Source organism: Spirillospora sp. NPDC048911, assembly GCF_043198015.1.
Lineage (GTDB): Bacteria > Actinomycetota > Actinomycetes > Streptosporangiales > Streptosporangiaceae > Spirillospora.
Genome location: NZ_JBICUD010000001.1, coordinates 1 through 56,340, shown reverse-complemented (window position 1 = coordinate 56,340; position 56,340 = coordinate 1). Strand labels below are relative to the sequence as shown.

Annotated in this window: 53 protein-coding genes; 25 read left to right on the top strand and 28 right to left on the bottom strand. The window is 69.1% G+C overall.

Features of this window, described 5'->3' with window-relative positions; genetic code table 11:
- Positions 1-97 precede the first annotated feature (97 nt).
- The 3 genes from ACGFNU_RS00265 to ACGFNU_RS00255 form a co-directional block, all read right to left on the bottom strand.
- Positions 98-1,516 carry a hypothetical protein gene (locus tag ACGFNU_RS00265; RefSeq protein ID WP_392589033.1) on the bottom strand — a complete coding sequence of 473 codons (1,419 nt, stop codon included), beginning with the start codon at positions 1,514-1,516 and terminating at the stop codon, positions 98-100.
- A complete protein-coding gene (locus tag ACGFNU_RS00260) occupies positions 1,513-2,073 on the bottom strand; it encodes a hypothetical protein (protein ID WP_392589032.1) in 561 nt (186 codons plus the stop codon). Before ACGFNU_RS00260 ends, ACGFNU_RS00265 begins: the two co-directional genes overlap by 4 nt.
- A gap of 362 nt (positions 2,074-2,435) precedes the next feature.
- Positions 2,436-4,370, bottom strand: a complete 1,935-nt coding sequence (locus ACGFNU_RS00255) for a hypothetical protein (RefSeq protein ID WP_392589031.1) — start codon at positions 4,368-4,370, stop codon at positions 2,436-2,438.
- A 222-nt stretch (positions 4,371-4,592) separates the two neighbouring features.
- Here ACGFNU_RS00255 and ACGFNU_RS00250 point away from each other — a divergent pair, with 222 nt between their 5' ends.
- Together ACGFNU_RS00250 and ACGFNU_RS00245 are read left to right on the top strand one after the other, a co-directional pair.
- Entirely contained in the window at positions 4,593-6,293 is a 1,701-nt protein-coding gene (locus tag ACGFNU_RS00250) for a hypothetical protein (RefSeq protein WP_392589030.1), read from the top strand.
- Entirely contained in the window at positions 6,290-7,843 is a 1,554-nt protein-coding gene (locus tag ACGFNU_RS00245; protein ID WP_392589029.1) for a hypothetical protein, read from the top strand. The genes ACGFNU_RS00250 and ACGFNU_RS00245 overlap by 4 nt, the downstream gene beginning before the upstream one ends.
- An 85-nt stretch (positions 7,844-7,928) precedes the next feature.
- On the opposite strand, the gene ACGFNU_RS00240 is transcribed toward ACGFNU_RS00245, so the two are convergent.
- Genes ACGFNU_RS00240 through ACGFNU_RS00175 form a run of 14 tightly spaced genes read right to left on the bottom strand, consistent with a single transcriptional unit; the run spans position 7,929 to position 20,203 of the window.
- A complete protein-coding gene (locus ACGFNU_RS00240; RefSeq protein WP_392589028.1) occupies positions 7,929-8,561 on the bottom strand; it encodes a hypothetical protein in 633 nt (210 codons plus the stop codon).
- Positions 8,554-11,697 (bottom strand): LamG-like jellyroll fold domain-containing protein, encoded by a 3,144-nt coding sequence (locus ACGFNU_RS00235; RefSeq protein ID WP_392589027.1) that lies wholly within the window; start codon positions 11,695-11,697, stop codon positions 8,554-8,556. The genes ACGFNU_RS00240 and ACGFNU_RS00235 overlap by 8 nt, the downstream gene beginning before the upstream one ends.
- Positions 11,694-13,001, bottom strand: coding sequence for a baseplate J/gp47 family protein (locus ACGFNU_RS00230; protein ID WP_392589026.1), 1,308 nt, complete (start codon positions 12,999-13,001; stop codon positions 11,694-11,696). The genes ACGFNU_RS00235 and ACGFNU_RS00230 overlap by 4 nt, the downstream gene beginning before the upstream one ends.
- A 6-nt stretch (positions 13,002-13,007) precedes the next feature.
- Entirely contained in the window at positions 13,008-13,394 is a 387-nt protein-coding gene (locus tag ACGFNU_RS00225) for a hypothetical protein (RefSeq protein WP_392589025.1), read from the bottom strand.
- Positions 13,391-13,714, bottom strand: a complete 324-nt coding sequence (locus ACGFNU_RS00220; protein ID WP_392589024.1) for a hypothetical protein — start codon at positions 13,712-13,714, stop codon at positions 13,391-13,393. The genes ACGFNU_RS00225 and ACGFNU_RS00220 overlap by 4 nt, the downstream gene beginning before the upstream one ends.
- Positions 13,714-15,417: a hypothetical protein gene (locus tag ACGFNU_RS00215; RefSeq protein WP_392589023.1), complete on the bottom strand. Its 1,704-nt coding sequence runs from the start codon at positions 15,415-15,417 to the stop codon at positions 13,714-13,716. The genes ACGFNU_RS00220 and ACGFNU_RS00215 overlap by 1 nt, the downstream gene beginning before the upstream one ends.
- Positions 15,414-15,803: a hypothetical protein gene (locus ACGFNU_RS00210; RefSeq protein WP_392589022.1), complete on the bottom strand. Its 390-nt coding sequence runs from the start codon at positions 15,801-15,803 to the stop codon at positions 15,414-15,416. Before ACGFNU_RS00210 ends, ACGFNU_RS00215 begins: the two co-directional genes overlap by 4 nt.
- Positions 15,804-15,828: 25 nt before the next feature.
- Positions 15,829-16,326, bottom strand: coding sequence for a hypothetical protein (locus ACGFNU_RS00205; RefSeq protein WP_392589021.1), 498 nt, complete (start codon positions 16,324-16,326; stop codon positions 15,829-15,831).
- A gap of 15 nt (positions 16,327-16,341) precedes the next feature.
- Complete coding sequence (locus tag ACGFNU_RS00200) at positions 16,342-16,545, bottom strand: hypothetical protein (RefSeq protein WP_392589020.1); 204 nt, start codon at positions 16,543-16,545, stop codon at positions 16,342-16,344.
- Positions 16,546-16,549: 4 nt separating this feature from the next.
- On the bottom strand, positions 16,550-16,942 hold the full coding sequence (locus ACGFNU_RS00195) for a hypothetical protein (RefSeq protein WP_392589019.1): 393 nt from the start codon (positions 16,940-16,942) through the stop codon (positions 16,550-16,552).
- A 13-nt stretch (positions 16,943-16,955) separates the two neighbouring features.
- The gene (locus tag ACGFNU_RS00190; RefSeq protein ID WP_392589018.1) at positions 16,956-18,092 is read right to left on the bottom strand and encodes a hypothetical protein; all 1,137 of its coding nucleotides are present in this window, start codon (positions 18,090-18,092) and stop codon (positions 16,956-16,958) included.
- A gap of 22 nt (positions 18,093-18,114) precedes the next feature.
- Positions 18,115-18,372 carry a hypothetical protein gene (locus ACGFNU_RS00185; protein ID WP_392589017.1) on the bottom strand — a complete coding sequence of 86 codons (258 nt, stop codon included), beginning with the start codon at positions 18,370-18,372 and terminating at the stop codon, positions 18,115-18,117.
- A 10-nt stretch (positions 18,373-18,382) separates the two neighbouring features.
- Positions 18,383-19,210 carry a hypothetical protein gene (locus tag ACGFNU_RS00180; protein WP_392589016.1) on the bottom strand — a complete coding sequence of 276 codons (828 nt, stop codon included), beginning with the start codon at positions 19,208-19,210 and terminating at the stop codon, positions 18,383-18,385.
- A 12-nt stretch (positions 19,211-19,222) separates the two neighbouring features.
- On the bottom strand, positions 19,223-20,203 hold the full coding sequence (locus tag ACGFNU_RS00175; protein WP_392589015.1) for a hypothetical protein: 981 nt from the start codon (positions 20,201-20,203) through the stop codon (positions 19,223-19,225).
- Positions 20,204-20,323: 120 nt separating this feature from the next.
- Here ACGFNU_RS00175 and ACGFNU_RS00170 point away from each other — a divergent pair, with 120 nt between their 5' ends.
- Positions 20,324-21,097: a CHAP domain-containing protein gene (locus ACGFNU_RS00170; RefSeq protein ID WP_392589014.1), complete on the top strand. Its 774-nt coding sequence runs from the start codon at positions 20,324-20,326 to the stop codon at positions 21,095-21,097.
- A 62-nt stretch (positions 21,098-21,159) separates the two neighbouring features.
- Here the strand turns inward: ACGFNU_RS00170 and ACGFNU_RS00165 are convergent, their stop codons facing one another.
- Positions 21,160-22,110 carry a nucleoside hydrolase gene (locus tag ACGFNU_RS00165; protein WP_392589013.1) on the bottom strand — a complete coding sequence of 317 codons (951 nt, stop codon included), beginning with the start codon at positions 22,108-22,110 and terminating at the stop codon, positions 21,160-21,162.
- Positions 22,111-22,251: 141 nt separating this feature from the next.
- Between ACGFNU_RS00165 and add the strand changes: the two genes are divergently transcribed.
- The gene (add, locus tag ACGFNU_RS00160) at positions 22,252-23,256 is read left to right on the top strand and encodes an adenosine deaminase (RefSeq protein WP_392589012.1); all 1,005 of its coding nucleotides are present in this window, start codon (positions 22,252-22,254) and stop codon (positions 23,254-23,256) included.
- A complete protein-coding gene (locus ACGFNU_RS00155) occupies positions 23,253-24,236 on the top strand; it encodes a LacI family DNA-binding transcriptional regulator (RefSeq protein ID WP_392589011.1) in 984 nt (327 codons plus the stop codon). The genes add and ACGFNU_RS00155 overlap by 4 nt, the downstream gene beginning before the upstream one ends.
- A gap of 28 nt (positions 24,237-24,264) precedes the next feature.
- Here the strand turns inward: ACGFNU_RS00155 and ACGFNU_RS00150 are convergent, their stop codons facing one another.
- A complete protein-coding gene (locus tag ACGFNU_RS00150; RefSeq protein ID WP_392589010.1) occupies positions 24,265-26,523 on the bottom strand; it encodes a hypothetical protein in 2,259 nt (752 codons plus the stop codon).
- Positions 26,524-26,974: 451 nt separating this feature from the next.
- On the opposite strand from ACGFNU_RS00150, the gene ACGFNU_RS00145 reads away from it, so the two are divergent.
- From ACGFNU_RS00145 to ACGFNU_RS00120, 6 genes are all read left to right on the top strand, one after another.
- Entirely contained in the window at positions 26,975-28,546 is a 1,572-nt protein-coding gene (locus ACGFNU_RS00145; RefSeq protein WP_392589009.1) for an amino acid adenylation domain-containing protein, read from the top strand.
- Positions 28,543-29,871 carry a hypothetical protein gene (locus ACGFNU_RS00140; protein WP_392589008.1) on the top strand — a complete coding sequence of 443 codons (1,329 nt, stop codon included), beginning with the start codon at positions 28,543-28,545 and terminating at the stop codon, positions 29,869-29,871. Before ACGFNU_RS00145 ends, ACGFNU_RS00140 begins: the two co-directional genes overlap by 4 nt.
- A gap of 10 nt (positions 29,872-29,881) precedes the next feature.
- On the top strand, positions 29,882-30,646 hold the full coding sequence (locus tag ACGFNU_RS00135; protein WP_392589007.1) for an enoyl-CoA hydratase-related protein: 765 nt from the start codon (positions 29,882-29,884) through the stop codon (positions 30,644-30,646).
- Between the two features lie 118 nt (positions 30,647-30,764).
- Positions 30,765-32,690, top strand: a complete 1,926-nt coding sequence (locus ACGFNU_RS00130) for a rhamnogalacturonan lyase (RefSeq protein WP_392589006.1) — start codon at positions 30,765-30,767, stop codon at positions 32,688-32,690.
- Positions 32,691-32,703: 13 nt separating this feature from the next.
- Positions 32,704-33,666, top strand: a complete 963-nt coding sequence (locus ACGFNU_RS00125; protein ID WP_392589005.1) for a polysaccharide lyase family 1 protein — start codon at positions 32,704-32,706, stop codon at positions 33,664-33,666.
- Between the two features lie 123 nt (positions 33,667-33,789).
- Positions 33,790-34,788: an NBR1-Ig-like domain-containing protein gene (locus ACGFNU_RS00120; RefSeq protein ID WP_392590958.1), complete on the top strand. Its 999-nt coding sequence runs from the start codon at positions 33,790-33,792 to the stop codon at positions 34,786-34,788.
- 42 nt (positions 34,789-34,830) lie between these two features.
- Here the strand turns inward: ACGFNU_RS00120 and ACGFNU_RS00115 are convergent, their stop codons facing one another.
- Genes ACGFNU_RS00115 through ACGFNU_RS00105 form a run of 3 tightly spaced genes read right to left on the bottom strand, consistent with a single transcriptional unit; the run spans position 34,831 to position 37,514 of the window.
- The gene (locus ACGFNU_RS00115) at positions 34,831-35,754 is read right to left on the bottom strand and encodes a SpoIID/LytB domain-containing protein (RefSeq protein WP_392589004.1); all 924 of its coding nucleotides are present in this window, start codon (positions 35,752-35,754) and stop codon (positions 34,831-34,833) included.
- A 34-nt stretch (positions 35,755-35,788) separates the two neighbouring features.
- Positions 35,789-36,664 (bottom strand): peptidase inhibitor family I36 protein, encoded by an 876-nt coding sequence (locus ACGFNU_RS00110; RefSeq protein WP_392589003.1) that lies wholly within the window; start codon positions 36,662-36,664, stop codon positions 35,789-35,791.
- A 28-nt stretch (positions 36,665-36,692) separates the two neighbouring features.
- Complete coding sequence (locus tag ACGFNU_RS00105) at positions 36,693-37,514, bottom strand: peptidoglycan-binding protein (protein WP_392589002.1); 822 nt, start codon at positions 37,512-37,514, stop codon at positions 36,693-36,695.
- Between the two features lie 514 nt (positions 37,515-38,028).
- On the opposite strand from ACGFNU_RS00105, the gene ACGFNU_RS00100 reads away from it, so the two are divergent.
- On the top strand, positions 38,029-38,826 hold the full coding sequence (locus tag ACGFNU_RS00100; protein WP_392589001.1) for an SAM-dependent methyltransferase: 798 nt from the start codon (positions 38,029-38,031) through the stop codon (positions 38,824-38,826).
- 29 nt (positions 38,827-38,855) lie between these two features.
- Here the strand turns inward: ACGFNU_RS00100 and ACGFNU_RS00095 are convergent, their stop codons facing one another.
- The 4 genes from ACGFNU_RS00095 to ACGFNU_RS00080 all read right to left on the bottom strand — a co-directional run bounded on the left by ACGFNU_RS00095 (position 38,856) and on the right by ACGFNU_RS00080 (position 41,458).
- A complete protein-coding gene (locus tag ACGFNU_RS00095) occupies positions 38,856-39,689 on the bottom strand; it encodes a hypothetical protein (RefSeq protein WP_392589000.1) in 834 nt (277 codons plus the stop codon).
- 274 nt (positions 39,690-39,963) lie between these two features.
- Positions 39,964-40,389 (bottom strand): hypothetical protein, encoded by a 426-nt coding sequence (locus ACGFNU_RS00090; RefSeq protein ID WP_392588999.1) that lies wholly within the window; start codon positions 40,387-40,389, stop codon positions 39,964-39,966.
- Entirely contained in the window at positions 40,386-40,799 is a 414-nt protein-coding gene (locus ACGFNU_RS00085; RefSeq protein ID WP_392588998.1) for a DUF6114 domain-containing protein, read from the bottom strand. Before ACGFNU_RS00085 ends, ACGFNU_RS00090 begins: the two co-directional genes overlap by 4 nt.
- Positions 40,800-40,828: 29 nt before the next feature.
- Positions 40,829-41,458 (bottom strand): DUF6230 family protein, encoded by a 630-nt coding sequence (locus ACGFNU_RS00080; RefSeq protein ID WP_392588997.1) that lies wholly within the window; start codon positions 41,456-41,458, stop codon positions 40,829-40,831.
- A gap of 102 nt (positions 41,459-41,560) precedes the next feature.
- Here ACGFNU_RS00080 and ACGFNU_RS00075 point away from each other — a divergent pair, with 102 nt between their 5' ends.
- Positions 41,561-43,816, top strand: a complete 2,256-nt coding sequence (locus tag ACGFNU_RS00075; RefSeq protein WP_392588996.1) for a polyprenyl synthetase family protein — start codon at positions 41,561-41,563, stop codon at positions 43,814-43,816.
- 52 nt (positions 43,817-43,868) lie between these two features.
- Positions 43,869-44,063 carry a hypothetical protein gene (locus ACGFNU_RS00070; protein ID WP_392588995.1) on the top strand — a complete coding sequence of 65 codons (195 nt, stop codon included), beginning with the start codon at positions 43,869-43,871 and terminating at the stop codon, positions 44,061-44,063.
- Between the two features lie 262 nt (positions 44,064-44,325).
- Here ACGFNU_RS00070 and ACGFNU_RS00065 read toward each other — a convergent pair whose 3' ends face one another.
- Positions 44,326-45,738, bottom strand: a complete 1,413-nt coding sequence (locus ACGFNU_RS00065; protein WP_392588994.1) for a non-reducing end alpha-L-arabinofuranosidase family hydrolase — start codon at positions 45,736-45,738, stop codon at positions 44,326-44,328.
- Positions 45,739-46,077: 339 nt separating this feature from the next.
- On the opposite strand from ACGFNU_RS00065, the gene ACGFNU_RS00060 reads away from it, so the two are divergent.
- Positions 46,078-47,460 (top strand): endo-1,4-beta-xylanase, encoded by a 1,383-nt coding sequence (locus ACGFNU_RS00060; protein WP_392588993.1) that lies wholly within the window; start codon positions 46,078-46,080, stop codon positions 47,458-47,460.
- Positions 47,461-47,478: 18 nt separating this feature from the next.
- Positions 47,479-48,825 (top strand): RICIN domain-containing protein, encoded by a 1,347-nt coding sequence (locus ACGFNU_RS00055; protein ID WP_392588992.1) that lies wholly within the window; start codon positions 47,479-47,481, stop codon positions 48,823-48,825.
- A gap of 68 nt (positions 48,826-48,893) precedes the next feature.
- Here ACGFNU_RS00055 and ACGFNU_RS00050 read toward each other — a convergent pair whose 3' ends face one another.
- Positions 48,894-50,063 (bottom strand): MFS transporter, encoded by a 1,170-nt coding sequence (locus ACGFNU_RS00050; RefSeq protein WP_392588991.1) that lies wholly within the window; start codon positions 50,061-50,063, stop codon positions 48,894-48,896.
- 47 nt (positions 50,064-50,110) lie between these two features.
- On the opposite strand from ACGFNU_RS00050, the gene ACGFNU_RS00045 reads away from it, so the two are divergent.
- The 9 genes from ACGFNU_RS00045 to ACGFNU_RS00005 all read left to right on the top strand — a co-directional run bounded on the left by ACGFNU_RS00045 (position 50,111) and on the right by ACGFNU_RS00005 (position 56,316).
- Positions 50,111-50,470, top strand: coding sequence for a GntR family transcriptional regulator (locus ACGFNU_RS00045; protein WP_392588990.1), 360 nt, complete (start codon positions 50,111-50,113; stop codon positions 50,468-50,470).
- On the top strand, positions 50,471-51,331 hold the full coding sequence (locus tag ACGFNU_RS00040; protein ID WP_392590956.1) for a PLP-dependent aminotransferase family protein: 861 nt from the start codon (positions 50,471-50,473) through the stop codon (positions 51,329-51,331). It abuts the gene before it with no gap.
- 755 nt (positions 51,332-52,086) lie between these two features.
- Entirely contained in the window at positions 52,087-52,500 is a 414-nt protein-coding gene (locus ACGFNU_RS00035) for a DUF6879 family protein (RefSeq protein ID WP_392588989.1), read from the top strand.
- 11 nt (positions 52,501-52,511) lie between these two features.
- Complete coding sequence (locus ACGFNU_RS00030) at positions 52,512-53,372, top strand: helix-turn-helix domain-containing protein (RefSeq protein WP_392590954.1); 861 nt, start codon at positions 52,512-52,514, stop codon at positions 53,370-53,372.
- Between the two features lie 62 nt (positions 53,373-53,434).
- Positions 53,435-53,713, top strand: coding sequence for a hypothetical protein (locus ACGFNU_RS00025; RefSeq protein ID WP_392588988.1), 279 nt, complete (start codon positions 53,435-53,437; stop codon positions 53,711-53,713).
- 108 nt (positions 53,714-53,821) lie between these two features.
- Positions 53,822-54,046, top strand: a complete 225-nt coding sequence (locus ACGFNU_RS00020; protein WP_392588987.1) for a hypothetical protein — start codon at positions 53,822-53,824, stop codon at positions 54,044-54,046.
- 163 nt (positions 54,047-54,209) lie between these two features.
- Entirely contained in the window at positions 54,210-54,647 is a 438-nt protein-coding gene (locus ACGFNU_RS00015; protein ID WP_392588986.1) for a glycine-rich domain-containing protein, read from the top strand.
- A gap of 153 nt (positions 54,648-54,800) precedes the next feature.
- Positions 54,801-55,439, top strand: a complete 639-nt coding sequence (locus ACGFNU_RS00010; protein ID WP_392588985.1) for a hypothetical protein — start codon at positions 54,801-54,803, stop codon at positions 55,437-55,439.
- A 376-nt stretch (positions 55,440-55,815) separates the two neighbouring features.
- Positions 55,816-56,316, top strand: a complete 501-nt coding sequence (locus ACGFNU_RS00005; RefSeq protein ID WP_392588984.1) for a hypothetical protein — start codon at positions 55,816-55,818, stop codon at positions 56,314-56,316.
- The last annotated feature ends 24 nt before the right edge of the window (positions 56,317-56,340 follow it).

Sequence of the window (56,340 nt, the reverse complement as noted above, 5' to 3'; positions counted from 1 at the left end):
ACGGCCTGTAGGACCGCGATCGATCCATCTCCGAGCCCCCTCTGCCGACCGTGCTGCCGATGTACGGAAAGAGCGCGCGGAGCCGCCGTCTGATACCTCACGGCAGCGCCGCGCGAACGATGGTGAGTACCGAGGCCGCCAGCAGCACGGCCGTCCCCGCCGCCAGCAGACCGGCCTTGGGCCCGGCCGTGCGGGCCCGGAGCATGGCCAGCGCGCTGATGCTGAACGCCAGACCGGCGAAGAGAATGGCCACGGTCATGTGGTTGTTGCGCCCCGACGCCTTGTCGGCGGCGGCGAGCTGCTCGCCCTGGCGGCGCAGGCCGGCCTTCCACTCGGCGGGCGAGGCCCCGATGAGCGCCCGCGTCACCGGATCGACGCCGTCCTCGGGGCCGGGTGCCCTGCTCATCGCGGCGACGATCTGCCCGAGCTTCGCGCCGCTGTCCCGGTCCGCGTGCGCGAGGGCCTCCTGCTGAGCCGCGAGCACCGCGTCCTGGGTGTCGAGATTGACGTACTCGCGGGTGGCGGCCTTGAGGTCGTGCGTCAGGACGAGTCGCCGGCTTTCCCGTTGGAACGCGTCCAGCGCGCCGCTGGCCTGGATCTCCGCGGTGACGCGGGTGCCCTCGCGCGCCGCCAGCGCCTGGGCGCGTTGTTCCTGGTTGCCGAAGTAGAGCTGGGGAGCGACGAGCACCGTGAACAGGATCCAGGCGATGTTCGTGAGCCACATCAGCCGCCGATGGGCGTCACGGGAAGCCGGCATGGGCGGGATCTCGTCCAGCTCCTCTTCCCCGCCGCCGCTTGCACCGTCGCCGTCGCCGTCGCCGTCGCCCTCGTCGCCGTGCTCTTCGCGCCGGTCGCCTTCGGCGTTCTCGCCGTTCCGGCTCCGTCGCCGCGGCAGGAGCTGCATCAGGTAGTAGTAGGCGAGCAGCGGAACGGCGACCGTCGCGCAGAGCGCCGCCCATCGAGCCTTGCGATCACCGGTGCGGAGGGCCTCGTCCGGGTCCAGCCGGACCAGCTCGGGGTTCGCCGCCCGCGTGGCCGCGAGCCGGCGCTGGATGTCGTAGGAGCCGTCCGCGCGACGGTAGGCGTCCCCGTCGAGCAACGTGCCCTTGCCCTTCTCCGCGAATCGCAGTTGCCAGACGTACTGCCGTTCGGAGGCCGCCTCGATCCGTTCGAGCGCCCCGTCGTCGCCGCGCATGCCGGCGTCCAGTTCGAGCCATCCGGCGCGCGCCTCCGCGACGGCGACCCGCACCGCCTGCGGCGCCTCGGCGCCGTAGACGAAGGTGATGTCCTCGACGGCCGCCGCCGAGCGCTTCGTCTCCTGCCGGGTCATGCTCTGCCACTCGCCGGTCGCCTGCCCGGTGAGGATCGCGCTCGCCGCGACCCCGAGCGCGATGAGTCCCGTCACCACGAGCTGGCGCCAGTTCGCCCGCGCGACGCGTGACCCCGACCGCACGATCCGGCCCGCCCGGCGGCCCACCGCGCGGGCCGCCCGGCGGGCCGTCGCGAGTGCGGTCATTGCCGGTCGTAGGTGATCGTGTTGCCGTCGGAGCCCGTCATGGTGAGGACGGATCCGGAGAGCGACCACGTGTAGTTCTCGATCTCCTTGCGCGCGGCCCGGGTGTAGCTGCGGCTCGGATCGTCGGGATCCTTGAGCGTGTGCGTTCCCGCGACCGGCCGGAGGGTGAGCTGGTCGCCGTCGACCTCGGCGGTGCCTCTGACCTGGATGCGGAACTCGAAGAGACCGCCCTTGCGGGGCTGCGTGAGGATGGAGACGTTGGCGTAGCCGCCGTCAGAGGAGAAGCGGTAGACGATCGTCGCGTTCCCCTCGCTGCTCTCCCAGGTGCCGACCATCCCCGCAGGCAGCGAGCCCGAGGTGCCGGGCGTCGAAGGAGACTCCGTCGCGGGTGACGTGCTCGGCGGAGACGGGTCCGGTGGTACGGGCGAAGTCGGAGGTGTCGTCACCGGCACGGATGACGAGGACGGCGGCGCCGGAGTGTCGCCCCCGTCGCCGCACCCGGCGTACGCCAGGCCGACCAGCAACAAGGTCGTCGCCAGAATCACAGGCCTGTTCACAAGGCCTCCCCGAATGCTCTGAGCGGCAGATCTGCCCAAAGCATGCGCGGCGGCCGCGCCAGGCCGCGACAGGGAGAGCCCTAGGGAGAACCAGCGCGGGCCCGGGGTTCTCCCTGGGTCCTGGACGCATGATGGCTCGTCACCTCATGACGTCACCATGCCATTGGACACTCTGGCGGCTCGTCCATGCCGCCGTCCTGGCTCGCGAGGGTTCACCCCAGGGAAGTCCCTGGGGTGAACTCTGGGGCGATCCGGTGACTCTTCCTGCTGTGATCCGAGGCGGGGACGTATTTTTCGCCGGTTCGATCCCGTCTTTGACAGTGGTGGGCCGCAGCACACGGGGGCGTTGCGGCCCACCAGCGTCAGGCCGGCCGGTAGCAGCAGTGCCGGCCGGTCTGGACGGCGGCGCGCAGTTCGGCGCCGAGGTCCGGGTCGGCGGCGGCGACCCGGTCCAGGGCACGCCGGATGGCCTTGCCCACGGCGATGCGGGCGCGTTCGGCCCCGTCGGCGAACCGCCGCGTTCGCCCGGCCAGCCCGGCGGTGGCGGCCAGCTCGGCGACCAGCCAGTCGCGTTCGGTGGTGGCGGCCGTGGCGCGTACGGTGTCCCCGGCCAGCTCGTACTCGTCGATGTCGGCCTGGAGCTGGTCCAGCCGCTGCCGGTACTGGCGTTTGGCCTGGTCGTCGAGGATCGGCTGGGCCGAGTCGCCGGGCAGCGGTGTCTCCGCTCCGGCGGCGAGGTCGATGGCGGCGATGTCGGTCCCCGGATTCGCCAGGAGCACCGCCAGATGGCGCATGCCCACGCAGTCCTCGACCTGGACCGTCCGGCCGCCCAGCGTGATCCGCCAGTGGCGCCCATGCCGTACGCAGTGCGCGGCGGTGTCCCGCTCGGCCGTGACCGGGGCGGGTTCGTCCGGTGCGACGGGCAACCGCATGCCCATCGCCGCCGCCTCCTGGGCGGCGAGCGCGAGTTCCCGCCGGGCCGTCTCGTCGTGCGCGCCGTCGCGGCAGGCGAGCGCCTGGCCGAGCCGCATCCGCGACAGGGTGACGGCGGGCCAGTGGCCGAGCGCCAGGTTGGCGCTGACGGCCTCGTCCAGGTGCGTGATCGCGCGGTCCACGTCGCCGGCGGTCAGCGCGGCCAGCCCCAGGCTGTGCTGGACGGAGCCCATGCAGGTGATCGCGAGGCTGGCGACCACGGGCAGCTGGGCGTACGGGGTGAGCAGGGCGTAGGCGCGCTCGGCCGTCTCGGCGTCCTGCAGGAGGTACGCGGTCTCCACCACGCAGTACATCGTGAGCAGCCAGCTGCTCGACCGGGGCAGGTCGGCCAGGTCCCGGCCGCGGAGGCGGGCCAGGGCGCCCGCCGCCACCCGCGTGTCCCCGGCGGTGGCCGCGGCGAGCGCCAGCCCGGCGACGCTGGAGAAGTCGATCACGCTCATCTCCGCGGAGTCGACCAGCTCCGCGAACCGCGGGGCGAACTCGCCGACGCGACCCTGGTACCAGCGGAGGGTGCCGAGCTGCCCGGCGTACCAGCCGGTGCTGTTCACGTCCCCGGCCGCGGCGCCCCGCTCCGCGCAGTCGGCCGCCAGGGCCTCGGCCTCCTCGAACCGGCCGGCCCGGATGGCGACCATCACCTCCATCGCGCGGAAGGCGTAGCCCACCATGCGGTGATCGCTCGCAGCCAGCAGGCCGCGCAGCTCCTCCATGCGGCGCAGCGCGTGCGGCTCGCCCGCCAGGAACAGGTCGACGGTCTGCCAGAGCAAGCCCATCAGCAGATCGAAGTGGCGACCGGTACCGGCCGCCTCGTCGATGAGCTCCTGGGCGAGCCGGAGCCGGAGCGCGCCGTGCTCGGGCCCCATGACGCACAGGTGGGCCAGGGTCAGCGCCTCGGCCAGCGGCACCGGATCCCCGGCGTCGCGCGCCTCCTCGACCAGGGCGAGCGCCGCCGCGTGACCGCCCGTCCGGTAGTCCTCCTCGCCGGCCAGCCTGATGCGCAGCCGCAGCGCCAGCACCGACTGCGGATCGATGCGGCGGAGCGCCTCCCGCTGGCGCACCCGGATCGCCGCCGCCTCCAGCGTCGTCCTGTGCTCGTGCAGCCGCAGCCCGCCGAGCCCCAGGGCCGCCCGTCCCATCGCGGGGCCGTTCGCGCGGTGCGCGGCCTCGCGGTGCGCGGCGTGAAACCATTCCCGGCTGGCCCGCAGGTCGCCGTCCACCAGCAGGGCCCGCTCCCCGGCGAGCAGCAGCCCCTCGACGTCGTCTTCCTCCGCCGTGAGGCGCTGCTCCTGTTCCCATGACACTGTCACCGGCCAAACCCCCGTCTGCCAGCTCTCTGTGAACGTGTTTATTGGGACACGGACGCTACTACTTGAGGGTTCAACCGGATTGGGCCGCCGTCAAGCGCCGCCGAGCGTGGAACGGCGTGGAACGGGATGGAACGCCTCTCAAGTGGGTCCGCACTGAGGAACACCGGGAGGGGGGCGGCTTTGATCGAGCGGAGTCGCCCCCCGAAGCAGCCGGAGCCGGCCGTGCGGATCGACTGCGGCGTCCCGCTGACCGTACGGATCACCGGGACGCTGACCGACGACCAGCTCGCCGCGCTCGGCGGCACGCTGGCGCGCGCGGTGCGGGCCCGGCTTCATCAGGCCGAACGGCTGCTCGCCGAGCGCTACCGGCTGAACGTCGCCGAGCTGCCGGACGATGAGCTCGCGGGGACCGGTGTCATGGGGGGACTACCGGTCCCCGCGTTCCCGTCCGGCACGGAGCGAGCCGAGGCCGCCGTCGCCGCGGCGCTCGGCGACGCCTTCGCGGCCGCGGTCGAACGGCCTGAGGTCAGACCACATGTGGCCGTTGGACCGGGCGGTGCGGCGCAGGACGAAGCGGTGTTCGAGGCGGCGGCTCCGGGAGCTCAGCCGGACGATGCCGTGGGCATGCCCCCGACCCCCGGACGCGGCCTCCGTGTAACCGCTGCCAAGGTCTTCTCTGACGCCACGTTCGCAGGGCAAGATGCCGCCTTCGCAGAGCCACGCGTCGATGCTCCAGAGCGCGACAGCAGAGGTGTCGCCTTCATCAAGGCGCTGGGGCCGAGCGGGCCACTGACTCCTCAACGGGATCCGGTGATCGAGGAGGCGTTGCGAGAAGCACGGAGGAATCCGCCTCCGAAGCCGCCCACTCCGATCGTTCCGGGGGATCGCCGGCAGCAGCGCGACACCGTCCCCGAGATCGACCCGATCGACCTCTGGCGGCAGCCACGCATCCGGGACGCCTTGCAGCGCCTCGCCGAGCAGGCGGAGGAGTGGCACCGGACGCATCGCCGCGGCAGGCGTGACGCCGACGCCCAATACTGGGCGGACTACTGGCGCAAGAGGTTCGCGAACTCGGTGAACTACATCCTTCAAGTGCGCAAGACGCGGTCGTACCGGCGCCAGGCCTACACCGTCCGCGATTTCCATCTCGCCAAGCTGAGGGACGCGGAGAAGGATCTGATCAAGGCCGCACCTGCGGATATCGACGCACGCGTGGAAGAGCTACGACGCACCATCCAACAAGAATGGATGAGGGACGTCGATCAAGCTGCCGACCGGTACCTCGTGCTGGCCGAGAACGAGCTCGCCTTCTTCACCGAAGAACGGCCGATCCGCATCTTCGGGCTGCCCGAGTGGGTGGAGGGAACGCTTCCCGCGACGGCCTTCCCCGCGCTGTTCCAACAGGATCCGAACTCACCCGGGTTCTCGCCGTCCGTTGCCAGACTCATGGCGGCCGTGCAACGAGAGTGGGGAAGACCGGTGGTCGCTCAGAACTATCGTGGCCATGAAAGGGCCAACCCCTTCGTGGGGAACGTGGACCACATCGGAAAGTACTCGTTCGACGCGAGCCTGCCGATAGCCATTCAGAACGACGGCTTCTACGGACGCGACGAGACGGTCGGGTTCTTCCAGGCCGTCGAGCGGGCGGCCCAGGCGACGGACATCGAGTGGATGGCGTTCTACAACGACGCGAGCGTGGCCAACGAGGTGAACCGCCGCGTCGGCGTGCGGCGGATCTACTTCTCCGGCGGTGGCCAGCCACGGAACGCGACCCCGGAGCAGGAAGGCAGCTTCCACCACGGCCCGGCGCCGTACATCCTGCACGTCCACTTCAACATCATGCCGAAGAGCGTCCTCCGGGCCTTTCTCCGAACGCACGCCGTCGCCATTCTTCCCTTCCTCGATCTGGGTGATTCGCCATGACCGGCGGCCCGGTGCGGCGTTATTACCAATTGCCAGGCGACATCGGTATGTCCGAGGACCTGTCGGCCATGGAACGGCGGAAGCTCAACGCGACCCTGGCGGCCGCGATCAAGCGGGCCACGGGAAACGCCGCCCCGGGCGCGACGATCCACCCGGCGCACGGGACCCCGCCATTGCAACGTTTCGGCCCGCAGGACCAGCAGCTCGGGCCGGTCACCCGCGCCGCACCGAGCGGTGATGCCGAGGCGGAAATCCTCACTGCCCTCAATACCCCGGTCGGTCCGCAGGACTCTGTGGCGCAACGTCGGCGGATCGACCGGCTTATCGTGCTCTTCGACGGGCTGGCGCCCGGAAAGGCCAAGGAACTGCTCGCTCGGCTGGAGAATCCCAAGCCATCGGACCGGCTCGCCGAGGCATTCCGCCAACGCCTTTCGACCGCGACCCGCTCGATGCTGACGGATCGTCTGCGCACGCGAGCGAATACGGTCGAGGTCACCTACTCGAAGTCCAGGGACCCGCAGGACGACCCGCGGTACATCGACAAGGCCATCGATGAGGTCCAGTGCAGGCTCATCTACGCGGACCGCTACATACTCGTATGGAAGGGCGGCCGGAAGGTCGTCCATAACGACGACATCGACTGGACCAAGACATCGAAGTCCCTGCCGGTCATCGATGTGCAGCCCACCGAGGCGGCGGCGAGAGCGCTCGCGGCAGAGCACCACGACCTGGCCGTCCTGGCCAACTACGACAGAGCCGTGGCGTTCTACCGGGACAAGACCGGGGTCATCCTGCCGACGTGGTTCTCGCCGGCGACCGCCCCGGGGACCTACGCGCTGATCATGGGAGTGAACGCGCAGGTCCGGGAGACGGCACGCGAGTACGAAGAGGGCTTCCGCGATCTGCGCAACGGCATGATCGTCGGCGCGATCCTCGGTGGTGCTCTCCGCGTCTTCGTTCGCCTGCTCCCCGGCGGCGGAGGGTTCCGGGGCAGTAGTTCCGGCGGCAAGACACCGTCCACCCCCGAGCCCGCGCCGCCCAAGGCGCCGCCGGAATCCGCACCGCCCCAGGCGCCGCCGGAGCCCGCGCCGCCCAAGGCGCCGCCGGAATCCGCGCCGGTGGCCGTGGACCCGGCCGTCCGGGCGCGGGCGCTGGCGAAGGCCGCTCGTGACGCCGGGGACGAGGTCGTCGCCAACATCGGCGGAGCGGGCGCCTCGCACGAGCCGCAACACGCGATCAACATCAACGACCAGACGGTCCCTCGCAAGGGCATCCCCAACCATGTGGAGGCCGACGGCTCGAAGATCGGCGAGCTGTTCGAGCCGGGCAGCCTCGACCGCGTGACGGGCCACCGGATGCCGCCCGGGGTCGTCAACTGGAACGAGGCCGCGCCGGGCGCGTTCCGTGCCCTGCGCAGCGGCGGCCGGTTCGAGTACAGCTGGCAGGGCGGGAATGCGGACGCCGCCGCCTGTGCCAAGGCCCTGGAGGCGGCGGGATTCAAGGACGTGAAGGTCGTGAAGGACGTCCTGGTCACCGCCGTCAAGCCCTGAGGAGGGTCGGCCCGACCACGAAGCCCTCCCTCCAGTTCTGGCCTGGAGGGAGGGCTTCGGCTTATGGGCTGGCTTTGTGGGCGGGTCAGGGGTTGTTGTAGGTGATCTGGGCGGAGAACAGGGTCACCGGGTCGGTCGAGTTGGCGGGCGTCGCTCCGCTGTTCGCCGTGAAGGAGTACCGGAAGTTCGCGAGATCGACCACGCTGATCGCCGTGTTCGGCAGCGCCTGTGCGGTGCCGAACGGGACGGTGCCGGTGTCGAACTGCACCACGGTCTGGGTGGTGCCGTCGGCGACCGAGGTCCGGATGAGGAAGAACGCGGCGTTCTGGCCGGGCGGCGGCGTGCCCTTGCCGCGGATCCGGATCGAGGTCATCCGGACGCGGTCGGGCAGGTTCAGGATCAGCACGCCGCTGGGGCCGCCGGTGGTGGGCGCCACGGCGTTGCCCGACGACTGCAAGATCCACGGGGTGCCGGTCCCGAGGGGTTGCAGGGTCGGGGTGAACGACTGGGTGGCGGTCGGCGGCAGGGGCGGCACCCGGGCGTTGAGGGCGTCGATCGCAGTGCCCATGTCGTTGATCAGCGGCGTCAGGGCCTTCAGATCGCTCTCGATCGTGTCGAACCGGATGTTGAAGCCGCCGGAGCCGTCCGCCGTGACCAGGTCGATGTGGTCGTGGAAGGCGGGGTGGTGGAACCGGGGGATGTAGCTGAAGCTAGCCACGAGGAGTGCTCCTTCGCTGAGGTGGCAGCACGCTGCGCACGCGGAACTTGGGGAACGTGAAGACGGGGTTGACCTCGGCGAGGTTGCCGCGCACCTCGACCGTGTGGTCCCGGATGACCTGGGTGTCGACCTCGATGCCGGCCGGATGCAGGGCGTGCAGGATGTTGAGGATCAGGTCGTACTGGTCCTTGGAGATGACCGTGCCGGGGTTGTTCAGCTCCTGCCGGAGCCCGACCCGGAAGGTGTGCGGCGCGGGCAGGTCGCCGAGCAGGTAGCTGGCCTGCACCCAGACCAGCCCCGCCGACTCACCGCGCAGCGTGGTGTTCTGCTGCTGGGGGTTGCCGAGCGTGGCCCGCCCGCCGCTGGCGGAGTCGAAGGCGCTGCTGGCCCAGCCGAGCCGCACCTTGCCGACGCTCGGCGGTACGGGCGGCTCTTGATCGGAGAGCACGGGCAGAACAGAGATCGGCAATGTCGCTCCCTCGTCCAGCTCCATGACGAGCCCGCCTTCGGTGCCGGACGGCCCGAACACCTGGACGAGCTCGCCCGGCTTCTGGCGTACGGTCACGTCGGTGGCCGAGCGCGAGACGTGGCCGAACCCGACCGCGTACGCCAGACCGGCCAGTGCGCCGAGCGAGAGCGTGGTGTGGCGCAGCAACAACATCCGGCCGTGCTGGCCGAACTCTGGGTCTCCTTGGAGCGCCGTGGTCACCTTGAGCTGGCCATTGATCCCGCGCCGGGCCAGCTCGGCCAGCAGCGCGTCCAGCAGTTGCGCCAGCGCTGGCTGCATCAGGTGGTTGTTCGCGTCGGTGCCGTAGTCCACCCGCTGGTCGTTGTGCGGGAAGAGGAACCGCGGGTCGAAGAACTCGAACGGGTCGCTCACCACGGCGGTGGACGCGCCGAGCGTCCCGTCGGCGGCGATCGTCTGGCCGGCGGGCAGGTCGGCCAGCCCGATCCGCAGCGGCCGGCTCGCCGACACGGTGTGCCTGCCGATCGTCACCTCCGCCTGCACGATCACGTTGCCGGGCGCGGTGGCCTGGAGCCTGGTCACCGAGGTGGGACTGCCCTGCGCGCCGGTCGTGGTCAGCGTGCCGCGTCCGGGCCCGCTCGGTACCGTCACCCAGCGCAGCACCGAGTCGGCGGGCGGCGCCGGACGCAGCGACAGGGTGACCGTCGAGCCGGCGTCCAGATCGGCGGGCCCGGCCGGAGCCGGGGCCAGGTCGACGGCGAAGTAGTCCGCGAGCGCGTTGGCCACGTACACCCGGGCACCGTCGGGCTCGGCGCTCTCCCGCACGCACACGAAGCCGAACCCGGCCCGGTGGGCCAGCGCGGCCAGCCGCCCGGGCGTGAGGCGGCTGTGCCCGAGCAGCGCGGCGCGGCCGGTGGCGCGCAGGTCGGCGGCGCGCGGATCGAACGCGGCGCTGATCCGCAGCCGGCCCGCCGGACCCGGTTCGGCCGCCGCCAGGGTGACCAGCCGGTTCAGCGACGCGACCAGGCTGATCTGCACCAGGTGCGGATCGGGCGGCGGCTCGCCGGGCGCGAGGTCGCGGGGCGGCGGGACGGTGAAGTCGACCTCCGGCCGGTCGTAGCGGAAGAGGAACGCCGTGTCGAACGTCTCCTCGTCCGCCGCGGCGCCGACCGTCTCGATCTCGTCCACGCCGCGCCGCCCGGCGGCGTCCATGGACTCGCCCTCAGTCAGCTCGACCGGCCGGACGCGCACCAGCCGCGTGCCGCGGACGAGCGGCGCGTTCGCGTCCTGCACCACCAGCGGATCGGCCAGATTGCCGATCTTGCCGACCAGCTCGTTGAGCAGCGCGGTCAGATTGGCCGGGGTGGGCAGGGTCCAGCGCCGGAAGACCTTCAAGCGCCGCCGGTAGTGCTCGTCGGCCTCGCCGAGCACGGGCGCGAAGTCCGTGCGTGCCACGGCCGAGATCCGTACCTCGTCGATCACCCCGCGCAGGGCGCTGCCGCCCGGGCCGACGCGCAGCGGCGCGGTGTTGCGCACGATGCCGAGCGGGCCGGTGGGCGCGCTGGCGCGCAGCACGCCGTCGACGTACAGCCGGAGCACCTTCGCGGTGCCGTCCAGGACGCCGGCCAGGTGGGTGAAGGCGTCCGCGGGCAGGCTCAGGTCGGCGAACAGCGTGATCGGGGCCAGCGTCCCGTCGCTGACCAGCAGCTTGACGTTGCGGGGCACGCCGCGCCCGAAGTCGCCGACCGACAATGCCCAGCCGGCCCCATTGCCACCGGGAGCGGGGTGCTTGAACAGCACCTGGCCCTCGCCCGTGGCCGCGTCCGGACGTACGAAGCACTCCACCGTGGCACTGCTGCCCGCCGCGATGTCGAACGCGGCGTCGTTGGCGACCTCCACCGCCGCGTCCGCCGAGTCGAACCCGAACGCGGTCCCGTACCGCCCGGGGACGCCGGACAGCACCGTCCCCTTCGTGGTGCCGTTGTGCCCGGTGCGCCCGGGATACTGCCCGGTCACGTCCTGCGCCGCCAGCGTTCCGTTGGCCGGGCTGTCGTCCAGGTGGTAGAGCGCGACCGTCCCGTCGTCGAACCCGTGCGGCAGCGGCGGGAACCTCGGCACTCCCAGGTCGGTGCCGATCAGGTCGAGGCTGCGGCCGGTCGCCGTGGGAAGGTGCCGCTGGGCGACGACCCGGGCGAGCCTGCCGCGCAGCTGGTCGCGCTCGCCGCCGATCACCCACAGCACCTTGGCCGTGGTGCCGAGCAGCGCGGTCACCTGCCAGAGCTCGGCCGCGGTACCGGCCGGCGGGGCCGGTGCGACGCGGAGCCTCGTCACCCGTACCTGCGCCGAGACCGGGATGGCCAGCACGGCGGAGGTCCCGGCGGGCGTTCCGGCCGCGAAGGGCACGACGACGGTCGCCGTCGTTCCGTTCGGCTGGGTGAAGGTCACCGTCACCGTGGCGGCGGCCGTCAGGTCCTGCGCGGTGGCCAGCACGTAGGCGGGCTCCGGTGTCCGGCCGAACCGCGCCTGGTGGTCGCTGAAGTCGTACGGCGCGACGTCGGCCGTCCCGGTGTCGCCGCCCGGGACGAGCTGCAACGCCAGCGTGTCGGCGCCCCGCTCGAACGGTGTCGTCAGTCGCTCGCCCATCCGGGTGGCCGCCAGAACGTCGCTCATGCCGTCACCAATCTGATGTCGAGGGCGTCCCCGCCCGGCGCGAAGACGGCCAGCTCGGTCGGCGACATCGCCAGGTTCTCGCCCACCGGCGCCTCCACCACCGCGCTCTGCCGCGGCACGTCGGCGAAGGTGATCCGGCCGAACGCGGGCGGGGTACGGCGCAGATGCAGCTGCTGCACGTCGATCACCCCGGGCTGTTCCATGAACGCCCGGACCACCCGCGCGTACCGGACGTCGCCGCCGAGCCGCTGCGCGCTGATGTCACCCGCCAGCCGCTGCCGGATGGACGCCAGCAGCGCGGCGCCGTCGGAGCCGGACTCGACCACCACGGTCGCCCGGACGCCGATCGCGACATGCTCGGCCTCCACGATGTTGGGATGGATGCCGACCGGCCGGACCGCGTCCACCGCCGCGGTGACCCGCTCGAAGATGCCCTGCACCGGCCCGATCGTGCGCCAGGGCGCACGGAACTCGTGCGCCACCAGCACGGTGAAGAAGTACGGCTCGCCGATCCGCCGGGCCTCGGAGCTGAACGCGCGCTGGTCGAACAGGAACGTGCCGAAGTAGCTCTGCGAGACGTCCACGCCGCCGCGCGGGTCGGACAGCACCACGTCGAGGACCCCGCTGACGCCGAACGCGGCCTGCGCCACCGACTCCACCGTCCACATGTTGCGGGCCAGCCCGGCCAGCCGGGCACGGTAGGTGTCGTCGCCCTCGGTCTTGGTGCCGCCGGAGGCCGGCTGCGGGTTGGTCACCGCCAGCTTGGCGGTGCCGAGGTCGGCCAGGAAGATCGCGCGGTAGGTGGGGTCGATCGCGGTGATCGTGGACTTCGGGACGTCCCCGCCGGGTCCGGGTTCGAAGGCGACCACGTCCACGGTGGCCGTCGGGTGGGCCGCGTCCAGCGTCACCGCCGCGGTCGTGCCGAACGCCTTCACCGGCGGCGCGGTGACGAGGATGGCGCCGGCCGGGACGACGTACTGCCGGCCCGGCGCCGCGTCGCTCAAGGTGAGCTGGACGGCACCTGTGCTGGCGAGCTGACGTCGTGCCAGCCCGACGTCCGTGCCGAGCAGGTCGAGGTTGTCGCCGAACGCGGTGGAGACGAAGTTGCCGTAGTAGAGGTCCTCCATCCGCTTCCACAACTCGCCGTCCTCGGCCGCGGTCGTCTCCAGGATCTTGCGCAGCGGGCTCGTCTCGGTCAGGTCGATGTCGCCGAAGAGGGCGCGGGCGCGGTCGAACGACTCGGAGAGGATCTGGTCGACCGGTTTGAGCACGAACCCGTCATCGGTCACGCCGAAGTCAGTCATGGCCGTTCACACCCCCACGTCCAGCAGCAGCGTCAGCGGATCGCCCGCCACCGTCTCCAGTTCGACCCGGACGGTCCACGCCCGGACGCGGCGGGGGTCGTCGTCGAAGACCACCTGCCGGATGTCGCGGACCCGCGGGTCGGTGCCCAGGGTCTGGACCAGGTTGAGCTGCACCAGCTGCTTCACCACCGAGACGGAGTTGGCCTGGGTGAAGGCGGCGCCGATGTCCAGCCCGTACGTCGTGTTGAACGGGTCGGATCCGAACGGCGTGAGCACCCGCAGCGTCAGCGCCTGGCCGAGGTTGGCCGGGCCCTCGACCTCCCGGAGCCGGCGCTGCTCCATGACCAGGTCGCCGTCGTCGAGCAGCAGGCCGCGGCCGAACGCGCTGGTCATTGCGCCTCCAGTTTCGTCTGGCCGGGCCCGACGGCCTGCCAGGTGCCGGAGTTGGTGGTGCCCTTCGCGTTCACCAGCAGCACCGGATCGTCGCCGCCGCGGAAGAGCTTGCCGCTGACGCCGTCGTCGATCGTGAGCACGCTCGCGCACGGCGGTACGGACGGCGGGGGCTTGCAGCCGTCGATCCGGGCCTCCTGCAGGTCGGCCTTCGTCAGGACCGCCGCGCCGGCCACGACGAGCGCGCGTGAGTGGATCTTGGCGACCACGGTGCCCTGGTGCGAGCAGGTGATGGTCTCCGCCTCGGTGAGCACGGGGGCCATCACGACACCGCCACCGTGGAGCCGTCGAGCGTGAGCTCGACGGAGCCGTTGGTCAGCGTGATGGGCTTGCCGGAGGTGCTGATCGTGACGGCGCCTTGGGAGTTCACTGTGATCGTCGTTCCGCTCTGGTGGTCGATGGTGATCGAGTCGTCGGTGGGCGGATCGGGCCTGGTGCCCACCTCGGGAAGGCTGTCGGTGCCGACCAGCACGTGCAGGGCGGCCGCCTGGACGACCCGGTGCCCGGCGGCGTCGATCAGGTCGTTGACGCCCTTGCCGCGCGGCAGCCCGTCCTCACCCAGCTCGGTGGGCAGCGCCAGCCAGTAGTCGCCGGGCTGGTTGGCCGGGCGCAGCCGGGCCGGGTTGTCCGGCCACAGGAAGCCGGTGACGACGGCGTCGTCGACCTGGCCGCGGTTGTGCGCCAGTACGGCGCGCATCTTCGGATACACCGGGGTCATCAGCCCGGTGCGGTGGAACGCGAAGGCCGACGCGATCGGCTTGCCGTGCAGGTCGACGTCGGTGCCTATCGGGGCGTCCACGCTGGCGGTGGTCACCTCGGGGCCGGACGTCTGCCCGTAGTGCAGGGACGCGAGGTGTTTGCCGTCGGCGCCGGGCGCGTACGCGGTCACCTCGCCCATGTCGATCGCCGGACGGTCGTCGTGCCCGCGGTCCACCAGGTCGTGCCAGCGGTCCACGACGCTCTGGGCGCCCGTCGAGACCCGGGCCCGTTCGCCGGGACCGGCCGCGATGAGGCAGAGCCGCGCGGTGTAGCCGGCGTCGACCCGGAAGGCGTGCTCGACCCGGGCGATGCGCAGCGGCCCCGCCGGCACGCCGGACAGCCCCGTCGTGGTGACCACCTGGCCGGCCCGCAGCCGGGGATGGCCGAGCACCGTCGCCTCCACCGTCGTGCGGACCGTGGGCCGCGGCGCGACCTCGAACAGGGGAACGCCTTCCGCTGTGGGCGGTGGGAAGGCAGGCCGCGCCGCGGTGTCCTCCACGGTGGAACTGGTGAGGGAGACGAGATTGGTGTCCGGGTTGAGAACGATCGGCGCCGGGTCGGTGGGCGGGCCGACCGCCCGGCCGAGGTAGACCTTGCGGTCGCGGACCACGAGCGTCGTGTCCGCGCGGGCCGCCAGCGCTCCGAGCGCGTCCAGCGTGGATCCGGCCCGCACCGTGAAGTCCGGCAGCTCCCCGTCCAGGGCGGAACCGTCGGCCAGCGGTACGCCCGCCGCGGCGGCCAGCGCCTCGGCCAGGTCGAGGGCCTTGCCACCGGCCGCGCTGTCCAGCACGGCCGGAGTGCCGCGCAGCAGATACCCGCCCTCCTCCTGGCCGCTGAGCACGGTACGGGACAGGCCGTCGGCACCGACGCCGCCGGTCACCGCCATGATCCGGCCGACCAGCACCCGGCCGGCGTCCGTCCTGACCGCCGGGTCGCCGAAGTAGCCGAGGTGGACGGTCGCGTTGAGCGGACGGGCCGCGTGCGCGGTCTGCAGCAGCTCGGTCAGCCGTCCCGGCAGGTTGATCAGGCCGACCTCGAAGAGATCGGCCCGCGCCCCCTCGGCCATCGTCACGGTGATGTCCGCGTCGGCGACCGTGCCGCCGGTGAGCACGTCGTTGGACACCGTGACCGGCAGCCCGAACGCGCCGCCCGGCGAGGCCGCGCCGGCCACATCGATCTCGACCTTGTACCAGAGGACGAAGCTCATCGCGGCGCCACCCCACCGGCCACCTCGGAGCCGAACGCCCCGGCCGCGTTGAGGTTGCGCAGATCGAGCCTGAGCGTGCGGAAGGTCAGCGCGAGCTCCGCGGCCAGGTACTCGACACCGGGGACCAGCTTGCGGCGCAGGATCGGCACCGGCCCGCCGGGCTCCTCCCGGTCCACCGCCAGGACGAGGAACGCCTTGTCCGCCGGCAGGTCGAGCGGCTTCCGCTGCTCCTGCGGCTTGTCGCGGGCGGCCCGCACGATCTCCTCGGCGACGTTCGCGTACAGCCGGAACTGGTACTCGCGGCCGGCGAACGCGAGCCGGAACGCCTGCGGGAATCCCTCGTCGGCGTCGATCGGCAACCGGCGGAAGCTGCGCGCCGTCGTCATGGCTCTCCTCTCGTTTCGGTACGGGCTAGAACGCGTCGAGCACGGTGCGGGAGATGGGGTTGGGCGGCACCGCGCCGGGCACCAGCGCGGTGCCGGCCGCCACGGCCAGCTCCGCCGCCTGGCCGACGAGCGCGGCGAGGCCCGCCCGGGGCACCTCGATCAGCGAGATCGACACGTCCAGCGCGTCCCGCCGGGCCACGCTCTGCGTGAAGTTCAGCTCCGTGATCTGCATGTCCAGGCTGATCGTCAGCCCGGACACCACCGGGACGCTGGCCGGCAGCTCCTCCCGCAGCAGTTCCCGGGAGACGAGCGCCAGCGCCTCCAGCGACTTCTTCACCGCCAGCCGCCTTGGGCCGATCAGCATGGCCTCGATGCCGATCTGCTTCCGGGTGGGCCGGGTGGCGTGCAGGAACCGGCTGCCGTTGATGCGCTCGATCTCGAAGCCCTCCATGACCGTCATGCTCTGCACGTAGAGCAGCGGCACCGGCCCCACCAGCACCGGAACGTTCGTCGTGACCGTCATGTCCGCCTCCGCGTGTCAGAGCCGGCCGGCGAGTTCCCGGGCGAGCCGGTCGTAGACGGCTTCGGCCAGCTCGGCCCGCTCGCTCTCGGAGAGGGCTCCCACGGCATGCACCTCGACCGGAAAGTGGTAGTTGAGCACGGTGCCGTGGCCTTCCGGGGTCGTGTGTTCTTCGCTGGGGCTGAGTTCTGTGGGGCCGGGTTCGCTGGGATTGCGTTCCATGGGCCTACGCCTCCAACCCGACGTCCAGGGCCAGGCAGTTGAAGCTGGCCTGGGGGACGCCGTCCACCACCACGTTGCTCGGATTGGCCGAGACGACCACGCAGCGGGCGAACTTGATGGAGTTGAACGCCCAGTCGGTGCCCTGCTTCTCGGCCACCACCACCGCGAACTCGGTGCCGCTGGTGGCCAGTTCGGCGAGATCGGCCACCGCCGTGGCCACCGCCGGCACCGCCATCGTGAACGTGAAGGTGAACGGCTGGCGGACGAAGCCGACGTTGTCGGCCTCGATGCTGTGCAGCACGGTGTGGGGCACGTTGAAGGTCGGCGTGAAGCTGGAGATCGGAGTGATCGTGGCGTCCCCGAGCTTCACTTCGAGCCGTGTGTTCCAGTCCGGCATCGCGCGTCTCCCCCTAGTCGAACTTGAACGTGACGGACAGCCGGTGGATGGCACCGGCGTAGTGGACCGCGACCAGGACCTGGATCACGCGCTGGACCTCGGCGTTGTGGATCTGCTGGGCCTGCGTGGCGGTGAGCGTCGCCGGATCCTTGTCCAGCAGCGCCAGGAGCGGGACGACCACCTCGAAGCCGTTCAGGATGTCGCGCTGCACCAGCGGGGCGAGGATCGCCTCGGTCTGGGCGATCAGCGCGCGCAGCCCCGACCGGCTGATCCGCACGTTGCCGATCGTCTTGATCAGCTGCGCGTTCAGATCGAAGTTGATCTTGTCGATGACGCGCTGGGCGTCGATGTACTTCTTGCCGCCCGGGTTGCCGGTGTAGCCCTCGCCCAGGAACACCCCGTTGCCCGGAATGATGGACGGGCTGGTCAGCCAGTTGACGCCCCGGCCGGCCGGTCCGGACTCGAAGTTCTCCGACCCGTTCAGCGCCTCGATCTGCGCCTGGCTGAACGAGGGACTGGTGATGTTGACCGGCTTGAGCAGCAGCGAGATGTGCGGCTCGTACCCGCCGATGGTGCCCGCCACCGCCGCGGCGGCGTCCTGCGTGCTGCGGTGCGCCACGTAGACCATCCGGTCGTTGGCGAGCACGCCGGTCACCGGGGCCGGGTCGGCGGAGTCCTTGGGCAGCATGGCCACGCCCATCCGCTGCCTGCCCTCGCCACCGGTCTCGGACACCGCGGCGACATGCTTGGCCAGGGTGACCAGCGCGCCCTCCGGGGCGTCCACCTTGCCGGTGGTGGCGTTCAGCGGCGTGTTGGCGAGGACGACGAGCTGGACGTCCAGGCCCGCGACCACGTCGAGCGCGGTGCCGAAGACGGGCGCCGTCTCGTTCACCCGGACGCCGGTCACCAGCGACGGGCTGGGCGACTGCGCGAAGGCGAGCGCGATGGCCTGGCCGAGGTCGCCCGGCGCACGGCGCAGCGCCTCGGCGGGATCGGTGAAGTCGATCGGGACGTTCACCTGGGCCAGATCGGCCGGTGGATTCTGGGGCGGCGGCGTGATCTTGCCGACCACGGCGATGTTGCCGAACGCCCGGACGGCCGGCGCGAACAGGTCGACCACCGAGTTCACTCGGATATAGCGGAAGGTCATCGTCCCTCTCAATCTCAGCGGGTCAGTGGTACTTGCGGGCGAGCCGGGCACGCAGGCGTTCCAGCTCCCGGTGGGACAGGACGGCCCCCTGCTCACCTGGGCCGTCGTGATCCTCAGCGACGGCGCCCGCCGCGGTGCCGGTGGTCGCGCCGGTGCCGGTGGCGGTCGTGTCGGCGTCCGCCGCGGTTTCGGTGCCGTCGGCGTCGCGGTCGCGCGAGTCGGTGTCGCGGTCGCCCGACGAGGGGGCGGCCGGGGCGGTGTCCTTGTTCTGCCGGGTCATCTGGGTCTCCTCAGCCGGTGGTCAGGAAGAGCGCCGCCACGCCCGCCTTGGCGAACAGCCGCACGACCGCGGCGGCGGTGGTCCCGTTGTCGGCGGGTCCGGTGGCGGCGAACACGGCGGCCGGCGCGAACGAGGCGGTGGACTCCGCCGGCAGCCCGCCGGCGGCCGGGCCGCCCGACGTCCGCCCGGTTTCCCGGATCAGCCGCGCGGCCCGCAGCCCGGCGGCGAGGTCGAACGGGTCGACCGCCACCGCGGCCAGCGCGACCTTCAGCACGTGCACGTTCGCCGGATCGTCCGGATCGAACGGCTCGGCGGCGCGCAGGCGCACCGTCGTGGACAGGTAGTGGAAGGCGTTCCGCAGGTCCGCCACGGTCGTGAGGCCGTGCTCGGCCATGAACGCGTCCAGGTCGAGGAACGGAACGAGCTGCCGGAACTGCTCCAGCGTCGTGAAGCCCTCGACCGGCACGGCGGCGACGGACTCGGCGCCGGCCGGGTCGATCTCGGCGACCACGGTGATCCGGAGCCGGGCCAGGACGTCGATCCAGGCGGGATCCCGCGATCCCGCCCGGTCCAGGTCGAGCTCGGTGCGGGTGTAGCTGGGCACGCTCCGCGTCCAGCTGCCCACCAGCCGGTCCGTGCGGAACAGCGGGCGCTGCAGCTCCAGCTCGTCCACCGCCACGTCCGTGACCTGGTCGATCCGCACCGCCGACAGGTCGTAGGCCGCCGCCAGCACGGTGTTGACCAGCTGGTGGCCGGTGTCCCCGGCGGGCCGCAGCAGGGCGCCGAGCGCGGCCGGGTCGCTCAGCTGCAACAGCACCCGATCCCGGAATGAGGTCACTGGAGCCCCCGCCTACAGCTGCAAGGTGATCGACGACATCACCGAGGAGGTGCTGCCGCGCGTGTCGGTGGCGGTGACGTTGAACGAGTAGGTGCCGGTCGTGGGCAGGCTCACCGTCGCCTTCCACGTCGACCAGTCGCCGCTCGGCGCGGTGTTCTGCGCCACGCCGCTCGGGCCGTTGACGACGCTGTACTCGACCTTGGTGACCCCGGACTGCGCGCCGGGCGTCCGCCCGGTCACGACGAAGTCGAACGGCAGCCCGCCGACGGTCTGCGGGTTGGGGAACGGATCCAGCGTCACCGTGGGCGGCGCCCCGTCGTGCACCGTGATCGACCGGGTCTGGGTGGTCGACTGCCCCCGGGGATCGGTGCACTTCACCGTGATGGGCCGGGGCCCGAGCGGCGTCGGGGCGATGTGCACCGACTTGGCGTAGTGGGTACCGCTGTACTGCTCGCTGGTCGTCATGCCGTCACACGTGATGGCGACCGTCCACGGATAGACCTGGTCGCCCCCGCTGGTCAGGTCCACGGTGACCTGACCACCGCCGGGCCCCACGTCGACGACCTGCGAATTGCCCGGTTGCGCCAGCGAGAACGCGGGCGGGCCGGGCGCGTTGACCGTGATGTTCCGCGGGCCGGGGGCGTTGACCTGGGAGTCCCCGGTGGTGATGCCCCAGCCCGAGACCTGGCAGGTGCCGGGGCCGGGGAACGTGACCGAGTAGTCGCTCCGGCCGTTGTTGACCGACGACCGGTGGTCCCGGATCTCGGTGAGCCCCGGAATGGAGAGCACCAGCTCCTTGAAACTCACCGCGGGCACCGCCTCCCACGTGTTCGGCGGCTTGAGCCGCCAGCTGGTGCCGCGGTCGACGAACAGCGAGATGGTCGTCGGGATGCCGGCCACCGGGTTGCTGGGCAGGCCGATCGACACCGCGGGCGGCACCGGCGGCGGCGGTTGCGTGATTCCTTGCTCCGTGGGCTGGTCGTCAATGCTCAAGGAAGCTCCATTCGCCGTCCCGGGCCTGTCGCCGGGCTCTCAACCGAATGGCGTTCCAGCCCGTTCCACACCGCTGGAACTGCCTGGAACGCCCCTCCGGATGAGCGCATTGGAGGACGCATGCCTGAACAGCCCGAGCCGTTCGAGAAGGCCAGAACCCACCCCGAAGACGGTCCGCAGGACGTTCCGCAGACCCCGGGCAGCACCGTCGAGAGCCTGACCGCCATCACGCAGGGCTCAGCCGACCACGTGCTGGCCATGGCCCGCGGCGAGCTGGGCGAGGGCGAACACCCGGCCGGCTCGAACCACAACAAGTACACGCAGTGGTACGGCATCGGCGACGGGCCTTGGTGCGACATGTTCGTCTCGTGGTGCGCGGCCCGCGCCGGCGCGGCCAAGGCGATCGGGAAGTTCGCGTACACGCCCTTCCACGCCCAGTGGTTCAAGGACCACGGACGCTGGGGGAAGGAGCCGCGCAAGGGCGCGATCGTGTTCTACGACTGGGGCGGCTCGCACAACATCCCCGCCATCGACCACGTGGGAATCGTCGAAGCCGTCCGCGCCGACTCGATCGTCACCATCGAAGGCAACACAGAAGACCAGGTCCGCCGCAGGATCCGCCGCTCCGGGATAGCAGGCTATGGCTACCCCGACTACGCGACCGGCTCCTCCACGCCGGCCTGGCCAGGCCGCTACCTGACCCAGCCCCCGATCATGACCGGCGAAGACGTCAGAACGTGGCAGCAACGCATGCAAGACCGAGGCAAGCGCCTGACAGTGGACGGCGCCTACGGCCCGGAGTCAGAAAAGGTATGCCGCCAATTCCAGACCGAGAAATCCCTGGAAGTGGACGGCGTGGTAGGCCCCAAAACCTGGCAGGCCACCTGGACCTGACCGCAGAGCCGCCCGCAGAGCCGACCGCGTTCTGGTGCGGGATGCCGCGGTAGTGACAGCGGTCACAGGGTGACGGCGTTGGAGACGGTGTCGAAGAGCAGGTTCTTGAATCCGGTCTCGTCCACGCGGCGGACGAGAGTGAGGTTGGGCGGCGGAGCGGTCAGCCGCCGGTCGATGATCATCTGTCCGCGAGTCTGGGCGTCCAGGGCGATGTCGACGTGCACCTGTTCCCGCTCGACGACCAGGCCGGGCCGGAGGGCGACGGCCATGGCGATCGGATCGGGCAGGTCGTAGCCGGCCAGGCCGGTGACGTCCCGGGCCCAGTCGGCGACGACGCGGTTGATGCGATGGGCGAAGGTCGCCATGGGGGTGCCTATCCGCTCCAAGCGCTGCTGGTCGGCCGGGGTCATCACCGCGTCCCGGCGGGAGACGTCCCAGCCGATCCACGTCACCTTGTCCGGGGTGGCGGCCTGGGCGACGACGCGGGCGGCCTCGGGATCGGCCCAGACGTTGAACTCGGCGGTGGGGGAGACGTTGCCCGCGAAGTCGGCGGCGCCGGCCATGCAGTAGACGTGCCGGAACCGCGACAGCAGCGAGGGATCGCGCAGCAGGGCGGCGGCGATGTTCGTCAGCGGGGCGAGGGTGACCAGGGTGAGTTCGTCCGGGTAGAGCCGCGGCAGCGACAGCAGGACCTCGACCGCGTGAGTGTCGTGCGGGGCCGCGACGGGGTCGGGCAGGCCGATGTCTCCCATGCCGTCCTGGCCGTGAACGTGCTGGGCGCTGGACAGAGTGCGCACCATCGGGCGGTGGCAGCCGGGATGCACGGGGATGTCCCGGCGTCCGGCGGTCTGCAGGGAGATCAGCGCGTTGCGGGTGCCGGTCTCCAGCGGCACGTTGCCCGCCACCGTGGTCACCGCCCGGACGTCCCCCAGGCCGCTGGCGGTGGCCAGCAGCAGGGCGACCGCGTCGTCGGAGCCGGTGTCGGTGTCGATGAGCAGAGGCAGCGCGGGCATGGCCGTGCTCCTTCCGTGGCGGTGGCCGGTCTTTGACATCGGGACGGTAGTCAAACGTATGATGTGGCGTCAACAGCGGAAATACATCCGTGGGTTCTACGTTCGATGACCAGGCGACCGCCTGAAAAGGAGCTGCGGCCGGTGGAGATCTTGCCCAGCGCGCAGCCGAGGGCCGAGTTGCATCTGCATCTGGATTGCTGCGTCAGCTACGCCTGCGTCGCCGCGTTGCGTCCGGGCACGACCCTGGCCGAGTACCTGCGTGACTACGTCGCTCCGGCCAAGTGCACGAATCTGGTCGACTTCCTGACCCGGCCCGCCAGGATCGTCCAGCTCATGCAGTCACCGTCGGCACTGCGCCTGGTCACCGACGACCTGTTCGCGCAACTGGCCGCCGACAACGTGGCCTACGCCGAGATCCGGTTCGCGCCGCTGCTGCACACGGCCGAGGGGATGCGACCTGAACAAGTCGTGGACGTGGTCGAGAACGCGGTCGCCGAGGCTGCCGCCGCCACAGGAGTGCGCGCGTGCGTCATCCTGTGCACGCTGCGGCACTTCGACGCCGACGCGAGCATGGCCACGGCCCGGCTGGCCGCCGCCCGGCTGGCGGGCGGCGTGGTCACCGGGTTCGACCTGGCGGGCGACGAGGCGGGATTCGGGCTGGACGCCCACGTCGCGGCCTTCCATCACGCGCGCGAGCACGGGGTACGGATCACCGCGCACGCCGGCGAGGCGCGCGGCGCGGACGGAGTCAACGAGGTCCTGGACCGTCTGCGCCCCGAGCGGATCGGGCACGGGGTGCGCGGCGTCGAGGACGAGCGCACCGTCCAGCGCCTCATCGCCGAGGGCGTCCATCTGGAGGTGTGCCCCACGTCCAACGTCCAGACGATGGGCGATCGGGTGTCCCGCTACGCCGACCATCCGGTCGACCGGCTCAGCCGCGCCGGGGTCGCGCTGTCGATCAGCACCGACGCGCGCACCGTCGCCGGCGTGACCCTCGACCGCGAGTACGAGCGCCTGCGAAGTGTCTTCGGCTGGACGGACGCCGACCTGGCCCGCTGCAACCTCGCCGCAGTCCAGGCGTCCTTCGCCGAACCCGCGGTGCGAGCCGAGCTGACGCGCAGTTTCTCTAGAATCGCCACGCCATGACAGGACACCACCGCCCCACCGGACATGACGTCGCCAAGCTGGCCGGCGTCTCACAGTCCACGGTGTCCCTGGTGTTCTCGGGCAAGACCACGGGCCGGGTCTCGGCCGAAGTAGAGGAACGCGTGCGGCACGCCGCCACGCGACTCGGCTACCGGCCGCACACCTCCGCCAGCACCCTGCGCGCCGGACGCACCCGCACGGTCGGCCTGCTGGTGCCCGACGTCACCAACCCCTTCCTGGGCCACGTGTTGCGCGGCGCGCAGCGGGCCGGGCGCGCCCACGGAATCACCGTCGCGCTCATCGAACCCGGCCCCGACAGGGACTGGCAGCTCACCGCCATGAGCGCCCTCAACGCCGCCGCCATCGACGCGATGATGTTGTTCGGGATCGAACCGCCGTCCGCCGCCCCCGGCCCCACCGTCCTCATCGAGGCCGTCGCCGACGGGTACACCAGCGTCCTGCTCGACGTCCGGCAGGGCACGACGGCGGCGGTCGGGCACCTGCTCGACCTCGGCCATCGCCGGATCGCCCACCTCGGCACCGATCTGCCGCCCACGACCTTCAAGGCCCGGGCCTCCCGCTGGCGCCGCGAGCTCGACCAGGCCGGCCTCGACGCCCCCGAGGTGCTCGCCGGTTTCAGCCTCCAGGCCGCCCGCGGCGCCGCCCACCAGCTCCTGTCCATGACACCGAGGCCGACCGCCCTGTTCTGCGACGACGACCTGCTCGCCGCCGGCGCGCTCATGGCCGCCCACGACCTCCGCATCCCGGTCCCCGCCGAACTGTCGATCATCGGCTTCGCCGGCACCCTGCTCTCCGAGGCCGCGACTCCCCAGCTCTCCACCGTCATAGCGCCGGCCGAAGAGCTGGGCGCCCTGAGCCTCCAAACACTGCTCCAGGCGATGGACGGCCACCCCACCACCCCGCGCCCCCTCCCCATGACCCTGGTCCCCCGAGCCTCCACCGCCCCGCCACCCCGATGAGATCGTTCATGCTCCGCCAAGCCTTGGATCATGGCTGTGCGGAGATGGCACCCAGGAATCTGGGCTGCACGCTCGATCCCGGGCGGGCGGCCTCGCGGGCCTTGCTCACCCGTTCCCAGGCGAGGTACGGGCTGGTGGTGACGACCTCGCGGGCCTCGGCGAGGCCACGGAACGGCTCGCAGTCGCCGTAGTCCTGGACGCGGCGGCTGAGCTCCAGCTGCTTCCAGGCGTCCTCGGCCAGGTCGCCGACGAACATCTCGTGGACGGTCAGCAGGAAGTACAGGCTGGTGGCGAAGCTGTCGCAGACATGGGCGGCCGAGCTCAGGCGGCCCTCGGCGTCGGCGAAGCGCTTCCATTTGGCCGGATCGTCGCCGTGCAGGTCGAAGACCGTCTGGAGTCTCGCCGCCACGTCGCATCTGCCCTTCGGCACGAGCGCGTCGTGGTCGTTCAGGAGATCGAGGAGGGTACTGCTGTCGGCCACGTCCAGCTGGCCCGCCTGGATGAAGGCGCGGCGGGCGAGGAGCTTGATCTCCTCGGCCACCACGCGATTCGCGATCACGTCGAGACCGGCACCCGGGAGATGCGAACCGTCTCCGTCCGGGACCGTCACGCCGTAGACCTGCCGGGCGATCCGCACCAGGTCTTCCGGGAAGCCGCCCGAGAGGCAGTGGCACAGCAGCACGAACGGGACGGGCAGCCCGACGACCCGGTCGGCGAGCACGTCGACGGCGCCCTCGACCGGAAGGGGATCGATCCACACCGTCTCGTCGAAGACGCCGCCGAGCGCCGGCGGGCGGACCGAGCCGTCCCGCGGGTACGCCAGCAGCGCCTCCGGGCGGACCGCGACCAGATAGACCGTGTACGGAGTGCCGAACACGGCCTTGATGTCGTCCAGGAAGCCATGCGCGTCGGCCGCGTCGTCGATGCGGTCGATCTCGTCGATCCCGATGACCAGCCGTACCGCCGCCTCCGACTCGGGCGGCCCGCCGGTCAGCTGGAGCTGCCTCAGCGCCGCGACCGTGCGCTCGGCGAAGTCACGGTAGTCGTCGATCAGTTCGGGGAGCGTCATGACCTGCTCGGCCATCTCCTTCGAACCGGACGTGCCGACGGTGGCGCCGGAGGTCGCGAATCCCAGCTGGCGGGCCGTGGTGACCTTCCGCTGGTAGTGGAGCCGCTCGAGCCGCTCGCGGGCGTCGACGGCCAGCATGATGGTCCCGCGCCGTTCGATCAGGGCCTGCCGGCTCCGCCATCCGGCGAGCAGCAGCGCCGCGATTCCGCAGGCGGACGCGGCGATCCAGGCTTGCACGCGCGGTGAGAACCAGCTCCAGTCCGGCCGGCCGCCTCGTACCGCCAAGAAGACCATGGCCGCACAGGCGAACAGCATCACCGCGGCGGCGGCCTGCCGCACCGGAAAGCGGCGCCGGCTCCATGGCTTGAGCCGGGGGTCGGCGAGGACGGTCTCGCAGAGCCGGCTGTAGAGGTGGATGAGGAACTCGCGCGCGTCGTACCGCACCGGTGCCTTGATCACGAACCGCAGTCCGGGCATGCCCTCCGCGCACCGGCCGCCCCGGTGCTCCGGGCCGGTGCTGCCGTACCGGGACTCGCAGAACCGCGCGATCGCGGTGGACTTTCCGGCCCCGCGCCGCCCGCTGATCCCGATCGCCCCCGCCGCCGTCCGTTCGGTCAGCCGCTCGATCTCCGTCAGGCTGGGAATCGCGGGTTTGGCCGCGGGATCGGTGGCGGCGGTCAGCCCGCGCAGGATGGACGGGTCGAGCGTCGCGTTCGGGCGGCCGTGGTACGTCGGAAGCTCATGGGAGAAAAGAATCTCCGAATGGATCTCGTTGATCTGCCGCCGCACCTGCTGGATCACGAACTCGTGCAACGTGGTCCGCCACGGAGCATGGCGCGCGACCCTGCCGAACAGATAGTCATCGATCCAGGACCGGAACGGTGAGGGTGCCCACAACGCTGCCACCGCGAGCCAGCCGTAGACGTTCACGCCTCGCGAGACCCGCCCACGGGCCAGCCACACCAGAAACCGGGGATGCCTTCCGGCGACATGGCGCACGATTCGCTTCACGTTCTCCGGGCGGGTGACCTTGCTCTTGGCCTCCGCGAACCGCTCGTCCGACAGCACGCACACGCCGCGTGCCGCACGCACCTCGGGATCTTCGGCCACATGGCCCATGACCTCTTCGACCAGCGCGCAAGCTCGTTTCAGAGCGATCCCATCCCGCTCGACGAGCACCCTGTCAGGGTCGAGCACCACGGTCGCCGACGGCCTCATAAACCGAGTGTAAGCAGCAATTCCCGCCCCCACCCCGTCATTTTTCCGCCAATCGAACAATGGATCAGAGACGGCCCTTCGCGAGCGGAGGTCGCCCGTGAAAGTGACCACCGAAACGTTCCCCCGAGGTGCTCGGCTCCCTGCGAGCCGACCGGTGCGAGATGCCTGACGCGCTTTCCCGGTGGACGTCCTGATATCGGATGTATCGTGCCGGTTTCGTCGTCTGTATCGCGTCGTCCGGTTTGGGGTGGGATATCGCGCGAGGCGGTCGTCACCGGCTGATTCGGCGTGTTTTCACGATCTTTCATGGCGGGGTGAACCGTGGCCGCGTTCCGTACGTGGTTGAGGCGAGGGTGGTCGAAAGGTCGAGAAATAGTGCCTGGGGTTGGTTGTTAAAATCTGAACCTTTTGTTTCGATTGTGATCTCTGACACCCCCTGTGAAGGAGAGTCATGAGGGATCACAAGGTCCTTGCCTGCCCGAACGAAATCCCCTGGTCACCCCCGCTGCTTGAGCATCTCTCCCCGGAGGATCGCCGGCTTTTCCGGCGGTTCGGACAGGGCGTGGAGCAGCCCCTTCCGTACACGCGCATTCATCACGCGGTCGAGCAGTGGGCCGCCGAGATCCCGCACGCGGTCGCCGTCGAGCACGGCGACGAGACGATCACTTATGGCGAGCTCGATCGGCGGGCGGGGCGGCTGGCCGTCCTGCTGGCCGGACACGGTGTCCGGCCCGGCGACAACGTGGCGCTGTTCGTGCGGCGCGGCGTCCCGATGGTGATCGGCCTGCTGGCCGCGCTGAAGGCGGGCGCCGCGTACGTGCCGCAGGACGTCGGCGCCGCCCCGGAGGCTCACCTTCGCCACGTCATCGCCGCGGCGGGGACCCGGGTGATCCTCACGCAGTCGGACGTTCGCGATCGTGTGCCCGTCCCCGAGGGGCACGTCTGCCTGCCCGTTGATGCTGTTGACACTCCGGATAGCGGCGAGCTGCCGCTGCCGAGTTCTGATGGCGGCTGCTACGTGCTGTTCACCTCGGGCACCACCGGACGGCCCAACGGCGTCAAGGTGACGCATCGCAACGTCTGCAACCTCCTGCTCACCGCGCCGGGCGACCTCGGCATGCGGCCAGGGCAGCGGGTGGGGCAGATCCTCAACATCGCGTTCGACATGGCCGCCTGGGAGATCCTGGGCGCGCTGAGCCATGGCGCGACGCTCGTGATCCGCGGCAAGGACATCGCCGAGACCGTGGAGAACGTGCACGTGGTGATCGCGACGCCCACGATCCTGGCCTCGGTCGATCCCGCGCGGTGCGGCCGTGTCGAGGTGGCCGCTGTGGCGGGGGAGCCGTGCCCGCGAGCGCTCGCCGACCGCTGGGCGTCCTTCTGCGCGTTCTACAACGGCTGCGGCCCCACCGAGACCACCATCGTCAACACCATGCAGCGGCACGACCCGGCCGCGATCCGCCTGACCATCGGCCGCCCCACGCCCAACAACACCGTCTACGTCCTCGACGAGCACCGGCGCCCGCTGCCGATCGGCGAGGCCGGCGAGATGTGGGCGGGAGGCGACTGCGTGTCCGCCGGGTATCTGGGCGATCCCGAGCTGAACGCCGAACGCTACGTCCCCGACCCGTTCCTCGGGGGTGAGCGGCTGATGTTCCGCACTCGTGATCTCGGCCGCTGGACGCCCGACGGCGAGCTGGAACACCTCGGCCGCACGGACGACCAGGTCAAGATCCGCGGGTTCCGGGTCGAGCTGGACGCGGTCTCGGCCGTGCTGGAGTCCGTGCCGGGATGCGGCCGCGCGGCCACGCTCAAGCTGGACGAGCGGACACTCGTCTCGTTCGTCGCCCCCGCTCACCTCGATCCGGAGGCGGCCCGCCGCGCGGTCGGCGACGCGCTGCCGTACTACTGCGTCCCGGCCGCCGTGCACCCGCTGCCGGAACTCCCGATGACCAGCCGGGGCAAGGTCGACAAGACCGCGCTCCTGCGCCTGGCGACCGCGCACGCGGAGGTCGCCTCATGACCACCACTCAAGTCGATCTCGCCGTCGAGCTCCCGCCGCCGGCCTCGCCGCTGCGGCGCGCGTTCAAGCATCCGCGGCTGATGCACTACAACCGGCTCGCCGCCCTCGTGCTGGCCGCCAACCTCGTGCCGCTCGTGCACGGGCTGGGCGCGGGCGGCTGGTGGACGCGCGGCGGCGTCGACCTGCGCGCCCTGTCGTACGCGGCGCTGGCGAACTTCGCGCTCGCCGTGATCGTCCGCCAGCAGTACCTCATCAACCTGTTCTTCAGGATCGCGACGCTGCCGTCCACCCGCTGGCCGCTGAAGATCCGCTGGACGCTGGGCAAGGTGTACCACTTCGGCGGCATGCACGTCGGCGGCACCGTCGCGGGAACGCTCTGGTTCCTGGCGCTGGTGGGCGGGCTCACCCACCACGCCGTCCGCGACCTGGGCGGTGGCGCCACGGCGGGCACGCTCGCCGTCTCCTACGCGCTCGTCGGGCTGCTCGCCGGCATGGTCGTCACGGCGCTGCCGCCGTTGCGCGCCAAGCGCCACGACGTGTTCGAACGGACGCATCGCTTCGCGGGCTGGGCCGTGCTCGCGCTGTTCTGGACTCAGACGATTCTCTTCGCGCGGGCCACCGGGCAGGGCTTGGCGACGGCGCCGAGCGTGTGGGTCCTGGCCGTGATCACGTTCAGCATCGCGTTGCCGTGGCTGCGGCTGCGGCGGGTCCCGGTCGTCCTCGACCGTCCCTCGTCGCATGTGGTGCTGGCGCACTTCGACCATGGCGTGACCCCGTTCGCCGGATCGTCCACCGCGGTCAGCCGGAACCCGCTGCTGGAATGGCACTCGTTCGCCAACGTCCCCTCGCCGGGCAGGTCGGGGTTCCGCCTCACCATCTCCCGCGCCGGCGACTGGACGGGGTCGTTCATCGACGACCTGCCCTCGCACGTGTGGGTCAAGGGCATCACCACCGCGGGCGTCGCCAACATCGAGACCCTGTTCACGAAGGTCGTCTACGTCGCCACCGGCAGCGGGATCGGGCCGTGCCTGCCGCACCTGCTCGCCCAGGAGGTGCCCGCCCGGCTGGTGTGGGCGGCGCGGCGGCACCGGGAGACGTTCGGCGACGCGCTCATCGACGAGATCCTCGACGTCCAGCCCGACGCGGTGCTGTGGGACACCGCCGAGCGCGGCAAACCCGACATGGTGCGGCTGGCCTACCAGGCGTACGAGGACTTCGGTGCCGAGGCAGTCATCTGCATCTCCAACAAGAAGCTCACCTGGCAGGTCGTGCACGGTCTGGAACGGCGCGGCATCCCCGCGTTCGGCGCGATCTGGGACTCCTGAGGAGGGACGCATGAACGTCAAGATCGAACGTGAGGGCCGGGTCGTCACCGCGCGGCTGCACCGTCCCGAGGTGCTCAACGCGCTCAACACCGCGCTCATGGAGGACCTGGTCGGCGCGCTGGCGCCGCTCGACCGCGACCCGGACGTGGGCTGCTTCGTCATCACCGGCTCCGAGCGCGCGTTCGCGGCCGGGGCCGACATCAAGGAGATGGCGCCCAAGACGCCGATGGAACTGCTGGACGAGGACTTCTTCGCCGGCTGGGAGACGTTCGCCGCGCTGCGCACGCCCAAGCTCGCCGCCGTGGCCGGCCACGCCCTCGGCGGCGGCTGCGAGCTGGCGATGATGTGCGACGTGATCATCGCGGCGGACGACGCCCGGTTCGGCCAGCCCGAGATCCGGCTGGGCGTGATCCCCGGCATCGGCGGCACCCAGCGGCTCACCCGCCTGGTCGGCCGGGCCCGCGCGATGGACATGATCCTCACCGGCCGCACCATCGACGCCGCCGAGGCCGAACGTGCCGGGCTGGTGTCCCGCGTCGTACCCGCCGCGAGACTCCAGGCAGAGGCCGCCGAGACGGCCGCGACGATCGCCTCGTACAGCAAACCGGCGCTCTTGGCCGCCCGAGAGGCGGTCAACCGCGCCGAGGAGACCTCCCTGCGCGAGGGCGTGCTGTTCGAACGGAGGCTCTTCCACGCACTCTTCGCAGGCGACGACCAGACCGAAGGCATGCGAGCCTTCCTGGAGAAGAGGGAGCCCCGCTTCACGGGCCGATGAGGCGGGGCATGAAATAAGCGAAACGGGCCTACCCCACGATGGGCCGTGACGACTAGGGCTGTGGAAAGCCCTTTCCCGGCGATGCGAGCACCGCCGAGATCCTCCCAAGGGAGAAGTCGTGACACGAGCCCCCCGCCCATCGCCCCGCAGGCACGCCCTGGCCAAACCGCCGCTCATATCAATCGCCCTGGCCACGGCCACCCTCACGGCCGTGGCCAGCCAGGCCAGTGACCACCCGGTCACTATCGCCCACCGCGCCGTCGTCGATTCCCGCGCCGCCGTCGGCCACCGCGCCGTCGTCGACCTGGCCGGCCGTGCCGTGGCGGCTCGGCAGGTCGAGGACCTGGATCGTGGCCTGATCAGCGTGCGGTCCGGCACCGGCAACTACGTCGGCTGGCGCCTGCTCGGCACGGACGCCGCGAGCACCACGTTCAACCTCTACCGCGGCTCCACGCGCGTCGCGTCGGTCATCAACTCGACCAACTACTTCGACGCGGGCGCCCCGGCCGACGCCACGTACACGGTGCGGCCGGTGGTCGACGGCGCAGAGGGCCCGGCGTCCGAGCCGTCGCTGCGGTTCGGTGACGGCACTCTGGATGTGCCGATCCAGCCGCCGTCGTCCACCTACAGCGCCAATGACGCCAGCGTGGGCGACCTCGATGGCGACGGGCGGCAGGAGATCGTCCTCAAATGGGATCCGGCCAACGCCAAGGACAACTCCCAGTCCGGCGTCACCGACCCGGTTTACCTCGATGCCTACCGGCTCAACGGCACCCGCCTCTGGCGCGTCAACCTGGGCCGCAACATCCGCGCGGGCGCCCATTACACCCAGTTCCAGGTGTACGACTATGACGGCGACGGTAAGGCCGAGGTGGCGATGAAGACCGCCGACGGCACCGTCGACGGCACCGGAAAGGTCATCGGCAACGCCTCCGCCGACCACCGCAACTCCGGCGGCTACATCCTGACCGGCCCCGAGTTCCTCACCATGTTCAACGGCCAGACCGGCGCCGCCATGCAGACCGTCGACTACGTACCGGCGCGCGGCAATGTCGGCTCATGGGGCGACACCTACGGCAATCGCGTCGACCGCTTCCTCGCGGGCACCGCGTACCTGGACGGCTCGCGGCCCAGCCTGATCATGGCGCGCGGCTACTACACCCGCTCGGTGATCGCCGCGTGGGACTGGCGCGACGGCCGTTTCACGCGCCGCTGGACGTTCGACACCAGCAGCTCCACCAACACCGGCAAGGGCTACGACGGGCAGGGCAACCACGCGCTGACCGTCGGCGACGTCGACGCCGACGGCCGCGATGAGATCGTCTACGGCGCGATGGCCGTCGACGACGACGGCAACGGCCTGTGGACGACCAAACTCGGCCACGGCGACGCCGCGCACCTCGGCGACTTCGACCCGGCCCGTCCCGGCCTGGAGTACTTCAAGGTCAGCGAAAGCTCCGCCAAGCCGTCGTCCTGGTACGCCGACGCCCGCACCGGCCAGGTCCTGTGGTCCACGCCCGCGAGCGGCGACAACGGACGCGGCGTGGGCGGCGACATCTGGAACGGCCGGCCCGGCGGCGAGTTCTGGTCGGCCGCCGACGGCGACCTGCGCAGCGTCACCGGCAACAACGCCGGCCGCAAGCCGTCGTCGATGAACTTCCTGATCTGGTGGGACGCCGACCCGGTCCGCGAGTTGCTGGACCGCACCCAGATCGACAAGTACGGCCCCGACGGCGACACCCGCCTCCTCACCGGCTCGGGCGTCGCGTCCAACAACGGCACCAAGGCCACCCCGGCGCTGTCCGGCGACCTGTTCGGCGACTGGCGGGAAGAGGTGATCTGGCGGACCACCGACAACACCAAACTGCGGATCCACACAACCCGCGCCGTGACGGACCGGAAGATCTACACCCTGCAGCACGACACGCAGTACCGCGTCGCCCTGGCCTGGCAGAACACCGCCTACAACCAGCCGCCCCACCCCAGCTTCTTCATCGGCGGCCGCATGTCCGCCCCCGCCCAGCCATCGGTCTACACCCGCTAAGAGGAGCAACCCCATGAAGAAGACGCTCATCGCCCTGGCAGCCGCGTCAACCGTCATGGTCGTCGGGTCGTACGAGACGAAGGTGTCCACCCGTCCCGTCGCCGCCGCCGCGCCGGAGAGCAGCCCCGTCGGCTACGCGAGCATGAACGGCGGCACCACCGGCGGCGCGGGCGGCACCACGGTGACCGTCACCAACGCCTCCCAGCTCATCCAGCAGGTCACCGGGGACACCCGCCGCATCATCCAGGTCAACGGGAACATCTACCTGTCCGGGATGCAGAAGGTCGGCTCCAACAAGACGATCATCGGTGTGGGCACCAGCGGCCGCATCACCGGCGGCGGCCTCACCATGGACGGCTCCCGCAACGTCATCGTCCGCAACCTGAGCTTCAGCGGCTCGGGCGACGACGCCATCAGCATCCAGGACGGCGCGACCAATATCTGGGTCGACCACAACGACCTGTCCAAGGCCTACGACGGGCTGCTCGACATTAAGAACGGTTCGGACTTCGTCACCGTGTCCTGGAACCGCTTCCACGACCACGACAAGACAGCGCTGATCGGCCACTCCGACAACAACGGCTCGACGGACCGGGGTCGCCTGCGCGTGACCTACGCGCACAACTGGTTCCAGGGCACCAACCAGCGCCACCCGCGCGTACGCTTCGCCAACCCGGTGCACGTAGTGAACAACTACTACAGCAACATCGGCAGTTACGGCACCGCGTCCACCATGGGTGCGGGCGTGTTCGTCGACCGCAACTACTACGAGAACGTCCGCCGCCCCACCTCCATCAAGGAGGGCGACTCTGCCGAGGGCAACATCCGGGAGTCCGGCAACCACCTGGTGGGTTCGGGGACGATCGTCACCCGCAACCCCGGTTCCGTGGCGGCGATCCCGTACTCCTACCCCGGCGAGTCGGCGTCCAGCGTCAAGGCCACCGTCACCGCGGGCGCCGGAGTAGGCAAGCTCTGAAGCGGAACGCCCCCTCGCCGGATCGCAAGGCGAGGGGGCACGTTTGCCCAGGCTTGTCCGTAAAGATCATTTTGGGGCCTTGAGTGAAGATCGTGGGCGGGTTAGCTTCAGGCGGTGGACGGCATGCGTGCACAGGCGGAGGCGATCGCGGGCTTCGCGACGGTGCTGCGGGAACTGCGCAGGTCAGTCGGCAATCCACCGTTCCGGGAAATGTCAGGTCGGTCCGGGGCGATCTCGCACACGACGTTGTACGAGGCCACCAAGGGCAACAGGCTTCCGAGCTGGGCGACCACCGTCGAGTTCGTCAAGGCGTGTGGCGCGGACCCCGCCGCGTACCGCGAGCGGTGGGAGAGGGCGAACCGGACGGTCAGGTTGACGGCCGCCGGGCGTCCCGCCGCCTTCATGGCCCGTTCGCCTGGTGAACTCGCGGCTTCCGCGGAACGTGATGCCATGCATATGGTCGTGCCCCGATCGGCCGGTGAGCTCCCGGCGTTGGTGCCTGCGCCGGCACTGCCGTCCGACGAGATCGCAGCCGTTGCCCAGCCGGCCCTCCCAGCGCCGATGAGCCGGCGGTTCCGCTCGGCCACGGTCGTGCTGGCAGCGGGGATCGCTGGTGTGGCGACGGTGGTTCTCGTCATGGCCGATCGCGGTTCCGGGCCTGTTGGGAACGTTCCGAAACCGCCCGTCAGCGCGTCGAAGGTCGCGCTCACCGCGGCCGACTGCCCGGTGCACGTCTCCAACCCGGCGCCCGCCCCGCCGACGCACGAGGGCGACGCGGCCATGTTCATCGCGGACGTCACGCTGCCCGACTGCGCGCGCGTCGGCGCCGGCAAGGTCATCACCAAGGTATGGCGCCTCAAGAACGCCGGGACGGTGCCCTGGGAGGGGTATTCGCTGCGTCGCCTCGACCTCCCGCAACAAGCCGATCAATGCCAGACCATCTCCGACGTGCCGATCGACGACACGCCCCCCGGAAAGGTGGTCGACATCCGCACCCATATCACGACGCCGAGGAAACCGGGGTTGTGCTACGTGCGGTTCAAGATGGTGGACGCTTCGGGACGGGTCGCGTTCCCCGGAAACCGGCCGGTCAACTTTCAGGTCATCGTCAAGGGCCCTTAGTTCCCCGCCGTGGTAGGACACGGCGGGGAACTAGTCGCGGATTCAGGAGAGGGCGATCCCGCTGTAGTAGTACCTGAGGATGGTGGAGTAGCTCTGGCCCGCGTTGGCCTTGTCGCGTGAGCCGTACTGGGACATCCAGTCTCCGTTGACCCAGGCGCCGCAGGCGGTCGTCGTGGCGCAGTAGTGGGCCTGCAGAATCTTTCCGTCGCGAGTCATCCGGGTGCCCCACGTCGCGTCCACCGCGGCGTTCGTCGACGCCACCGCGGAGCCGGGCTTGTACACCTGGCTAGAGGTGGTGTCGTAGACGTCGAAGCACTGGCCGCTCGACGTCTTGCGTGTGGAATGCAGCGCCCAGTACCAGCCGAAACTCTTGACGGCCATGGCTCCGGCCTTGAGGGACTCCGCGGGCCAGCTCGTGAGCCATTCGTTGGGCAGAACGTTCTTGACGTAGGTCTCGAAGGACACCCTGTCCACGCGATTGAGAGACACCCGGTACACCAGGATCGTCGTGGGCAGTTTGCTGTCTGTGCCGTCGGTCTTGCACCCCGCCGGGCCGAATTCGTGGGAGGCGTTCTGGTTCTTGAGGCCGGCGTTCAGGTTGCCCTTGGCGCCTGCCGCGAAGTCTTGGTACGTGCCGCTGTAGTTGCTGTTGAAGTAGACCCGGACGGTTTTGGTGCTGCGGTTCCACACCGACGCGGCCTGATTCTTCACGCACTGGCCCTGACCGGTGCCCGCGCCTTTGAAGTCGTAGCAGGAGGGTTGTTCGGTTCCGTAGTCGGCGACCGAGCCGGTGAAGTCGGAGATTGAGCCCTGGTTGTCGCTGTTGTAGTAGTAGCAGAACTCGCCGTTGTCGCATACGCCGTCACGGCTTGCCGCCGAGGCGGGCGATGCCGGAATGATGAGGACGGTTCCGCCCAGCGCCATTGCCGCACCCGCCGCGGCCAGCCGCGCAGTTCTTTTCGACACAGCCGTGCTCCTCTTCTGTGAAGGGCGCAGCGCGCTATCGGACGTTGTAGCCCTGCGAGTTCCAGAACGTCGTCGGGTTCGGGTTGTCCAGCGTCGGGTCGTTGACGCTCTTGGCCGCGTGCGTCTGCCGTCCGAGGCGCATCTCGACGTGCGTGTGCGCGCCCGAGCTGGACGAGATCCCGCGCCACGCCTCGTCCGCGATGACCTGGTCGCGGCTGATCGACTGGCCGACGGCCAGGGCGGACCGCGGAGCGGAGTGCAGGTAGATGACCGTCTTGTTCAGCGAGGAGTTGTAGATGGAGATCGTGGAGAGCCCGCCGCTGCCGTTGGCGCCGCGTGCGATGTAGATGACCTCACCGCTCACCAGGGCGTGCACGTCGGAGCCGATGCCCCGGGCGATGTCGATGCCTTCGTGCCGGCCGGGCGTGGTGGTGTAGCCGTCGAATCCGCAGGTGATGGTGCCGCCGCTCGCGCTGTACAGCCCGTACGACATGTTCGTGCGCGCTGTCGGGCCGAACTCGTGGGAGGCGTTCTGGTTCTTCAGGCTGGCATTCAGGTTGCCTTTGGCGCTTGCCGCGAAGTCTTGGTATGTGCCGCCGTAGTCGCTGTTGAAGTAGACCCGGACGGTCTTGGCGCTGCGGTTCCACACCGACGCGGCATTGTTTTTGATGCACTGGCCCTGACCGCTGCCGGCGCCTTTGAAGTCGTAGCAGGACGGTTGTTCGGTTCCATAATCGGCGACCGAGCCGGTGAAGTCGGAGATTGAGCCCTGGTTGTCGCTGTTGTAGTAGTAGCAGAACTCTCCGCTGTCGCACACACCGTCACGGCTCGCGGCCGAAGCCGGCGAGATGAGGGCGAGCGGTGCCATCGCAACGGTCGTCGCAGTGAGGATTTTGGCGAGCCCACGCATGTCGTTCTCCTTCAGTTCTGCGGACGGTTCAGCTGAGCTGGTACTCCTCCCAAGTGCGGATGGTGACCTTCGGACCGTCGTCCGGACCACGGTCGGCGAGCCCGTTCAGACCGAGGTAGTAGTCGCCGACCTGGTGCTGGGCCTGGCTGGACAGGTCGGTGTCGCTGATGGCGGCGGCGTGGATGTGCCACGGCCAATCGCCCTGATCGGGGTTGCGCACCCATGCCGCGAAGCCGACGCGGCGCAGCGCGCGGGCGGCCGAGGTCCGGGTGGCCGCGCTCATCCCCTCGACCGAGATGTCGACGACGCCGCCACCGTCGTGGGTGCCCGCGGACGTGGGGTCACCGCCGGGGTTGTACGAACCCTGCTCGAGCACGAGGGCGCGGCCGAGCAGCCGCGTCGCCTCGGCCAGCATCTTCTGCGTGCGGGTATTGATGACGAACCCGCCAGTGGACACCCGAGCACCCGGCTCGATGACACGGACGACCGTGAAACGCCCCTCCCCGAGCTTGGCGAGCGACGTCTTTCCCGGCAGGCCGTTGGCGTCGAGGCCGGTATAGCCGAGTGACTTCTGGTACTTCGCGAAGGCGGCGATCGTCGTGGTGCCGAAGTAACCGTCCACCCACTTCGTGTCGAGCAACTGCCGGTCGCGCAATGCTTGTTCGACCAGAAGAACGCTGGCCTGGGCGCCCGGAGTGAGCGTGTCGTCAGGCCGTCGCGGGTCGATCTGCGCCGCCTTGACGGTGGCTTCCATGTTGACGCTCGGAAGCGCCGTGGCCTGTGGCGTCTCAACCGCCCCAGTCAGCAGGACGGTGGCCACGAGCGGAGCGGCGTACGACAGATATCTCATCGTTTCTCCTGGTCACAGGGGAGCCGGAGACCACCGTCACGGAACTGCGCACGTGTTCACAAGAAGATCGGTGTTGTCAGCCTGTTCGACGGACACTCCTGTCCAAATCCGCGCCCGATCTGACAGGCGTCGGACAGGTCGCCGCGCCGGTCAGCGGCCCACAGCGACCCCCTGTCGCGGCCCACAGCGACCCCTGTCGCGGACGTCAGCGACCACCGGTCGCAACCGCTTCCGACACCGACCGTCATGAAGCGGGGATGCCTTGTCTTCCACGGCTCGCCATGGTTCCGGTAGGCCGCCTGGGAGTGCGTGCTGCCGCCGGAATTTCCTTTCCTCGGCGGCCGGTGAGGATCACCTTTCTGACCTGCTCTTCGGCCCTCGATGACGCGGCGGCGGTCGATGCGGGCTCGCATGGTTTGGTGACTTCGGGGTCACTGGAGTGTTAATTGTGCTAGCCCTTGGACAGGTAGATTCCCAAATGGGGCATGCGCAGTGTGCGGGGTGAGTACACGCAGTGGCGACGTTGCCAGGTTTTGATCCGAGCACTCCCAACGAGGCTCGGATCCTCGACTACCTGCTCGGCGGCAAGGACAACTACGCCGTCGACCGGGACGCGGCGAACCGGGCCATCGAGGTGGCCCCGGAACTGCCGATGATGGCGCAGGAGGCGCGCAAGTTCCTTGGACGGGTGGTGCGCTTTCTCGTCGACACCGGCATCGACCAGTTCGTGGACGTGGCGTGCGGGCTCATGACGCGAGGGTCGGTGCACGAGATCGCTCCAGCGGCCCGGGTCGCCTACGTCGACAACGATCCGGTCGTGGCCACGCATGCGCGGGCGCTGCTGGGCGGCAGCGGCCAGCATGCCTTCCTCAGCGCTGACATGCGGGACACCGAAGAGATGCTGGCCGAGCTCGCCAAGCTGCCCCTGCTCGACATGGAGCGGCCGATCGGGATGATCCTGCACTCGGCACTGCCGCTCATCCCCGATGACGACGTGGCGGAGCAGATGGTCGAGCGGATTCGCGAGGCCATGGTCCCGGGGAGCTGTCTGGTGCTCTCTCACGCCATATCCGACCTCCGTCCCGACGTGACCGAGCGGCTGTCGACCCTCTACCAGGACGAGCAGATCGTCGAGGGTAAGAGCCGCCGGAAGAATCTACGGACCAAGGCCGAGGTCGAGCGTTTCTTCGCCGGGCTCGAGTTGCTCGAACCCGGCCTCGTCAACCTTCCCGCGTGGCGGCCGGACCGTGGCGAACCGACGGTCGACCCCGCGTCCGTCTGGGCCGTGGGCGGCGTCGCCCGCAAGCTCTGACCCGCCCGATCAGGACGCCCACGGGCAGGTCACGCCGGAACGATGTAGAGGTGGCTCATCGCCGATCGATGCTTCGAGGCGGAACCCCGCCAGTCGGGCAGGCCGACCGCCGTGCCCTGCACCGCGCCCTTCTCACCGCGCAACCAGTCCACCCGCACGTAGGCGTTGAAGACCGGGGCGCAGCCCCGTGCCTTCGACACCTTGAAGTGCGGTTTGTACAACGGCACTACGGTGTGGTGCACCCAGTAGGGGATCGTCCTCGTGACGCTCGTCGACGAGTTCGTCTGGCAGATCTTCTTGCCCGTCGCGTTCCACTGGTTGACGATCAAAGTGAACCGGGCGGTCGAGGAACCGCTCTTGTTGCACTTGCTGCCGCGCTGGCACACCTGGTACTCCACGTCGCCGAAGACGTTGAGCTCACGGAACCCGGCCGGCACCTTGGTGATCGGCAGCGCGGGCTGCCGCACGTGCCGGCGCTTTGCGTCCACCGGCAGATCGCCGTAGGGCATCTCGTGACCGAGCGGCTTGCCGTTCGCCGCGTTGCGGACGGACTCGCTGGCGAACGCCAAAGAGCCGCCCGCGATCCGCACCGAAGATCTCTGCGTGTAGAGCGAGGCGACCCTTGCGTACGTCGTGCAGGTGGCCGTCGTGGCCTTGCCGGGGTGCAGCAGGAACTTGGTGACGATCCAGGCGTCTTCCCACTTCGGGTTCTTGCCCGTGCCCGCGTAGAGGTTCTGGCCCATCACGAGGTTCTTACTGCCGCCCGGCCACGTGCAACGCACCTCGTTGTCGACCATCGTCCGCACGGTGGCCGCGTTCGCGCGCAACCGCGAGACCACGTACGCGGTCTGCTTCGCTGTCATCGCCAGCCGCACGGTGCCGAGCGCTACGACGTTGTGGTCGATCCCCGATTTCGGCGGGGGAGGGCCGATGACCCGCCTCGGCTTGAACGTGACCGACGAGGCGGCGGCAGTCGACGCGGAGTCGGCAGCAGACTTGGAGGCGTCGGCCGACGTGGAGCCGTCAGTCGACTTGTAAACACCTCAATCAGTCACCCTTGGCGACACACGGGCCAATCTCAAGATTCCCGACAGGGCCGCTCCTTGTTGCCCGCAGTACCCCGAACCCTTCTCGCGCTCAGCCGACGGCCTCTTCGCGATCGAGCACGGCCAGCTGCTGTTCGATCCGATCGGCGTCCGTGGTCCGCTCCTGGACGCGGTTGAGACGCAATGCCTGCTGCCATACGAGACGTGCCTCGGTGCGTCGTTGGAGAGCGGCCAGCGACTGGCCGAGGTGCTCCAGGGGGTCGGCCTCGTAGTAGGTCGCCCCCAGGACGTAGTGCGGGGTGTTGCGGACCGGTGACCGGGCGGTCCACACGGCCTCGCTGGTGCGGGTCAGAATTCGCCGTCTCTGACGTCGGCGAGTGTCACCAAGGAGGTGTTCGTCCTGGACGGCGCGACGGCGCTGCTGGAGGCCGCCCGGCTGCCGCCGGGCGCGGACGTCATCGCACTCACCGCCGCCCAGCTCCGGCCCCCGCCAAGCCAAAGTGAGGGTGGTGTTCATGTGGCGCGTTCGATGTCGCCGTCGAGTTGGGGAGCTTGCTCGGTGGTGTGGTCGCCGGTCGTGGCAGGGACCCAGGCAACGCCCGCAGCGGCGCCGGTCAGGGCCAGGAGGTGGCCGATGAGGAAGCCGCCGAGATTGGCGGTCAGGAAGGCGGCCAATGCGACGATGATGGTGAATACCGAGGTCAGAGCGCGGTGGGTGGGCGCTATCCAGAACAGCGTCCCCAGTCCGATCAGCGCGAGGCCGAGCAGGAGGCTCAACTGCCCGGCGAACCCGCTGTGGAAGATGAGGCCGACGCCGATGACGGGGACGAGCAGGATCTCGACTCCGGCCATGATGGTGCACAGTCCCGCGCCGAAGGGACGGCGATGGCGCCAGGTGTGGAAGGGACGCGGTATGGCATGCGGCATGTTGTCGTGGCCCCCTTTGATTCGGCAGGTCAGAAGCATTCTGGCTCGGTACGGCCGATGGTCAGGTGTGTTCCCTGAGCCGTGAGGGAGGTGCTCACCACGGCCCAGGACTGCGCCTGGACGTCTTCGACGGCGAAGCTGACGGCTTGCAGTCCGTATTGGCCAGGGCTGCCGACGGCGCCGGGGACGGCATCCAGGGTGGCCGCGTCCCGGTTGAGTTGCAGGCTGCCAAGGTCGAGATCGGCCTTGACCGAGGTAGCCGATACCATCAGGTTGCTGACCTGGACCGATGCCTGCTGTTTCGGAGTGTTCAGCCGCAGGACGAACCGCCCGAGCGGCGTGGGTATCACCGAGGACTGGCAAAGGCCCCAAACGCGCCCTGACCTGATCGCGACCACCGTGACCAGGCGCTTGCGGCCGTTGGCGGAGGAGAGCACCGCCGGGTAGGTCGCATAGCCGCTGCCCTCGATCCGGGTCGCCGCCACCTTCATGTCACGGCCCGATACCGCGAAGGAAGCGGCGAGCGTGCCCTGGCTCATCGCCACCACCAGCGCCCCGGTGATCGCAAGGGGAGCGGCGAGCGCGATGACAAAACGCCCCCACCGCAAACGTGCCTGAGCGGAGCTCTCCCGCTGGCGGCCTTGGCGCTCGGATGCCACAGATTCAATTCCTTCCCTGGTTCCGCACCGCGACATGGTTACATAATGTAGCGAGAATTTTACTCTGCGATGTGCCCGGCTGACGATACGGAGCGAGCGGATATGGCGCGTGGGGGCAAGAACCGGTGGCCCGGCGCAGCGGCGCATGGCTTGCGCGTGGATGCCCCGCCACGTCAGGGGACCGGATCCGAGGGATGGTGGTTCAACACCCGCCTGCACGACGGCGACACAGAGTTCGGGCTTGTGTTCTACCTGATACGCCATCAGGGGAAGCGACGTGATGGAACACTTCTGAGCTCGCACGCAGTGGCGTGGTACCGCAGCGACCCGGACGCCGCTCTCCACAACGGCGAGACGTGGCTGGATTCTGCAACCGTGGAACTGACCCGGTCGATTCTCAGTGCAGACCAGGTCATGGACTCGCGCGTCCGGAAAGCCGCCCTAGAGGCGCTGGCCCACAACCGACCACCCCTGCCCGATCGAGAACTTCGTCACCCTGTCCAGATCGGCGCGCGGGATCTGAACCTGAACTTCGGCGGTGTGGGGCGCCTACGCGTGGACGACGACGGCTCCTACCTGCTCAATGCCGACGGCGAAGACAGCGGTTTCGCGTTGCGGCTCCTACCACAGAAGGCGGCCGTCGTCCCGTCGCTCATCGGCGGGTTCGTCCCCGCCGGCGCACGAGCAGGCGCTTGCTGTGTGTCGCGCCTGGCGGTGACAGGGACTGTCCGCCAGGGTGAACGCACCGCGGCGGTGGAGGGCCAGGGATGGTACGAGCGCGTGGTCGGCGGTCCCCAGCCACACCCGGGCCGGACACCCGATGTCTACGACCCGGCGGGGACCTGGGTGGGACTGTGGCTCGACAACGGCTGGGAGGTGGCCGCAGCCCGCATTGTGGACATCGATCCAACCAATGGAATCGGGGTCAGGGTCACCGGACCCACCGCGGTGCTCTGCTCGCCTGAGGGAGAACGCATGGAGGCCGATGCGATCATGACCGGTTCGCGGCCGTGGACATCGCTGGCCACCCTGAACACCTACGACACCGTCTGGGACGTGGAAATCCCGCATCTCCAAGTAAGGCTACGAGTTCGAGCATGGTTTCCCCAGCAGGAGACCCGATCGCTGATCTTCGGAGGGGGGATGCTGCAGGCTCAGGCCGATGCCGAGGGCACCATGGCCGGCCACCCCGTAGGTGGCCAGGGATTGCTGGCTGCTTTCCCCTCCGCCCGGATCGCGGACATCGAACGCTTCGTCGCACGCATCCATGACTCCACCCGCGCCGAAATCGACCGCCTGTATCCCCACGAACCCGAGACGCGCTCGCTGGCCGAGCTGACCGGTCTTGAGGACGAGTCCGAACTGCTGGCCAACGGGGGCACCACGGACCTGCATGCCGCGCTGGTACAGCCGATCCGCCACGTAACGCGAGGAGTGAGCAAGAGCCTGCGGCCCTACATCTTCACCGCGACCCTCGGTCTGTTCGGTGTCGATGGTGAGCGTTACCGGCCGGTGCTGGGCGCCATCGAAGTCCTGCATTCGGCCGCCCTGATCGTGGACGACGTCCAAGACCGTTCACCGGTGCGGCGGGGTCGCCCGGCCGCTCACCTGGTGTTCGGTGAGGCCACCGCCATCAATGCCGCCAACTCGGCCTACTTCATCCTCGCTCAAGTGCTCTCACGACTGCTGCCCGCCGATGACGCGCGTCAGCTACGCATCTCCAAAGACCTCCTGAGGGGACTGCGGGCCGCACACGCCGGCCAGGCACTGGACATCCATGGCCACCACGCGGCAATGGACACCGCCGTCGCGACCGGCAACGCCGAACCCCTGCTTCAACGCATCCGCACCACCCACCGCCTCAAAACCGGAGCCGTGGCACGTGCCGTAGCCGAGATCGGCGCTCATCTCGCCAAGGCGGATACGGCACAGAAGACGGCCGTGGGCAACTATTTCGAAGCGATAGGCCTAGCCTTCCAAATCAACGACGACCTGATGGACCTGCACGGCGTCACCGCCCCGACCGGCACTGGTGAGCGCGCCGTCACCAAACACACGGCAGAAGATCTGAGAGCCGGAAAGGTCACCATGCCGCTCGCCCACGCCGTCGCGCTCGTCCCCGCCGCGCCGATGCGACAGATCTGGCAGGCCGTCCGGGGTGGCGAAGCCGACCTTCCCACCGCTACCAAGATCGCAGAAACCCTGGAGGAATGCGGCGCGATCCACGCATGCCGCCAGGAAGCCAACGACCTCATCGATCAGGCCTGGAAACCCATACAGGTCCTGTTCCCCACCACACACCACTCCATCATGATTCGCGCTCTGGGCGCCTACGCCGCCCAACGCGAACCAGAGTGAACGCGCCGCGATCCCACGCCGCGCCGAGCAGTACTCCGCATCCAATCGCCTGGTGATGGCCGAAGACATCGCCCAAGCGGCGGCGCTGAACGGTGCCGATGGGATCGAGCGGGCCAAGACCGAAGGGGTGTCGCCGGTGGGCCCGGACCTCAAGAGCTGGCACGTGCCGCGGAAGGCCCGCTGCTCACCCAGCCGCCTGACCTCCATCGTCCAGGCCATCCTCACCCATCACCACCAGCCCGAATGAAGATGGAATCAGTTCAGTCAAAGCGGTCAAACATGCAGCCACAGCGCAGATCGCCGCTATCACGATTCGTTTCATGGGAGCCCCCTTTTCGGGGGGTGATCCTAGCCCACCCGTTTCCGTATATATGGATCTTTTGGGAGGTGAACGGGTGTGTCGGCTGCGGTCGCGTCGCAGGTGGAACAGGTGACGTGGGCGGGGCTCGGCCTTTCACCGAGCCCCGCCCACGCCGGCTCCACACCGGAGCCGGACTCATCTCACCCCGTCAACGCTGCAGCGTCAGCAGACCCGGCCGGTAGGGCAGGAGCCCGTAATCGCCGCCGGAGTTGGGGCTGCGCCCCTGGTAGAGCAACTGCAGATTGCAGGGATCGACGGTGAAGGTCTGATCGGCGCTGGTGCGGATCAGTTCGCCGTGGCTGATGTCGTTGGTCCAAGTGGCGCCGCTGTTGGCCTTGCCCGCGAAGGGGTTGCCCTCGGTCGAGGCCTGCGGTGTCCACGAACCGTTCAGGCTGGTGGCCGTGAACGAGCGGAAATAGCGCCCCTGCGAGCCGATCGCCTCGACGAGCATGAGATAGCGGTTCTGGCCCTGCAGCCGGTAGACCTGAACGGCTTCGAACAGGTTGTTCGTCGTATCGCTCATGATGACTGTCGACGTCGTGCCGAAACTGCCGGGAAAATTCCCGATCGGCATACCAGCCCGGTAGATCTTGCCATTGTCACCGGCGAAGAAGAGGTACATGTTCGTGCCGTCGCCGATGAGTGTCTGGTCGATGGGTCCCGTTCCGGAGCCGGAGATGCTTCCGGAGAAGAGCACCTGCTGCGATGACCAGCCATTCGGATTGGTTGGGTCGCTCGACGTCCGGTAGGAGAAGGCGGTTCCACCCCATTGATAGGCCAGCACCCAGATGTTCTTCGGCGCGAAGTAGAAGAGCGTGGGCGCGACGGTGGAATTCGACATCGTGTTCTGACTGGCCGATGCCATCTCCGACCAGTTGGTGAACAGGCCGAAGTTCATCGACCCCCACCTCGTCCCCGTGTCGTGCGTCGTCGCGTAGACGAGATGCCTGCCGTTGTAGGGGGCGACGGTGAAGTCCTTGAGTGAGACCCACCCCGACTTGGGCTGCGCCAGCGGGCCCGTCGACGTCCAGCGATACGCCGACGGAAGATCGCACGTCGAAGGAGCGTCGCCGACCTCGACGAGCCGCCACTGCTGGTTGTCACCGCCCCAGTCGTCGTACTGGACGATGTTCGCGTTGTCGGTGGTGGAGGCGCCCTGTACTTCGAGGGCCTTGGAGCTGTGGCGCGAGACGAGCCGCACGTGGCCATCCGCGCTTTCGGCCAACCGCCACTGCTGGTTGGCGCCGTTCAGGTCGGCCCACTGGACGATCGGGCCGCCGTTGGCGGTGGAGAAGTTGTGGACGTCCAGCACCTTGCCGGAGTGACGCGACTTGACGCGGTAGTAACCACCGCCGGAGTCGGCGAACCGCCACTGCTGCTGGTTCTGATCATTCCTGGTCCACTGGGTGATGCGGGCGCCGTCGTTGGTCGCCAGGTTGTAGACGTCCAGGGCCTTGCCGCTGTTGCGGTTGACCAGGACGTACCACTTGTTCACATCCACTGTCGCGGCCTGTGCGTCGGTCACAGGCAGGAGCATCGACAGCAGGAGCGATGCCAGCACCGCACCGATCCTCAACATCAACTTTTCCTTTCGGATAAACGTTAGCGCTAACATTTACCGCCGAATGGAACCTCCTCTCCTGGGAGGTCAGAGGTGGTGGTGGCCGGGAGTAAATACGAGGCTGTCCGACATCGTCAAGAACCCGGAACCATCGAAAAGTTTCGAACAGAGACCTGGCTGCTGGAGCGCCTATTCAACCTCGGCGGCATTGAAATATTTCAAATCCATTGACGGCTTCTCGGAAAGCTCGCACACTGAGTCCGCGACGCCCTGGTGGTGTGGGCGTTCCCGATACCGGAGCGCGGCGTCTGTTGCACGTTCATTCGTGGAGGAACAGACATGCGCAAGAACGCCATGCCCCGGATACGCAAGTTCGCCTTGCTCGGCGCGACCATCGTCCTGGCGGTGCCGTCCCCGGCCAATGCCGCGGCGAGCACGCTGGGCGCCGCGGCGGCGCAGAACGGCCGCTACTTCGGCGCAGCCATCGCCTCGGGCAGGCTCAACGACACGGCGTACACCACGATCGCGAACCGCGAGTTCAACTCGGTGACCGCCGAGAACGAAATGAAGATCGACGCCACCGAACCCCAGCGGGGCCAGTTCAACTTCACCGCCGGCGACCGCGTCTACAACTGGGCGGTCCAGAACGGCAAGCAGGTGCGCGGCCACACCCTGGCCTGGCACTCCCAGCAGCCCGGCTGGATGCAGAGCCTCAGCGGCAGCACCCTCCGCCAGGCGATGATCAACCACATCAACGGCGTCATGGCCCACTACAAGGGCAAGATCGTCCAGTGGGACGTCGTGAACGAGGCCTTCGCCGACGGCAACTCGGGCGCCCGCCGCGACTCCAACCTGCAGCGCACCGGCAACGACTGGATCGAGGTAGCCTTCCGCACCGCCCGCGCCGCCGACCCGTCCGCGAAGCTCTGCTACAACGACTACAACATCGAGAACTGGACCTGGGCCAAGACCCAGGCCGTGTACGCCATGGTCCGCGACTTCAAGCAGCGCGGCGTGCCCATCGACTGCGTGGGCTTCCAGTCCCACTTCAACAACGGCAGCCCGTACAACACCAACTTCCGCACCACCCTCCAAAGCTTCACCGCCCTAGGCGTCGACGTGGCCATCACCGAACTGGACATTCAAGGTGCCCCGGCCACGACCTACGCCAGCGTGACCAACGACTGCCTAGCGGTCTCGCGCTGCCTAGGCATCACCGTCTGGGGCGTGCGCGACACAGACTCCTGGCGCTCGGAACAAACACCCCTACTCTTCGACGGCAACGGCAACAAGAAGGCCGCCTACACCTCAGTCCTCAACGCCCTCAACGGCACCTCGCAACCCCCGGACCCCGGTTCAGGAACGATCAAGGGCGTGGGTTCCGGCCGCTGCCTGGACGCACCCGGCACCACCGACGGCACCCAGCTCAACCTCTGGGACTGCCACAACGGCACCAATCAGCAGTGGACCTACACCTCCGCGAGCGAACTCAAGGTCTACGGCAACAAGTGCCTGGACGCCGCCGGCACCGGCAACGGCACCAAAGTCCAGATCTACAGCTGCTGGGGCGGCGACAACCAGAAATGGCGCCTCAACTCCGACGGATCCATCGTCGGCGTCCAGTCCGGCCTCTGCCTCGACGCCGCCGGCAACGGCAACGGAGCCCCGATTCAGCTCTACTCCTGCTGGACCGGCACCAACCAACGCTGGACCCGCACCTGACCTGCCAGGGGTGAATCGATGAAGACCTACAGTGCGACGGCCCCGCCGCGAAGGCACCCCCGGTGGTTCACCGTCGCGGTAGCGGCAGCCCTCGCGATCGGCATGCTCATCGCGGTGAATCCTGCGCCGGCCGAGGCCGCGACGGTGGACACCACTGCCTGGTACGTCATGGTCAATCGCAACAGCGGAAAGGCCCTCGATGTACAAGGCTCATCCACCGCCGACGGCGCACGGGTCAGCCAATGGACGCGCAACGACGGAGCCAACCAGCAGTGGCAGTTCGTGGACTCCGGCGGCGGCTTCTACCGGCTGAAGGCGCGGCATTCGGGCAAGGTGCTCGACGTGGCCGGCGCCTCCACGTCCGACGGTGCCGCGATCCAGCAGTGGGCCGACCACACCGGGCCCAACCAGCAGTTCCGCCTGGCCGACTCCGACGCGGGCCACGTCCGGCTGATCAATCGCAACAGCAGCAAGGCCCTAGAAGTACAAGGCGCCTCCACATCCGACAACGCGAACATCGTCCAGTACACCGACTGGGGCGGCGCCAACCAGCAATGGCAGCTGGTCAAGCTGTCGTCCGGTGGCGGATGCGGCAGCGCCCCCACCCTCACAAGCGGTACGTACACGATCCAGAGCAGCGGTCAAAGCCGCAGCTTCATCCTCAGGGTTCCGTCCAACTACAACAACACTCACCCCTACCGGCTGATCTTCGCGTTCCACTGGCGGGGCGGAACCGCCGGCGACGTCGCCTCGGGCGGCACGAGCGGGAGCGCCTGGTCCTACTACGGCCAACAAGAACAGTCGAACGACAGCGCGATCCTCGTCGCCCCCCAAGGCCTCGGCAACGGCTGGGCCAATTCGAACGGTGAGGACGTCACCTTCGTCGACGACATGATCCGGCGAATCGAGAGCGGGCTCTGCGTCAACCCGACCCAACGCTTCGCCACAGGTTTCAGCTGGGGCGGCGGCATGAGCTACGCACTCGCATGCTCCCGAGCGAACGCCTTCAGAGCCGTCGCGGTCCTCTCCGGCGCCCAGATCAGCGGATGCAGCGGCGGTACCCAACCCATCGCCTACTTCGGGATCCACGGCGTCAGCGACTCCGTACTCAACATCGCGCAAGGACGGTCCCTGCGCGACAAGTTCGTCGCCAACAACAACTGCACCCCCCAAAGCCCGCGCGAGCCCGCCTCAGGCAGCCGGACGCACATCACCACGACCTATTCAGGCTGCCGCTACCCAGTCCAATGGGCCGCGTTCGACGGAGGCCACATCCCCGCCCCGGTCGACGGCTCCCCCAACGAGAGCGGCATCGCCACCTGGACCAAGGGAGAAATCTGGAGGTTCTTCGCACAGTTCCAGTGACCCGCAGTGGAGCCAGGATCATCCTGGCTCCACTCCGCCGTCGCACACAGCCTCGGCGAGCACGCGGTCTAGCGATGGCGGGAGCCCCGCCGGTCGGCCAGGACCAGCAGCAGGATCAGTGGCATCGCCATCGCGGTGACGGCGAACGCCGGCGGATATCCCGCCGATGCCGCCATCACCCCGAATCCGACGGCGCCCAGACCCATCCCACCGTCGTAGGCCAGGTTCCACACCGCGCTCACCGTCCCGTACGCCGAGACCGGGACCCGCTCGTACATCAGCGACAGGCTCGCGTTCTGCGCGATTCCCCAGCCCGCGCCGAACACCGCCATCCCCGCCACGACCGTCACCGGGCTGCCGTCCCACACCGGGCCGGCCAGCCCCGCCGCCGCCAGCAACACGCCCGGCGCCAGCAGCCGGGCACTGCCGCGCCGGTCACCGACCCGGCCTGCCCACACGCGCGCTGCCGTCGCCGTGCCCGCCTGGACGAACAGCCCGACCGCGGCCAGCGATCGGTGTGTCACGGCCGACGGCAGGAACGTCACCACCACCCCGGCCGCCGCCGCCGGCACGGCGAAAACCAGCGCCGGACGCGCCAGCCGCCCGTCACGAAGGGCCGCCACGATTCCCAGCGGCGCCTCACGTCCGTCCGAGCCGATCCGGTCGGGCAGCGCCGGGACCACCGCCAGCCCGGCCAATGTCACCACGGCCGCCAGCACGAACACCACCGGATACCCGGCCTGCTCCGCGAGCCACACGCCCAGCGGCAGCCCCAGCACCGCCGGGCCCATCACCACCAGGCCCGACACTCCCAGCGCCTCGCCCCGCCGCTGCGGCGGGACCAGCGCCGCCACCAACGCGCTCCCGACCACCACCGCCACCGCCAGGCCCGCACCCCTCAGCAACGACACCGCCGTGACCACCGCCAGGTCCCCCGATCCTGGGACGACCAGCATCAGGGACGGTGCCCCCAGCAGTACCAGACCGCCCGCCAGCACCCGCCTGTACCCCAGTCGGGACGCCAGTCCCGGCGTGACCAGCTCGGCCGCGACCGTCGCCGCCATCAGCGCCGCGGTCGCCACGCCCGCCCCCGCCTCGCCGACCCCCGCTGACGCCGCGTACAGCGGCACCACCGACAACAGCAGGTAGAACCCGGTCATCGCCCCGAAATTGCACACGAACACCAGCGCGAGACACCTGCTGATCAGCCGTGGCCGTGCCGCCACCGTTTCGCTCATACCGCCGACCGTAGGAGTCCAGGCGGGCTGCGCTAAGGTCCAATTTCATGTCGATCGAGTGGGCCGGTTGGAGCCCGCGGCTGCTGATCGCCCTCGACCGGGACGACCCCGATCCGCTTCGTGTCCAGCTCGAATGCGGTCTGCGTGACGCCATCCGCAGCGGCCGGCTGGCCCCGGGCGAACGGCTGCCCTCCTCCCGCGAACTCGCCCGTCAGCTCGGCGTCTCCCGCGGGCTGGTGCAGGACTGCTACGGCCAGCTGCTGGCCGAGGGATACCTCACTGCCCGCATCGGATCCGCCACCCGCGTCGCCGCCGTCTGTGAGTCCATCACCCCGGCCCCCACGCCCCGGCTCGCCGTCGACTTCCGCTCCGGCGTCCCCCGACCTGGCCGCCTTCCCCCGCGATGACTGGCTCTGGGCCCAACGCGAGGTCATCCGCACCGTCCCGACCGCCGACCTCGACTACGGCGACCCCGCGGCAGCGACCGGCTCCGCGAGGTCCTCGCCGCTTACCTGCGCCGCGTCCGCGCCGCCGCCGCGGAACCCGAACACCTGGTCATCTGCGGCGGTTTCGTCCAGGGCCTCGACCTGCTCCTGCGCACTCTCGCCCACGCCGGGCACCACGCCATCGCCGTCGAGGACCCCGGCTACGGCGACGACAAGACCCGCGCCGCCATTACCGGCGCGGGTCTGCGACCGGTTCCGGTCCCCGTCGACGACCGTGGCCTGGACGTCGCCGCCCTCGCCGCCGCAGACGTCCGCGCCGTCCTGGTCACCCCCGCCCACCAGCGGCCCACCGGCGTCGTGCTCACCCCCGAACGCCGCCGCGCCCTCACCACCTGGGCGGCGGCCCGCGACGCCCTGATCATCGAGGACGACTACGACGCCGAGTTCCGCTACGACCGCGAACCCGTCGGTTCCCTGCAGGGCCTGGCCCCGCAACATGTCGCCGTCCTCGGCACCGTCTCCAAGTCACTGGCCCCCGCGATCCGGCTCGGCTGGGTCCTCGCTCCGCCGCCGTTCACCGAACGGGTCGCCCGCCAGAAGAGCATCTCCGACCGAGGCTCACCCGTCCTGGACCAGCTCGCCCTCGCCGCTCTCCTGCGTTCCGGACGCTACGACCGTCACCTGCGCCGGACACGAACCACCTACGCCGCCCCGCCGAGGCGCCCTCACCGACGCCCTGGCCCGCCACGCCCTCGCCGTAACCCTCACCGGCCTAGCCGCCGGCTTTCACGCCGTCGCCCATCTGCCCGCCTCTACCGATGAGCAAACCGTCGTCACCGCCGCCCATTCTCGCTCCGTCGGCCTCTACGGCATGAGCCCCTACCGCGCCGACCGAACCACCACCCCGCCCCAGCTAGTCCTGGGCTTCGGCAACCTCACCGAACACACCATCGAGACCGGCATTCAAACCATCGCCGACCTCCTCCAATAACCCCCACCCGAGCCGCGGTGATCAGACCCAGCCACTGGAGTACGAAGAGTTCGAACCGGACCGACCGCCCCAAGCTTTGCCGCACACGGCAGCCAGTCAACCGGCCGCCCACCAGGTCAGCTCTCCCCACCCGGTCCAACGAAACAACACTGAACACCACAGTGGGCATACGCAACACTCTCGCGTATGCCCAGGTCAGAGTAGGTGGGTCGCGTGGGACTCGAACCCACAACCTACGGATTAATGAGGGGCATTCCGGTCCCCTCCCGTTCTGTTACGGATCGGCTGGTCAGCGGGAGACTTGGCAGGTGAAGAGCCGGTTTGCCGCCCGTGGGCCATGATCCTTCTTCGGTCGGTTCCGGTCTGTTGGAGTCCCAGTAAGCCCCCTCCGTGGGGATTGAGTGGGGATCATGGGACCACAGGAACACGCCCCAGACACAGCGGAGCCCCCGCGTGGCTGGGGGACTCGACCGGGGCTGCACCCTTGTTTCCTTGAGGGGAAGACCAGAGCCCTTGACACTCGCGAAGGCGCTGCCGGAGGCTGCCAGGGGACAACATCAGGCAACCAACTCGCTGGGAGTCCGGCATGGCACTAGATAAGGAAGGGCGTCCTCAGCCGGAAGTGCCGGTAGGCAGCGCGTTCCAGAGAGCCGTACAGGACGCGGTGGCGCGAGGTGTGCAGGTTCGCCGAGTACGGATCGTCTCCGAGCCCGTGAATGAGTATGTGCGGTGGGAGCACAGCATCACAGCGGAACACAACATCGCCATAGGCGAATCCGTTCGCTGGCTCTCTCGTTCACTCGCTTCTACGCTGGCGCTTCCCGGAAACCCGTTCTGGGTCTTTGACGGCAGACTCGTTCGCTTCTCCGTCTTCGATGGAAATGGAAACGTTGTAGGCCATCAGTTCAGCGAGGCCCCAGAGGTTGCTTCGCTTTGTTCCTCAGCTTTCACGGTCGCGTGGGATCTCGCCACCGACCATGAGGACTACCCGCTCGATTGATTCGCGAACCGGTGCCGTCCTCTTCTTCCTCCAGCGCTCAGCAGGCCCGACAAGCGCTGGCCGACCAACTTCGGGAGATCCGCCACAGTGCGGGTTTGAGCGCCAAGGAGCTTGCCCAACGGGCGGGCTGGCATGGGAACTCCAAGGTAAGCAAGATCGAGCACGGTACACGGCCAGCCTCAGCCGAGGACGTCAGAACTTGGTGCAACATCTGCGGTGTCTCTGAGCAGCGCACCGAAGAACTGCTTTCCGAACAGCGCTCAGTCGCCGGAATGTGGGTCACCTATCAACGACTCAACCGCGCCGGACTCAAGCAGGCTCAGCAATCGGTCAGGCCAATCTACGAGCGGGCCTCCTTCATTCGCGCCTACCAGTCGCGAACGTTCCCAGGGCTGATACAGACCGCAGCGTTCACGACCACGACGCTGCAACAAGTGCGTCTGCGGCAAGGGGTCCACATCGACGATGTAGCCGCTGCCGTTGCGGAGAGGATGGATCGTCAGCGGGTCCTGAGAGAGGGCAACCGACGCTTCGTCTTCATCCTCGAAGAGGCCGTGCTCCGCTACCGCCTCACCGGACCGGCCGCTCACGCTGAGCAACTCGGCCACCTTCTCGAAGTGATGAAGCTTCCAGCGGTGTCACTCGGGATCATCCCGATGGATGCCGACCGTCTACAGGCGAGACCTGCTGAAGGCTTCGTCGTCTTCGGCAATGAACAGGTGTCAGTGGAACTCATCTCCGGCTACCTGAAGCTCACGCAACCGAGCGAGGTCGAAGCGTACGTGCGGGAGTTCACTGGTCTGGCGAACGCCGCTGTCTTCGGCCAGGCTGCCCGCGCTCTTATTGCCAACGCCCTGGCTGCCCTCGCCTAGTTGGGGGCAATGTTGGGCAACCTCGTTGAGGTGGCTTCCAACAGGTCCGTAGCGTCCAGGTCATGAGCTTCGACCGGCACCACAACAGCGAAACTCCTTCCCTAACGCCGCAGCAGCGGGCGGAGGTCCTCCGGCAAAAGCATCGGGGGACGTGGATGGTCTTGTGGTCGATCTACGAGAAGTGCTTCATCGTCTACCCAGTCTGGTTCGGCAGCGGGGGTTGCACTGTCCGTGGAGCCGATGAGACGGAGCTAGAGCGGAAGATGACCGAGACGCGCCAGGCGGACCAGCCGCTTTCGCTGAACTTGGAGGGCCACACGTTCTACGGGCGGCAAGCATGAGCTGGGTTCCTGGCAACCTGGCTGAGATCGCGGCGGGGATCCTCACATACGGCGCCCTATGCCTGGCTGTTGGTGCGGTTCTGGGCTTCATCGCGGGGAGCCTGTGAGATGGATGGCGCGACGCCTGAGCAGCTTCAACGGATCGTGTTGCGGCTTGCGTTGAACGTGGCGAAGGCGGCCTACGAGGAGGCCCTGCTACGGCACGGGATGCTCAAAGGCACGGTTGAGCTGATCCACGCCTACGCCGACCACAACCTTGCCGACCTGGAGGACACCCCAAGGGGCTTCCAGATGACGTGCTGGAGCGGCTGCTGGACGCTGCCGAGCATGTGATAGCGGGCTGCCCCAAGTGCGTTGACGCGCCGGAGCATTCCCCGCCGTAGAGATTCCTCCGGGCGGGTGGTGTCACTTCGTTTTCAACGACACCGCAACCCGCCCGTCCGGAGGTTCAGACGCGGTAACCGGCCGCGTCCTGAGGCTTCTTAGGAGGAAGCCGATGCCCGTTCACGTGACCCCGACTGTCACTGATCCCCGTGACCTGATCGACTCGGAGGCGTTCGGTCGGCTCGTTGATGGTCTCGCGAGAGAGAACCTGCTGAGTTCGGCTCTGGCCGACCGCGTCATGGTTCAGACGCTGGGGTTCCTGTTCGCCTGCGCCAACAACGAGGGCGCCAAGCTGGCCCCATCGCGGACGGTCGACATGGGATGGCACATGTTCATCCTGCACACCCGCGAGTACATCGAGTTCTGCGATCGGGTCGCGGGCCGGTACGTCCACCACGTGCCCGAGAGCGGCGCGTTGGAGGTCCACGCGCCTGCGGTCGCCACTACCCTCGCAGCCATGCGGGATCTCGGCCTGCCGGTCGATGACGAGCTGTGGCCCGTGGTTGGCGATTGCTCGCAATGCCACGCCGGATGCACCGACTCACCCTAGGGACTGACGTTGCCCCGTACCCCTTGGCTCAAGCTTCCCGCTGAACTGCGTACCGCCGTAGAGGCTCACGCGGGCAAGGTGGATCGGGAAGACCCCTCGGATGCTGGGATCAATTCCCAGATCACTTCGACTCTGCACACGGCGCGGGGTCGGGTGTTCGTCAAGGGGACGGCTGATGAGCGGGCGCGCAGAAGCCTACGCAACGAGGCTGCGGTCAACCCGCATGTGGCTGCGCTCGCCCCCCGGCTTCTGTTCGATGTGGAGGCCGGGGGATGGCGGCTGCTGGGGTTCGAGCACCTGGACGCCCGACCCATCGACTACGGCCCTGGCTCTGAGGACCTGCCGAAGCTCGCTGAGCTGATCGGGCACCTTCAGCAGACCCCGCGACCTGCGGTCACGACGTTGCCGTTCGAGCGTCGTTGGTCCCAGCTAGGAGACGCCGGGCTGTTGGCCGGTGATGCGCTGCTGCACACCGACTTCAACAAGGCGAACGTCCTCATCACCCAAGAGCGGGCCTATCTGGTCGATTGGGCCTGGAGCTGCAAAGGCGCCGCCTGGGTGGATCTGGCGTTCCTCACGGTCCGCCTGATCGCTGCTGGCCACCACCCCGCCGACGCTGAACAATGGGGGGCTCAGCTCCCCGCGTGGAAGACCGCACCCGCCGAAGGGATCGACACCTTCGCCAGGCTCCACCTTCGGCTGTGGGAACAAGCCGTACAGCGAGAGCCCCGACCCGCCTGGGTCGAACTAGCGGCCACCGCTAAGACGTGGGCCGCCTACCGGGGTTTGTAGGGTCTGGCACCCAGCTCACGACCCCGGCTGGACCGAGCTGCGGCCAGTTTCGCGTCGATTGTTTGTATGGAGTCCACAAGCCAGGTGTTTACACGGCCTCCCGAGGCCGGCTGATGGTTCGGACCGTTTACACGCGGTGCCCCTCCGGACTTTATTCTTAACCAGCCGCCGTGAAGGCACGTACGTGGACCGCAAGAAGGGAGCGATCCTCTTCAAGGACCAAGCGGCATAGTGGCTGGCCTCCAAGCACGACATCGATCAGGACAGCAGTCGGCAGATCTACGAGTCTCAACTCAAGACGATCAACAAGCTGATCGGGGACAAGCCGCTGTCAGCGCTCACGCCCGAGGCGCTCCAGGAGTTCGTCAACGCCATCGTGGCCCAGGGCAACCAGCCCAAGCCGTACTTCCAGCGCGTGTGCGCCATCCTGCGCGACGCCATCAACAAGGACGTGATCGTTCGGAAAGACCCGAAGGTCGGGGTCATCCTGCCGACACCTCCGCCGCGTAAGCCGAAGTCATTGACCAAGGCTGAGTTCGCGGCGGCGGAGAAGGCGCTGAGCGCTGACCCGACGCTGAAGGCGGTCTTCACCGTGCTTGCCGAGACCGGCGGCCGACTGTCGGAAGGCTTGGAGCTGTGTGTCGATCAAATCGGCGCCGACGACATCACCCGTGACCGTCAAGTCCGCAAGCACCACGAGACCAAGGAGTGGTACCTCAAGGAGCCCAAGAGCCGCGCCGGGGTCCGGACGGCCGTCCTCACCCCTCACCTGTCCAACGTGCTGACTGCCTATATGGAGGCTAGCCGGGGGCTTACCCCTGAATGTGGACACCGGTTTCAGACGGCGGTTGCCAGGCTACCTGCGGTTTTCTCGTAGTTGATCGGTGATGTCTGGCCGAGC

What these genes read in the sequence shown, in the direction of transcription:
- ACGFNU_RS00265 (WP_392589033.1), bottom strand. Translation starts at nt 1,516, where the DNA reads ATGACCGCACTCGCGACGGCCCGCCGGGCGGCCCGCGCGGTGGGCCGC.
- ACGFNU_RS00245 (WP_392589029.1), top strand. Translation starts at nt 6,290, where the DNA reads ATGACCGGCGGCCCGGTGCGGCGTTATTACCAATTGCCAGGCGACATC.
- ACGFNU_RS00235 (WP_392589027.1), bottom strand. Translation starts at nt 11,697, where the DNA reads ATGAGCGACGTTCTGGCGGCCACCCGGATGGGCGAGCGACTGACGACA.
- ACGFNU_RS00230 (WP_392589026.1), bottom strand. Translation starts at nt 13,001, where the DNA reads ATGACTGACTTCGGCGTGACCGATGACGGGTTCGTGCTCAAACCGGTC.
- ACGFNU_RS00225 (WP_392589025.1), bottom strand. Translation starts at nt 13,394, where the DNA reads ATGACCAGCGCGTTCGGCCGCGGCCTGCTGCTCGACGACGGCGACCTG.
- ACGFNU_RS00220 (WP_392589024.1), bottom strand. Translation starts at nt 13,714, where the DNA reads ATGGCCCCCGTGCTCACCGAGGCGGAGACCATCACCTGCTCGCACCAG.
- ACGFNU_RS00215 (WP_392589023.1), bottom strand. Translation starts at nt 15,417, where the DNA reads ATGAGCTTCGTCCTCTGGTACAAGGTCGAGATCGATGTGGCCGGCGCG.
- ACGFNU_RS00210 (WP_392589022.1), bottom strand. Translation starts at nt 15,803, where the DNA reads ATGACGACGGCGCGCAGCTTCCGCCGGTTGCCGATCGACGCCGACGAG.
- ACGFNU_RS00205 (WP_392589021.1), bottom strand. Translation starts at nt 16,326, where the DNA reads ATGACGGTCACGACGAACGTTCCGGTGCTGGTGGGGCCGGTGCCGCTG.
- ACGFNU_RS00200 (WP_392589020.1), bottom strand. Translation starts at nt 16,545, where the DNA reads ATGGAACGCAATCCCAGCGAACCCGGCCCCACAGAACTCAGCCCCAGC.
- ACGFNU_RS00195 (WP_392589019.1), bottom strand. Translation starts at nt 16,942, where the DNA reads ATGCCGGACTGGAACACACGGCTCGAAGTGAAGCTCGGGGACGCCACG.
- ACGFNU_RS00190 (WP_392589018.1), bottom strand. Translation starts at nt 18,092, where the DNA reads ATGACCTTCCGCTATATCCGAGTGAACTCGGTGGTCGACCTGTTCGCG.
- ACGFNU_RS00185 (WP_392589017.1), bottom strand. Translation starts at nt 18,372, where the DNA reads ATGACCCGGCAGAACAAGGACACCGCCCCGGCCGCCCCCTCGTCGGGC.
- ACGFNU_RS00170 (WP_392589014.1), top strand. Translation starts at nt 20,324, where the DNA reads ATGCCTGAACAGCCCGAGCCGTTCGAGAAGGCCAGAACCCACCCCGAA.
- ACGFNU_RS00165 (WP_392589013.1), bottom strand. Translation starts at nt 22,110, where the DNA reads ATGCCCGCGCTGCCTCTGCTCATCGACACCGACACCGGCTCCGACGAC.
- ACGFNU_RS00155 (WP_392589011.1), top strand. Translation starts at nt 23,253, where the DNA reads ATGACAGGACACCACCGCCCCACCGGACATGACGTCGCCAAGCTGGCC.
- ACGFNU_RS00150 (WP_392589010.1), bottom strand. Translation starts at nt 26,523, where the DNA reads ATGAGGCCGTCGGCGACCGTGGTGCTCGACCCTGACAGGGTGCTCGTC.
- ACGFNU_RS00145 (WP_392589009.1), top strand. Translation starts at nt 26,975, where the DNA reads ATGAGGGATCACAAGGTCCTTGCCTGCCCGAACGAAATCCCCTGGTCA.
- ACGFNU_RS00140 (WP_392589008.1), top strand. Translation starts at nt 28,543, where the DNA reads ATGACCACCACTCAAGTCGATCTCGCCGTCGAGCTCCCGCCGCCGGCC.
- ACGFNU_RS00135 (WP_392589007.1), top strand. Translation starts at nt 29,882, where the DNA reads ATGAACGTCAAGATCGAACGTGAGGGCCGGGTCGTCACCGCGCGGCTG.
- ACGFNU_RS00125 (WP_392589005.1), top strand. Translation starts at nt 32,704, where the DNA reads ATGAAGAAGACGCTCATCGCCCTGGCAGCCGCGTCAACCGTCATGGTC.
- ACGFNU_RS00120 (WP_392590958.1), top strand. Translation starts at nt 33,790, where the DNA reads ATGCGTGCACAGGCGGAGGCGATCGCGGGCTTCGCGACGGTGCTGCGG.
- ACGFNU_RS00110 (WP_392589003.1), bottom strand. Translation starts at nt 36,664, where the DNA reads ATGCGTGGGCTCGCCAAAATCCTCACTGCGACGACCGTTGCGATGGCA.
- ACGFNU_RS00105 (WP_392589002.1), bottom strand. Translation starts at nt 37,514, where the DNA reads ATGAGATATCTGTCGTACGCCGCTCCGCTCGTGGCCACCGTCCTGCTG.
- ACGFNU_RS00095 (WP_392589000.1), bottom strand. Translation starts at nt 39,689, where the DNA reads ATGACAGCGAAGCAGACCGCGTACGTGGTCTCGCGGTTGCGCGCGAAC.
- ACGFNU_RS00090 (WP_392588999.1), bottom strand. Translation starts at nt 40,389, where the DNA reads ATGAACACCACCCTCACTTTGGCTTGGCGGGGGCCGGAGCTGGGCGGC.
- ACGFNU_RS00085 (WP_392588998.1), bottom strand. Translation starts at nt 40,799, where the DNA reads ATGCCGCATGCCATACCGCGTCCCTTCCACACCTGGCGCCATCGCCGT.
- ACGFNU_RS00075 (WP_392588996.1), top strand. Translation starts at nt 41,561, where the DNA reads ATGGCGCGTGGGGGCAAGAACCGGTGGCCCGGCGCAGCGGCGCATGGC.
- ACGFNU_RS00060 (WP_392588993.1), top strand. Translation starts at nt 46,078, where the DNA reads ATGCGCAAGAACGCCATGCCCCGGATACGCAAGTTCGCCTTGCTCGGC.
- ACGFNU_RS00055 (WP_392588992.1), top strand. Translation starts at nt 47,479, where the DNA reads ATGAAGACCTACAGTGCGACGGCCCCGCCGCGAAGGCACCCCCGGTGG.
- ACGFNU_RS00050 (WP_392588991.1), bottom strand. Translation starts at nt 50,063, where the DNA reads ATGAGCGAAACGGTGGCGGCACGGCCACGGCTGATCAGCAGGTGTCTC.
- ACGFNU_RS00045 (WP_392588990.1), top strand. Translation starts at nt 50,111, where the DNA reads ATGTCGATCGAGTGGGCCGGTTGGAGCCCGCGGCTGCTGATCGCCCTC.
- ACGFNU_RS00035 (WP_392588989.1), top strand. Translation starts at nt 52,087, where the DNA reads ATGGCACTAGATAAGGAAGGGCGTCCTCAGCCGGAAGTGCCGGTAGGC.
- ACGFNU_RS00025 (WP_392588988.1), top strand. Translation starts at nt 53,435, where the DNA reads ATGAGCTTCGACCGGCACCACAACAGCGAAACTCCTTCCCTAACGCCG.
- ACGFNU_RS00020 (WP_392588987.1), top strand. Translation starts at nt 53,822, where the DNA reads ATGGATGGCGCGACGCCTGAGCAGCTTCAACGGATCGTGTTGCGGCTT.
- ACGFNU_RS00015 (WP_392588986.1), top strand. Translation starts at nt 54,210, where the DNA reads ATGCCCGTTCACGTGACCCCGACTGTCACTGATCCCCGTGACCTGATC.